Raw genomic sequence first — 57671 nt, forward strand, 5'->3', positions numbered from 1 at the left:
GCGCCCTGCGTGGTGAGCTTCGCGTGGCTCGGGTTCGTGCCGTCACGGCCGTGCGGGGTGTCGCGGAACGGGTTCGCCATCGGCACGTGCCCGCTGTCGGCGAGCCACCTCTTCGTGAGACTGCGGCCGTTCCAGTCGTAGGCGGCGACCGTGGAGCGGGTGTAGTAGCCGCGGGCGAAGATCGCGGACGGTCGCTTGCCGTCCAGGTAGGCCACCCCGGACAGGAACCGGTCCACGCGGTTGCCCGGCTCGATGCGGCTCATGGCGTAGTCGCCCCACATCAGCCCGTCGTCACCGCGGCCCGGTTCGTAGCGCACGGTCTGCAACTCCCGGCCCGTCGCGCCGTCGAACACGGTCAGGTACTCCGGGCCGTCGACGACGAAGCCGGCGAACTGGCGCAACCGGTTGTTGACGCTGCGGGAGGGCGCGTAGACGTCGATGAAGTGGTCGGCGAGCGCGGCGGCGTCGGTCTCGGACAACGGGTAGGCGTAGCGCGGGTCGAGGCCCAACGCCTGCTCCAGCGTCGCGGGCCACCGCCCGGCGACGACCTCGGGGTGCGCGTGCCAGCCGCGGAAGACGCCGATGAGGTGGGTGCGGTACCCGTCGGCGCTCAGGCGGTAGTCGTCGGTGTGCGCGTGGCCCGCGCGGACGTCCTCGCGCGGCAGGGTGATGTACCGCGACCGCCCGTCCCCGCCCACGGTCCTGGTGCCGGGCGCGGTCTTCGTCATCAGCTCGGACCTGCCGTCGCCGTCGAAGTCGTAGACCAGGAACTGCGTGTAGTGCGCGCCCGCCCTGATGTTCACGCCGAGGTCGATCCGGTGCAGCAGCGTCCCGTCGAGGCGGTACGTGTCGAGGTGCACCGGCCCGGTGTAGCCGGCCTGCGAGACGTCCTTGGAGTTGCCGGGGTCCCACTTCACGACGTACTCGTACCGGCCGTCGCCGTCCACGTCGCCGACGCTGACGTCGTTGGCGGAGTAGGTGTAGCTCTCGCCGGCCGGCGTCACCCCGTCGGCGGGCCTGCGCAGCGGGAGGTCGTGGTGCGGCGCGGCCCAGGCCGTCACCGGCCGGCCGCGCCCGAGCGGCACCCCGCGCACGACGGGAGCCACCTGGTAGCGCGCGCCGGGCCGGGGGTCCGGGTCGGTGTGGGTGGTGCTGCCGGTGACGGTCGCGATCCGCCTGCCGTCCCGGAAGACCGCGAAGTCCGGACCGGCGAGCCCGGTCGCGGTCGCACCGGTGGCCTCGTGGCCGAGCAGCCGCCAGCTCAGGTGCACGCCGCCGGCCGCGGGGACCGCGACGAGCCCCCGGTCGAGCCGCTCGGGGACGGCGGGCGGTGCGGCGAGGTCCCGCCTCTCGTCCCCGGCAGCCCGCGCGGAGGCAGGAGCCTGTGCGGCGATGAGGGCGGTGACCACCAGCGGGAGCAGAGCGCTTCGTCGCAGATCCACGGCCGCTACCATGACCCGTTCGCGCCGAGCAGCGCAAGAGTTGGTGCTGTTGAATGCGGAAAGCGTTTTCCGAGTCGAATTCGCGACGCCGTTCGAACGAGGTCCGTCGAACGGGGCGAACGGCGAGTCGATGGCGGTGAGTCGGTGCGGGGCCTGTCCGGCGGGACATGTCGAGGTCAGCCGGTTGTCCGCGGTCGACAGGCGTTCGCGGTGGTCCACTCGGCGGTGTCGTCGGGTCATCGGCTGGTTAGTGTCCCGGTTCCGGGAGCGCTCCCAGAACCGGACAGACCAGCCCCTCTTCCTCCCAGGAGGTCGTCGTGACCTTGCGATTTCTCCGAGCGGTGGTGACCGGCCTGCTGCTGGCGGCCTGCGTCGTCGTCGCCGCGTCCCCGGCGAACGCCGCACCACCGCGGGTGATGGCGCTCGGTGACTCGATCACCGGCTCGCCGGGGTGCTGGCGGGCGTTGCTCGCGAAGCACCTGCAGGACACCGGGCACAGCGTCGACTTCGTCGGCTCGCTGCCCGCCCCGGGCTGCGGGTTCACCTACGACGGTGACAACGAGGGCCACGGCGGCATCCTGGCGACCACCATCGTGCGCGACAACCGGCTGCCCGGCTGGCTGTCGTCCGCGCGTCCCGACGTCGTCCTCATGCACCTCGGCACCAACGACGTCTGGAACAACATCCCGGCGAACACGATCCTGGGCGCCTACACCACGATGCTCGGCCAGATGCGGGCGAGCAACCCGGCGATCAAGCTGGTGGTGGCCCAGATCATCCCGATGAACCCGTCGAACTGCACGGCGTGCGCGCAGCGGGTCGCGGACCTGAACGCCGCGATCCCCGGCTGGGCGCGGGCGAACAGCACCGCGGCGTCCCCGATCACCGTGGTCGACCAGTGGACCGGGTTCGACACCGCGGCCGACACCACCGACGGCGTGCACCCGAACAGCTCCACCGGCATCCAGAAGATCGAGAGCCGCTGGTACCCGGCCGTCGTGGCGGCGCTCGGCTCGCAACCCCCGGCGGCGGTGGGTCTGCGCGTCGACGGCACACGGGTCGTCGAGGCCGACGGCACCCCGTTCGTGATGCGCGGCGTGAACCACGCGCACGTCTGGTACCAGTCGCAGACGAGGGCGTTCGCGGACATCAAGTCCTTCGGCGCCAACACGGTCCGCGTCGTGCTCGGCAGCGGCCAGCGCTGGGGCCCGACGCCCGCGTCCGAGGTCTCGAGCGTCATCTCGCTGTGCAAGCAGAACAAGCTGATCTGCGTGCTGGAGGTGCACGACACCACCGGTTACGGCGAGCAGAGCGGGGCCGCGACCCTGGACCAGGCCGCCACGTACTGGATCAGCGTGGCGAGCGCGCTCAAGGGGCAGGAGAACTACGTCGTCATCAACCTCGGCAACGAGCCGTTCGGCAACAACGCCCAGGTGAGCGCGACGTGGGCGAGCGCCACGAGCAGCGCGATCAGCCGCCTGCGCGGTGCGGGGCTGCAGCACCTGCTGATGGCCGACGCGCCGATGTGGGGCCAGGACTGGGGCAACATCATGCGCGACGGCGCGGCCTCGGTGCTCAACGCCGACCCGCAGCGCAACACCGTGTTCTCCATCCACATGTACGGCGTCTACAACACCGCGGACAAGGTCAACGCCTACTTCGACGCGTTCCGCACCGCCGGCCTGCCGCTCGTGGTGGGGGAGTTCGGGCACAACCACAGCGACGGCGACCCCGACGAGGACACGATCATGGCGCAGGCCCAGGCGCGCGGCCTCGGCTACCTCGGCTGGTCGTGGAGCGGCAACAGCAGTGACGTCGGCTACCTGGACATGGTCACCTCGTTCAACCCGGCGAGCCTCACGCCCTGGGGTGAGCGGTTCCTCAACGGCGCCAACGGAGTCCGGCAGACTTCGAAGGAGGCCACGATCTACGGCGGTGGCGGTCCCGCCGACACCGAGGCGCCGACCACGCCCGGCACCCCTTCGGCCTCGGGCGTCACGTCCACCGGCCTCACGCTGAGCTGGGCCGCGTCCACGGACAACGTCGGCGTCACCGGCTACGACGTGCTCCGCGCGACGGGCAGCGGTTCGTTCGCGCAGGTCGGCTCGTCGGCGACGACGACGTTCGCCGACAGCGGCCTGACCCCGTCGACCACCTACCGCTACCAGGTGCGCGCCAGGGACGCGGCCGGCAACGTCTCGGCGGTCTCGGCCGCCGGCACGGCGACCACGAGCGCCGGTGGCGGCACGGGCACCTGCAAGGTCGCCTACTCCGCCCAGAACTGGGGTGGCGGCAACGGCTTCACCGCCAACGTCACCATCACGAACACGGGCACCAGCGCGATCAACGGCTGGACGCTCGCCTTCGGCTACCCCAACGGCCAGCGCGTCACGCTGCCGGGCTGGGGTGCGACGTTCGCGCAGTCCGGTGCCGACGTCACCGCGACCAACCTGTCGTGGAACGGCTCGCTCGCGCCGAACGCGTCGACCGGCATCGGGTTCAACGGCACGTACAGCGGCTCCAACCCGGCGCCGTCGTCCTTCACGCTGAACGGGAGCACCTGCACGACCGGTTGAGATCTGAACGATTCAACAGGCTGTCCGATTGCGGACAGCCTGTTGTCGTCTGCCTCGACCTGCCTCCGCGGACCCAACCACTACTCCCGGCTCCTCGGCGGTGACGGTGCCGCACGGCAGGTGGACGTCAGCGGAAGAGCCCGAGGGGAACGGACTCCGCCAGCATCCGGTACCCGGTGGGGTTGAGGTGCAGGCCGTCCCCGACGTCCGCGACGGGCAGCAGCCGTCGCGGGTTCGCGGGATCCCTGACGACGGCGTCGAAGTCGAGGACGGCGTCGAACCGCCGGCTGGTGCGGATCCAGTGGTTCACCGCCTGCCGGGCCGACTCGCGGAAGCCTCCGGCGTCGTCGTAGCCGTGGCCGCCGAACGGCAGGAGCGTCGCACCGCAGACCTCGATGTCGTGGGCGTGGGCGCGGTCGAGGACCTGACGGTAGGCGGCGATCAGGTCCTCGGCCACCGCCTTCTGCGCCACGTCGGTCGCGTCCGCCGTGCCGATGTCGTTGACGCCCTCGAACAGGACCAGCCACCTGACCCCGCTCTGGGTCAGCAGGTCGCGGTCCAGGCGCGCCAGCACGCTGGGACCGAGACCGTCCTGCAGCACGCGGTTGCCGCCCGCGGCCTGGTTGACCACCGCGACCCGGCCGCGCAGGCGGTCGGAGAGCTGGTCGGGCCAGCGGTCGTTGCCGTTGGTGGTGGAGCCCCGGCCGTCGGTCAGGGAGTCACCGATCACCACGACGGCGTCCGCCGCGGAGGGCACCTCGACGCCGCTGAGGAAGTACCAGTGGTCGGTCGGCGTCGCGCCCGGCAGCGCGACGGACTCGGTGTGGTCGCCGGCGATCAGGTGGGACGTCGTGCGGGAACCGGGGTGGGAGGTGATGTCGGTGGAGGCCTGGCCGCGCGCGAGGTACGCCGTCACGGTCAGGTTCGTGCCGGGCTCGACGGCGAAGTCCAGCGGATCGGACACCACCAGAGCGCCCACCGGGACAGCCGCGGACGTGCGGCCGCTGAACGTCACCCGGCGCACCGAACCGGGCTCGACCGCGCTGGTGCCCGCACGACCGCCCTGCGGCCGGGCGACGGTGACGGCGGTGAGCGGCAGCACCGCGCCCCCGAACGCGTTGCTGAAGCGCAGCCGCAGCCGGGTGCCACCGGCGGTGACGCGGACGGTCTGGCGCAGCGTGGCGTCGGCGAGCACCAGGCCGTCGCCGGTGAAGGGCGCCGGCGGCATGTTGTGCGGTTCGGTGAGCTGGGGCATGGCCGCCCAGGTGGTCAGCCAGCGGGTCCGGCGGGGGACCCGGGCCTGCGCCACGGCGGGGGTGAGAACGCCGGTGGCGGCCAGGCCGAGGAAGGAGCGCCTGCGCATCTGTGCCGTCCTTTCGTCAGCGGGGCAGATAACGCTGGAGCGGCTGCGACCTTCCTACCAGTTCCCGGAGTTCGGCGAGAGTGCCTTCGACGGCCCCCGCGGCACGGGCCTGCACGAGGACGTTGCCGATCGCGGTGGCCTCGGCCGGTCCCGCCACGACGGGGAGTCCGCACGCGTCGGCGGTCAGCTGGCACAGCAACGCGTTGCGCGAGCCTCCTCCGACGACGTGCACGACCTCGACCTCCTTGCCGGACAACCGTTGTGCGTCCGCGATGGCGTCGCGGTGAGCGAGAGCGAGACTGTCCAGAACGGACCGGACGATCTCCGGCCTCGTCATGCTCCTCCCGCACCACCGCTCGATGCGGGCGGGCATGTCGCCGGGCGGGAGGAACACCGGGTCGTTGGGGTCGAACGTCGAACCGGTGGCGTTCGACGCCTCGCGCAGCAACGGTTCCAGCTCAGCGCCCCACGTCCGCAGGCACTCCTGCAGCAACCAGAGGCCCATCACGTTGCGCAGGTAGCGGATCGTGCCGTCGACACCGCCCTCGTTGGTGAAGTTCGCCGCCCTGCTCTCCCCGGTGAGCACGGGAGCCGTCAGCTCCACACCGACCAACGACCAGGTGCCGCACGAGATGTAAGCGAACCGGTCGGTCCCTGCGGGGACGGCGACGACGGCGGACGCGGTGTCGTGCGAGCCGACCGCCGTGACCGGGACGCCGTTCCAGGAGCCCGCCGGGTCGCCGGGGTGGCGCAGCTCCGGCAGCAGACCGGGTGGGAGGTCGCGGGTCAGCGACGGCGACCACCGTCCTGTTCGGACGTCGATCAGGCCGGTGGTCGTGGCGTTGGTGTACTCGGCGCCGCGTTCGCCGGTCAGCCAGTACGACACCAGGTCCGGGATCAGCAGGAGCTGGGAGGCGCGGGGGAGCAGCGGTTCCACGCGCAGCTGGAACATCGTGTTGAACGGCTGGAACTGCAGGCCGTTGACCTCGTAGAGACCCTCCTCCGGCTCGATGTCCCCGGTGCGGGGGTCGCGGTGGTGCACGGGGTCGCCGAGCAGCTCACCGGAGGCGTCGAGCAGGCCGTAGTCGACCGCCCAGCTGTCGACGCCGATGCTGCCGACCTCACCGGCCAGGCTCAGCCCGGTGAGGATCTCGCGGTACAGGCCGCGCAGGTCCCAACGCAGCCGGCCGCCGGAGTGCACAGGGCCGTTGGGGAACCGGTGCACCTCCTCGACCGCGACCCGGCCGCCGGTGACGACCCCGCGCACCACGCGGCCGCTGGACGCGCCGAGGTCGACCGCGGCGACCGCCGTCATCGCAGGAACGCCGCTGCGACACCGGCGTCGACCGGCACGTGCAGGCCGGTCGTCAGCGAGAGGTCGCCCGCCGTCAGCGCGAACACCGCCGCGGCCACGTGCTCGGGCAGCACCTCGCGCTTGAGCAACGTGCGCCGGGCGTAGAACGCGCCGAGTTCCTCCTCCGGCACGCCGTACACGGCGGCGCGCTGGGCGCCCCACCCGCCGGCGAAGATCCCGGACCCGCGGACCACGCCGTCCGGGTTGACGCCGTTGACCCGGATGCCGTCGCCACCGAGTTCCGCCGCGAGCAACCGCACCTGGTGCGCCTGGTCGGCCTTGGCCGCGCCGTAGGCGACGTTGTCCGGCCCGGCGAACACCGAGTTCTTGCTGGAGATGTAGACGATGTCACCTCCCGTGCCCTGGGCGCGCATGACCTTCGCGGCCTGCTGGGAGACCAGGAACGAGCCCTTGGCCATGACGTCGTGCTGCAGGTCCCAGTCGGCCTCGGTGGTCTCCTCGAGCGGCTTGGAGATCGACAGACCGGCGTTGTTGACCACCAGGTCCACGCCGCCGAACGCGAGCGCCGCGGCGCGGAACGCCTCGGCGATGGCGGCGGAGTCGGTGACGTCCACGGTGACCGGCACCGCCACGTCCGCCGACCCGATCTCCTCGGCGACCTGCCGTGCCGCGGCACCGTCGCGGTCGGCCACGACGACGCACGCGCCCTCGGCCGCCAGCCGGTGCGCGACCGCCCTGCCGATGCCCGATCCGCCACCGGTGACGAGCGCGACGCGCGTGGCGAGCGGCCTGGGCTCCGGCATCCGCCGCAGCTTCGCCTCCTCGAGCGCCCAGTACTCGATGCGGAACTTCTCGCGCTCCTCGATCGGCGCGTACCGCGAGACCGACTCGGCGCCCCGCATCACGTTGACGGCGTTGACGTAGAACTCACCCGCGACGCGCGCCGTCTGCTTGTTCCTGCCGAAGCTGAACATGCCGACGCCCGGCACGAGCACGATCGCCGGGTCGGCGCCGCGCATCGGCGGGCTGTCCGGCTCCGCGTGCCGCTCGTAGTAGGCCCGGTACTCCTCGCGGTAGGCCTCGTGCAGCTCCTTCAGACGTGCCACCACGTCCTCCAGTGGCGCGACGGGCGGCAGGTCGACCACCAGCGGACGGACCTTCGTGCGCAGGAAGTGGTCGGGGCACGACGTGCCGAGGGCAGCGAGCTCCGGGTGCCGTTCGCGGGACAGGAAGTCGAGCACCACGTCGGCGTCGGTGAAGTGACCGACCTGCGGGCTGTCGGTGGAGGCCAGGCCGCGGACGACCGGCGCGAGCTCGGCGGCCCTGAGACGGCGGTCCGCCTCCGGCAGCGGCGCGTGCACCACCGGGCCGAACGGTTCCGGGCGGCCGTGCTCGTCGAGGTAGCGCTGGGCGGTCCGGATGATCTCCAGCGAGTGCGCCTCGCACTCCTCGCTCGTCGCACCCCAGGCCGTGATGCCGTGCCCGCCCAGCACGACGCCGACGGCCTCGGGGTGGTCGCGCTTGACCGCCGCGATGTCCAGGCCCAGCTGGAAACCCGGCCGCCGCCACGGCACCCACGCCACGCGGTCGCCGAAGCACGCCTTGACCAGGGCCTCGCCGTCGGCCGCCGTCGCGAACGCGATGCCCGCGTCCGGGTGCAGGTGGTCGACGTGCGCCGCGTCCACGAGACCGTGCATGGCCGTGTCGATGGACGGCGCCGCGCCTCCCTTGCCGTGCAGGCAGAAGTCGAACGCGGCGACCACCTCGTCCTCGCGCTCGACGCCGGGGTACACCTCGGTCAGCGCCCGCAGCCGGTCGAGCCGCAGCACCGCGAGCCCGGACTCGGTCAGCGTGCCCAGGTCGCCGCCGGACCCCTTGACCCACACCAGGTCCACGGGCTGCCCGGTCACCGGGTCGACGCCGGACCCCTTGGCCGAGGTGTTGCCGCCCGCGTAGTTGGTGTTGCGCGGATCCGCTCCGAGCCGGTTGCTGCGGCCCAGCAGGGCTTCGACCTCGCTCATCACGCACCCCACCCGGCGGCCTCGCCGCCGACTCGTTCCCGGACGATCTGCTCGGCGTACCCGGACCGCCGGTAAGCGGCCATCGGGTCGGGGTCCAGCCCCATGTCCTCGCGCAGCTCCCGCAGCAGCGGCCGCACGTCGGTGTTGTAGGCGTCCATCAGCACGGCGTTCGCCCCGAGCACGTCACCGGCCCGCTGGGCGGAGTCCAGCGCGCCGTGGTCGACGAGCAGCGCCTTCGCCGTGGCCTCCTGGACGTTCAGCACCGACCGGATGATCGCCGGGATCTTCGGCTCCAGGTTGTGGCACTGGTCGAGCATGAACGCGATGCCCGCCGCCGGCTTCAGCGCGTCGGCCAGCACGATCTCGTGCATGATCCGGAAGAGCTGGAACGGGTCGGCCGCCCCGGCCATCAGGTCGTCGTCGGCGTAGAAGCGCGAGTTGAAGTCGAACGCGCCGAGCTTGCCCGCCCGCAGCAGGAACGACACGATGAACTCGATGTTCGTGCCGGGGGCGTGGTGTCCGGTGTCGATCACCACCTGCGCCTTGTCGCCCAACGTCAGGCAGTGCGCGTACGCGGTGCCCCAGTCCGGCACGTCGGTCACGTAGAACGCGGGCTCGAAGAGCTTGTACTCGACCAGCATCCGCTGATCCGCACCCAGCCGGGCGTACGTCTCCCGCAGCGCCTCGGCCAGCCGGTCCTGGCGGGCGCGGATGTTGTCCTGGCCGGGGTAGTTGAGCCCGTCGGCGAACCACAGCTTGAGGTCGCGCGACCCCGTCTGGTCCATGATGTCGACGCACTCGAGCAGGTGCCCGACCGCCTTGCGCCGCACCAGCGGGTCCGGGTGGCAGACGCTGCCGAGCTTGTAGTCGTCGTCCTGGAACACGTTGGAGTTGACGGCGCCGAGCGCGACACCGCGGTCCCTCGCGTAGGAGGCGAGCTTGCCGTAGTCGTCGACCCTGTCCCACGGGATGTGCAGCGCGACGGTCGGCGCGACCCCGGTGAGCCGGTGCACCACCGCCGCGTCGTCGATCTTCTCGTACGGCGTGCGCGGGACCCCCTGCTGCGCGAACACCTTGAACCGGGTGCCCGAGTTCGCGTAGGCCCAGGAAGGGGTCTCGATCCGCTGCTCGCGCAGCGCGTCCTTCACGCTCATGGTGTGTTCTCCCCAAACTCAGTCGAGGTGGAAGACCTCGTCGAGGGGCCGCATCCGTTCGTCGGCGTTGCCGTCACCGACGAAGAACTCCGCCATCTCGGTCTGCCAGCGCGCGTTGACCTCGGTGCGCGCCATCTCCGCGAGGGCAGCGTCGAAGTCGTCGCACTCGAGGTAGCCGACGAGCAGGCCGTCCTCGGCGAGGAAGAGCGAGTAGTTGTGCCAACCCGCCTCGGTGAGGGCTGCCCGCATCTGGGGCCACACGTCGCGGTGGCGCGCCCGGTACTCCTCGAGCCGGTCCGGGCGCACCCGCAACGTGAAGCAGACACGCATGTCAGAAGTCGAACTGGTCGATGGCGTCCTCGTCGAACACCGGCGGGCCGAGTACGACCTCGCCCCTGGCGCCCACGGTGTACTCGCCGAGATCGCCCGCTGTGAGCTTCTCGCCCTCGGCACCGGTGAGCTGCCCGGACGCGAGCGCCGCGGCGCCGACGGACTTGCTCATCTCGTCCAGTGCCACCCCGGGAGGTCGGTCCACGTCCGTCTCCTCGATGTTGAAACGTTTTAAACGCCGAGTAACGAGCACTCTGGGTGTGCTGCGCCACCATGTCAAGGGCTGCCGGGTACGATTCGTTGTCACGTTTCAACACAGGAGCCGCCGGTGAAGCCGTCAGTGGGGATCCGCGACGTCGCGCAGCACGCCGGCGTGTCCAACGCGACCGTCTCGAACGTGCTGAACCGGCCCGACGTCGTCGCTCCGGCGACGCGGCAGCGGGTGCTGGCCGCGATCGAGCAGCTCGGCTTCGTGCGCAACGAGTCCGCGCGCCAGCTCCGCGCGGGCCGCAGCCGGGTGCTCGCCTACGTCGTGCTCGACGCGGCGAACCCGTTCTTCACCGACGTGGCGCGCGGCGTGGAGGACGCGGCGCGGGAGGCGGGGTTCGCGCTGTTCCTGTGCAACAGCGCCTCCGACGGCGGTCGTGAGCGCGAGTACCTGGAGCTGCTGCACGAGCAGCGGGTCGAGGGCATCCTGATCACCCCGGTCGACGGCGAGAGCGCGCAGCTCGCCGACCGCGGCACGCCGGTCGTGCTGGTCGACCGCGAGGCCTCGGACGGGGCGCGGTGCTCGGTGGCGGTGGACGACGTGCTCGGCGGCGAGCTCGCGGTCACCCACCTCGTCGAGAACGGTCACACCCGCATCGCCATGATCGGCGGCCCGCTGTCGATCCAGCAGGTGCGCGACCGGCGTGAAGGCGCGTTGCGGGCGCTCGCCGGCGCCGGGCTGCCCGCGGACGCGCTGACGTTCCTCGAGACCAGGGGGCTGCAGGTCGCGGCGGGCAGGGGCGCGGGGGAGAGGCTCGCCGGCCTGCCCGCCTCGCGCCGGCCCACGGCGGCGTTCTGCGCCAACGACCTGCTGGCGCTCGGCCTGCTGCAGTCGATGACCCAGCAGGGCCTGCGCGTCCCGGACGACCTCGCCGTGGTCGGCTACGACGACATCGAGTTCGCCGCGGCCGCCGCCGTGCCGCTCACGTCGGTGCGCCAGCCGCGCGAGCAGCTCGGCCGCACCGCCGCCCGGCTGCTGCTCTCGGAGAACGACGCGGACCACGAGCACCGGCACGTGAAGTTCCAGCCGGAGCTCGTGGTCCGCACGTCCACCGCGGTGCGGCGGACTACCTGACGATGGAAATCACGCGGTCTTCCTCGACCGTGCGCGAATTGTCCGGCGGGAGGTAGGCGTTCAACGACGCGGTCGAGAACGCGACGCCCGGCCGAAATGCTTTCGTGCGCGACACCACGGTCACGTCGACCTGGTGGAAACCGCCGGTGCACGGAACGCTCGGCGTGTACTTGTCGCCGATCGCGAGCTCACCGCGCACGTTCTGCGTGACCTGGAGCCACATCGACCCCGTGGCGCCGTTCTCGCACATCACGCGGGTCGGCACGGTGACGGCGGCACCCCGTGCCTCCAGCCGCGCCTGTGCCTGCAGCGCGAGGGACGCTTCGACCTGCGCCGCCGATGCCGGCACTGCGCTCGCCATCAATGCCGCACCGGTCAGCACGAACGCCGAAATTGCACGCACGATTGTTCACCTCGTTCGAGTGGGAGGGCTGAATGCGGCCGCGAACCGACATTAGCCACGACGTGAAGAACCTCGCGAGGGGCCATTGATCGTGGTGTGAATTCATTCCGCGTACGCCGGAACACGCAGTACGCGGCCGTGACGAGCCCTCGCGGGTGGATGAGAGAGTTTTGCCCGTTGACGACGGCGTTCGCGCTCCCGGTGACCGCGACGCACAGCAGGCCCGTGACCAGTGCTGTTCCGGTAAGTGCACGGCACCGGCCCCACCGTCCGCCGGAGGAAGATCCATCCACCTGACCGCCGTCGTGAGGCGGAGTCCGCTCCACCGTGATTGGAAGATCGGCCGGGTGGGCATCCCGGACCCATGCCCGACACCCTCCTCCTCGCCAACCGGTACCAGGTCGGCGCCCTGCTCGGCACCGGCGGCACGGCCGAGGTGCGGAGGGGACGGGACACCGTGCTGGTGCGCGACGTCGCGATCAAGCTGTTCCAGCCCGGCGAGGACCTCGCCGACGCGCAGCGCATCGACAACGAGATCCGCACGCTCGCCGGCTTGTCGCACCCCGGCCTGGTGGCGGTCTACGACGCCGATCCGGGTGGCGAGAGGCCGTACATGGTGCTGGAGCTGGTCGAGGGCCGCACGCTGCACGCCCGCATCGCCGAGGGACCGATGCCCGTCGAGGACGTGCGCCGCCTCGGTGCCGCGGTCGCCGACGCGCTCGCCCACGTGCACGAGCGCGGGATCGTCCACCGCGACGTCAAACCGTCCAACGTCCTGCTGGGTGACGAGGACACTCCCCGCCTCGCGGACTTCGGCCTGGCGCGGCTCGCCGACAGCGCACGGCTGACCAGGGCGGACCAGGTCGTCGGCACGGCGGCCTACCTGTCGCCCGAGCAGGTGCGCGGTGACGCGATCACCCCGGCCGTGGACGTCTACGCCCTCGGGCTGGTGCTGCTGGAGTGCCTGACCGGCCGCCGCGAGTTCCAGGGCGGGGAGGTGGAGGCCGCCGTCGCGCGCCTGCACCGGTCGCCCGAGGTGCCCGCCGACCTGCCGTTCGACCTGCGGCGGCTGCTGACCCTGATGACCTCCACGACGCCCGCCCGCCGCCCCAGCGCGCGTGAGTGCGCGAGGGTGTTGATCGCTCAGGGACCGGCGACGGTCGCCGCACCGCTGCCGCGCAGGTCGCGCGGCGCGTTCGTCGCGGCGGCGGTCGTGCTCGCCGCCTCCGTCGGCACCGGGCTCCTGCTGCAGGGCGGTCCCGCCGTGCCGGCCGAGTCGGCGCCGCCCGCCACCACCGAACCGGTCTCGACCGAGGTGCGCACCGTGCAGTGGACGCCCGCACCCGCGCCCGTGGCCCACACCGAGGCCGAGGTGAAGGCCCCGCCTCCCGCGCAGCAGCAGGTCTGGGCCGAACCCGGGGCGGCCAAGCCGAAGCCCGACAAGGCGGGGCGAGGCGACGGCAAGGGCAAGAAGGGCCCCTGAGCCGTCAGTCCCGCTCGGGTTCCCGGTGACCGCGCAGGGAGCCGGGGTGCGCCTTGGCGGACGGGTCGTTGCGGGTCTTGACCAGGCTGGCGACCGTCACGACCACCAGGATCGCGATGATCACGCCGAGGCTCAGCGGCGTGGGCACCTCCGGCACGCTCGGCGAGATGTCGACGTGCGCCCAGTGCAGGATCAGCTTGACGCCGATGAACGCGAGGATGACCGCGAGACCGGCCGAGAGGTACACCAGGCGGTCGAGCAGGCCCTTGACCAGGAAGAACAACGCGCGCAAGCCGAGCAGCGCGAACGCGTTCGCGGTGAAGACGATGTACGGCTCCTCGGTCACGCCGAACACCGCGGGGATCGAGTCGAGCGCGAACAGCAGGTCGACGCCGCCGATCGCCACCAGCACGACGAACAGGGGAGTGGCCATCCGGCGGCCGTCGACGCGGGTGAGGATCTTGCCGCCCACGTAGTCGTCGGTGACGGGCAGCAGCTTGCGCGCGGTCTTCACCACGACGTTGTTCTCGACGTCCGGGTCCTCGTCGCGGTGCCGGAACAGCTGCACGGCCGTGAAGATCAGCAGCAGGCCGAACAGCAGGAACATGAACGAGAACAGCGACAGCAGCGTCGCGCCGACCGCGATGAAGATGCCGCGCATGACCAGCGCCAGCACGATGCCGAACGTCAGCACCTTGTGCTGGTGCTCCTCCGGCACCAGGAACGTCGTCATGATGATCACGAAGACGAACAGGTTGTCGACCGACAGGCTCTTCTCGACGATGTAGCCGGCGAAGTACTCGGCGCCGAACCCGCCGCCGTGCGCGGTGGCGAACCACACGCCGAACCCGACCGCGACCAGGATGTAGAACACCGACCACAGGCTCGCCTCGCGGAAGCCGACGCGGTGCGGCCGCCACGCGGCGAGCGCCAGGTCGACCGCCAGCAGCGCCACGATCACGCCGATCGTGACCGCCCACGTCAGTCCGCTGATCTCCAGCACAGAGCACCCCTCCGACGACCCGGTCCGTCCGCAGTGGACGCTACCGGGGCGCCGGAGGTGGTGCGGGGACGTCAGGGGGTGTCGAACACCGGGGTCAGGACGCGGTCGAAGCCGACCGCGCGCCGCGGTCCCGTCATCGACAACCGCAGCCTGGTGTGGATGTTCGCGCTCGACGTGCCGACGTGCAGCTCGACGTCACCGGGATCGACCTGCCGCTGCCCGGCCCGCCCCGTGTAGGAGGTGAGGTCGGCGTGCAGCGCCGCGCTCACGGTGCGGGTCTGACCGGGTTCGAGGTCCACCTTCACCGCGCCGATCAGCTGCCGCACCGGCCGGGCGACCTCGGCCACCGGGTCGTGCAGGTAGATCTGGACGACCTCGGAGGTGGTGACGTCCGACTCGTTGCGCACGACCACGTGCACCCGGCACACGCCGTCCGTCGGCCACTCCCGCTCCTCGGACCCCACCGCCACCCAGGTCGCGGGCGCGTAGGAGAGCCCGTGGCCGAAGGGGTAGAGCGCGGTCGGGTCGACCGTGCTGACCTCCGTGCGCGCACCGAGCTGGGCGGTCAGGTAGGTCGACGGCTGGCTGGAACCGGCACCGGGGAAGCTGACCGGGAGCCTGCCGGACGGGTTGACCCGCCCGGAGAGGACGCCGGCGAGCGCCGCGGCACCCTCCTCGCCGGGGTAGAAGCCGCACACCACGGCGGCGAGCCGGTCGGCCTGCCGGGACAGGTCGTAGGGCCGGCCGGACAGCAGCACGAGCACCACCGGCATCCCGGTGCCGAGCACCGCTTCCAGCAGCTCCTCCTGACGACCGGGCAGCTTCAGGTCCGCGGCGTCGCAGCCCTCGCCGGAGGTGCCCTTGCCGAAGAGCCCCGCCTGGTCGCCGAGCACGACGACGCAGACGTCGGCCTGCCGGGCCGCCTCGACGGCCTCGGCGATCTCCTCGGCGGTGCCGCCGAGCACGGGACAGCCCTGCGCGAAGACGACGTCGTGCTCGGCGCGCAGCGCGTCCAGCACGGTCGGGACGTCGATGCCCATCTCGGCGTCCGGGTGGTGGACGCCGACGTGCAGCGGGAAGGAGTAGCAGCCCATCATCGCGCCGGGTTCGTCCGCGCGCGGGCCGATGACGGCGAGGCGCTTGCCCGCCAGCGGGAGGACGCCGTCGTTCTGCAGCAGCACGATCGAGCGCTCGGCGACCTCGCGGGCGAGGGCGCGGGACTCGTCGTCGTCCAGGTCGAGGTCCGCGGAGGGCGCGGGGGAGTAGCCGGGGTCGAGCAGGCCGAGCTCGAACTTCTGCGCCAGCACGCGGGTGAGCGCCCGGTCCACGAGGGCCATGTCGATCCGGCCGGCCTCCAGGCCCTCGAGCAGCGGGTCGCCGAAGCAGTCCACCGTGGGCAGTTCGACGTCGATCCCGGCCGCCAGCGCCAGTTCCGCCGCCTCCTCGCGTCCGGCGGCGACCCCGTGCAGCTTGTGCAGGAACGCCACCGAGAAGTAGTCGGACACGAGGGTGCCGGTGAAGCCGTACTCGTCGCGCAGCCGGTCGGTGAGCAACGTCGAGTCCGCCGCGGCGGGCACGCCGTCGTTGTCGGCGTAGGAGTTCATCACCGACCGGGCACCGGCCCGCAGCGCCATCTCGAACGGCGGCAGGACCACGTCGGCGAACTCGCGGGGCCCGATCGAGACCGGCGCGTGGTTGCGTCCCGCCCGCGACGCCGAGTACCCGGCGAAGTGCTTGAGCGTGGACACGACCCCGGCCGACTCGAGACCCTCGACGTAGGCGGCGCCGACGACGCCGACGAGGTGCGGGTCCTCGCCGATGGTCTCCTCGACCCGGCCCCAGCGCAGGTCGCGCGTGACGTCGAGAACCGGGGCGAGGCCCTGGTGGATCCCGAGGCGGCGCATCGAGTCGCCGAACTTGGCCGCCATGCGCCGCACCAGGTCCGGCTCGAAGCTCGCGCCCCAGCACAGCGGCGACGGGTACACCGTCGCCTGCCACGCGGCCAGACCGGTCAGGCACTCCTCGTGCGCCAGCGCGGGGATCCCGAAGCGGCTCGCCTCGACGATCTGCCGCTGCGTGCGGGCGAGCGTGCGCGCGCCGACCTCGGGGTCGATCGGCCGGGTGCCGAAGACCCGGGTGAGCTGACCGATGCCGTACTTGGTCAGCTCGTCGAAGTCCCGCGGTGCCACGGCGAACTCGTGCTGGTGCGGTGCCATCTCGCCGGCGGCGTCGATGCCGGCCCAGATGCCCTGCAGCTGCGCGAGTTTCTCCTGCGGCGTCATCCGCGCGACGAGGTCGCGCACACGGTCGGCCACGGGGGCGTGCGGGTTTCGCCAGACCTCGTCCGGCGTGGTGGCTTCTGTCGTCACAGGAGGAACCTCAGGGTGAGAGTGGACGTGTCGACTGCCGGACGACCAGATCGGTGCCCAGGGTGACGTGCGTGTCGGCGGGCTCGTCGCCGTTGATGAGCCGCACGAGCAGCTCGAGGGCGCGGTGGCCCATTTCGCGGATCGGCTGCTGCACCGTCGTGAGCGGCGGTGTGCACAGCGCGGACTCGGGGATGTTGTCGAAGCCCACCACCGAGAGGTCCTCCGGCACGCGCAGGCCGAGCTCGAGGGCGGCCTGGATGGCGGCGATGGCGGTGGTGTCGTTGGCCGCGAAGATCGCGGTCGGCCGGTCGGGCCCGGTCAGCAGGTCGCGCGCCGACGCGGCGGCCACGTCCGCGTCGTAGTCACCGCGCCGGACCAGGTGCTCGTCCACCGGCACGCCGGCGCTGGCGAGCGCCCCGCGGTAGCCGGTTTCGCGCTGCTGCGCCGATTTCAGGTCTTCACGACCGGTCAGCATCGCGATCCTGCGGTGGCCCAGTGCGAGCAGGTGCTCCGTCGCGAGGCGGCCGCCGTGCAGGTTGTCGGAGTCGACCGTCGGCAGTGCGGCGCGCCCGGTGTGGGGGTCGACCGCGACTACGGGCGTGCCGGGGATGCCTTCGAGGTCGACGGCGGGCGTGACCAGCACGGCGCCGTCGACGAGCGTGCCGCTCAGCCTGGTGAGGTACCGGTGCTCCCAGCCCTGCGGGTCACCCGTCCGGCCGCCCGCCGAGTAGACGACCAGTTCGAAGCCGGTGCCGCGGATGGCGTCCGCCGCGCCCTTGAGCAGTTCGGTGCTGAACGGCTCGATGTCGGCGACCAGGATGCCGATGACGTTGGTGCGGTGGTTGCGCAGGCTCTGCGCGACGAGGCTGGCCTCGTACCCCAGTTCCTTGATGACCGCGGTGACGCGGGCGAACGTGTCCGCCGAGACGCCGTACCGCTGGTTGAGGACCTTGGACACGGTGGCTACCGAGACGCCGGCCTGAGCGGCGACGTCCTTGATCGTGACGCGAGAGCGTGGAGGCACCGGGTCAGGCTAGCCGTGTAAAACGTTATCGACAACGATTGACACGGGACCGGTTCATCCGAGAGTCTCTGGCCCCAACACAGGCAGTCCAACCGGCCGACGTCGTCAGGAGTGGACCCCAATGCGTTCGAGAAAGCCCCTTGCCCTCTTCGCCGCCGCGGCGTTCGTGCTGGCCGGGTGTGGTGGCGGCGGCACAGACGCCTCCACAGAAGGACCCGTCACGCTCACCTGGTGGCACAACCGCACCACCGAACCGATGAAGTCGAAGTGGCAGCAGATCGCCGACGACTTCCACAAGACCCACCCGAACACCTCGTTCACGATCGAACCGCTGCAGAACGAGCAGTTCCAGACCAAGGTCCCGCTCGCACTGCAGGGCAACACCCCTCCCGACCTGTTCCAGCAGTGGGGCGGCGGCGCGCTCGCCGACCAGATGAAGTCCGGCAAGATCGCCGACATCACGCAGGCCTCGTCCGGCTGGATCGGCCCGCTGGGCAAGAACGCCGACGGCTGGAAGGTGAACGGCAAGCAGCTCGGCGCGCCGTACCTGATGCACGCGGTCGGGTTCTGGTACCGCAAGGACGTCTTCGCCAGCGCGGGTGTCACCTCGACACCGACCACTTTGGACGAGCTGAACGCGGCCGTCGCGAAGCTGAAGGCCGCGGGCGTCGTACCGATCGCGCTCGGCGGCAAGGACCGCTGGCCCGACGCGTTCTACTGGGCGTACTTCGCGGTGCGCCAGTGCTCGGTCGACACGCTGAAGAAGGCGGTCGAGAAGACCGAGCTGACCGACCCGTGCTTCACCAAGGCGGGGGAGAACCTCAAGAGCTTCCTGGACACGAAACCGTTCCAGGACGGGTTCGTCGGGACGCCCGCTCAGCAGGGCGCGGGCAGCTCGGCGGGCCTGGTCGCCAACGGCAAGGCGGCCATGGAGCTGCAGGGCGACTGGAACCCGGACGTGATGCAGGCGCTCACCGAGGACAAGGAGATCGGCTCGAAGATCGGCTGGTTCCCGTTCCCGAGCGTGCCGGGCGGCCAGGGCGATCCGAGCGTGCTGCTCGGCGGCGGTGACGGGTTCTCGTGCACCACCCGCGCGGCCAAGGCGTGCGCGGAGTTCCTCGGGCACCTCGTCGGCGACGACGTGCAGAAGGTCCTCGCCGAGACCAACTCCGGTCTGCCGGTGACCCCGGCCGGTGTGGCCGCGCTGAAGAGCGAGCCGCACAAGACGATCGCCGATGCCATGACCAAGGCGTCGCACCTGCAGTTCTACTTCGACACCGCGTTCCCGACCAAGGTCGGCCAGGCCCTCAACGACGCCATCGCGAACTTCTTCGCGGGGCAGGGCACACCCGACACCATCGTGAAATCGGTGAGTGAAGCAGCAGCCGGGAACAAGTGATGAGTGCCGCGATCACCACGCGGCCGCCGACCGCCCCCGTGCCGCACGCGCCAGCGGCCGGGGGCACCCGGCGGCGGTCCCGACTCCGCACCCGCCTCGAACTCGCCCTGCTGCTGACGCCGGCACTGGTGCTGTTCACCGGGTTCGTCCTGATCCCCATCGGCGTCGCCGCGTACTACAGCCTCTACTCGTGGAACGGTTTCGGCCCGCTCACGGACTTCGTGGGGCTGGACAACTACGCCGACGCCCTCTCCGGTGACGTCTTCCAGGGCGCCATCGGGCACAACCTCATCATCGCGGTGCTGTCCATCGTCGTGCAGCTGCCGCTCAGCATCAGCCTCGCGCTGCTGCTCAACCGGAAGCTGCGCGGCCGGACCTTCCTGCGCATGGTGGTGTTCGCGCCGTACGTGCTGTCGGAGGCCGTGACCGCGGTGATCTGGCTGCTGATGCTGCAGCCCGGCGGGTTCGTCGACGAGGTCCTGCGGGCCGTGGGCCTGGGCGGGCTGGTGCAGCTGTGGCTCGCCGACCAGTCGATCGTGCTCTACACGCTGTTCGCCGTGATCACCTGGAAGTACATCGGGTTCGGCGTGATCCTGCTGCTCGCGGGTCTGCAGGGCGTGCCGGCCGAGCTGCGGGAGGCGGCCGCGCTCGACGGCGCGAGCTCCTGGCAGATCACCCGGCACGTCGTGCTCCCGTTGCTGGGACCGACGATCCGCGTGTGGATCTTCCTGTCGGTGATCGGCTCGCTGCAGCTGTTCGACCTCGTCTGGATCATGACGCTCGGCGGTCCCGCCAACGCGTCCACGACGATGGCGACCTACCTCGTCGACCACGGTTTCAAGCGCTACGAGTTCGGCTTCGGCAGTGCGGTCGCCGTGATCCTGTTCATCATCTGCTTCGTGTTCGCGCTGTTCTACCAGCGGTTCGCCCTGCGCCGGGACACCGAGGGCGCTTTGACGGGGGTGCGCTGAGATGACACGTCGCAACACAATCGGCTACCTCGCCGCGTTCGCCGTCATCGGCATGACGGTGGTGCCGCTGCTGTTCGTGGTGCTCGGCGGGTTCCGCACGACGGCGCAGATCAACGCGTCGCCGGCCGGGTTGCCCGGCCCGTTCGTGTGGGACAACTACGCGGAGGTGGCGACGTCGCCGGTGTTCTGGCGGCTGCTCGGCAACAGCGCGCTGATCGCGGTCATCGCGACGACGCTCGCGGTCGTGCTCGGTGCGATGGCGGCGTTCGCGTTGTCCCGCTACCGGTTCCGGGGCCGTGAGGGTTTCTACGCGCTCTTCACGCTCGGCCTGCTGTTCCCGCTCGGCGTGGCGACGCTGCCGTTGTACCTGTGGCTGCGCCAGCTCGGGATGCTCGAGAACCCGCTCGGCGTCGCGATCCCGGAGGCGGCGTTCTCGCTGCCGGTGACGATCGTGATCCTGCGGCCGTTCATGCACGCCATCCCCGGCGAGCTGGAGGACGCGGCGCTGCTCGACGGTGCCGCCAAGCTCGGCTTCTTCTGGCGGATCCTGCTGCCGCTCTCGCGGCCGGCGCTGATCACGGTGTCCGTGCTCGCGTTCGTCACCAGCTGGAACTTCTACCTGTTGCCCTTGCTCGTGTTCAACGACTCCACGAACTTCACGCTCCCGCTCGGCGTGGCCATGTTCCAGTCCGAGCACACCCAGGACACCGCGAAGGTGCTCGCCTTCACCGCGCTGTCCATGATCCCCGCGCTCACGTTCTTCGTGCTCGCCGAACGCCGGATGGTCGGCGGACTGACCGGCTCAGTGAAGGGATGATCGTGAAAACCCGATTGGCTGTTGGTCTGGCCGTGCTCGTGGTGCTGGCGCAGGCAGCGCCCGCCTCGGCCGCGGGACCGTTGAAGCACACCACGAACAGGTACGTGGGCAGCGCGGTGGCTGCCCAGCACCTGGCCGCCGAAGCCGACTACAGGAAGGTGCTGACGCGCGAGTTCGACAGCGTCACGCCCGAGAACGAGATGAAGTGGGGCACCGTCGAGGCGGTGCGCGGCCAGTACGACTGGTCCGGCGCGGACGCGATCGTCGACTACGCCCGCAGGACCGGCAAGTCGATCCGCGGGCACACGCTCGTCTGGCACAGCCAGCTCCCCGACTGGGTGGGCGGCCTGGAGGCGACCGAGCTGCGCAAGGTCGTCAAGGACCACATCCGGACCGAGGCGGGCCGCTACCGCGGCAAGATCCGCGCCTGGGACGTCGTGAACGAGGCGTTCAACGAGGACGGCACCCGCAGGCCGACGGTGTTCCAGGAGAAGCTCGGCGACCGCTACATCGCCGACGCGTTCCGCTGGGCGCACGCCGCCGACCCGAAGGCGAAGCTCTACATCAACGACTACAACGTCGAGGGGCTCAACCCCAAGAGCGACGCGATGTACGAGCTGGTGAAGTCGTTGAAGCGCCAGGGCGTGCCGATCCACGGGGTCGGGATCCAGGCGCACCTGTCGCTGATGTACGGCTTCCCGTCCGGCATGAAGGAGAACATCGCCCGGTTCGCCGCGCTCGGCCTGGACGTCGCGATCACCGAGGCCGACGTGCGCATCCCTCTGCCGGTCACGCCGGAGAAGCTCGAGGACCAGGCGGACTACTTCGAACAGGTGTGGGACGCCTGCCACGCGGTGCGCCGGTGCGTCGAGTTCACCACGTGGGGCTTCACCGACCGCCACTCGTGGGTGCCGGACGTGTTCCCCGGTGAGGGCGCGGCCTGCCTGTTCGACGAGAACCTGGCTCCGAAGCCCGCCTACACGCGCCTCAACCCGTAGCGGGAGCGTCTGAGTTGGCACAGTTCACGAACCCGATCCTGCCCGGCTCGCACCCCGATCCGTCGGTGTGCCGGGTGGGATCGGACTTCTACCTCGTCACGTCGACCTTCGAGTACTTCCCCGGCCTGCCGATCTACCACAGCAGGGACCTGGTGCACTGGCGGTTGCTCGGGCACGTGCTGGACAGGCCGTCGCAGCTGCCGTTGCAGGGCGTGCGCGCGTCCGGCGGCCTGTACGCGCCGACGATCCGCCACCACGAAGGCGTGTTCTACGTGGTGTGCACGCTGGTCGACGGCACGGCCAAGAACGGCAACTTCGTCGTGACGGCCACGGATCCGGCGGGGGAGTGGTCGGAGCCGCGGTGGCTGCCGGAGGCGGACGGGTTCGACCCGTCGCTGTTCTTCGACGACGACGGCGGCGCGTGGTGGACCGCGACCCGCGAGGTGCCCGGCGGCCGGCCGGGGCAGACCGAGGTGTGGCTGCGCGAGTTCGACCCGCTGGGTCTCGACCTGGTGGGTGAGGAGCACGTGCTGTGGACCGGCGCGTTGCGCGACTCCGTCTGGCTCGAAGCACCTCACCTGTACCGGGTGGACGGCAAGTACGTGCTGCTGTGCGCGGAGGGCGGCACGGACTTCGAGCACTCGGTGGTCGTGGCGACGGCGGACGAGGTCACCGGGCCGTACACCGGCTCCCGGCTCAACCCGCTGCTCACGCACCGCCACCTCGGCCGCGACCACCCGATCGCGGCGACCGGGCACGCGGACCTCGTCCGCACGCAGACCGGCCAGTGGTTCGCGGTGCTGCTCGCGACCCGGCCGTACGGCGGCTACTGCGACAACCTGGGGCGCGAGACGTTCCTCGTGCCGGTGTCGTGGGAGGCGGGCGGTCCGGTGTTCAGCCCGGGAACCGGCCGGGTCGAGGAGCGCTACGACGTCCCGGACCTGCCCGCCCACCCGTGGCCGGCGGCCGCGGCGACCGACGACTTCGACGCGCCGGTGCTCGACCCCGCCTGGATGTTCCTGCGCACGCCGGACGAGGTGTTCTGGTCGCTGACCGACCGCCCCGGCCACCTGCGGCTCGCGGTGCGCCCGGAGCAGGTCACCGACCCGGTCACGCCCAGCGTCGTCCTGCGGCGCCAGCAGCACCAGGACTTCCACGCGTCCTGCGAGCTCGACTTCACCCCGGCGGGACCGTCGGAGGCGGCGGGTCTCGTGCTGCTGCAGAACAACGACCACCACGTCCGGCTGATGCTCGGTGCCGGACGCGAGGTCACCCTCGTGCTCCGCGTCGGCGGGCACGACGAACCGCTGGCCAGTGCGCGCGTGCCGGAAGGCCCGGTGCGGCTGGGGTTCGAGGCCACCGGTCAGGAGCACCGGGCACTGGTCGCCGCCGGTGACGGGGAGTGGACGCCGCTGGGGGAGCCGTTCGACGGGCGGGTGCTGAGCACCCAGGCTGCCGGCGGGTTCACGGGTGTCCACATCGGACTTTACGCGACCGGCGGCGGAGCGCCGGGCACGTCGTGGGCGGACTTCGGCAGCTTCACCTACCGCGGTCGGGAGGGGTGACCGCGGGCGGAGGCGGTCCCGGGCGCGAGGTCGCCTCCGCCGGTCACACCCTCGCACGACCGGTGGCCACCTCGCCGTTCGACGCGGTGGTTCCCGTCAGCGGGCGGCCGTGGTGCCCCGGTCGGTGAGCCTCGGCTGGAGCAGGCGGACCTCCGCTGCCTGGTCCCTGGCGAGCCGGGAGAGGACCATGTCGACGGCGATCGCGCCCAGCTCCTGCGCGGGCACGGAGATCGAGGTCAGCGGCACCGGCAGGCTCACGGCGACGTCGTCCGGGCACAGCGTCACCACCGACAGGTCTGCCGGGACGTCGAGCGAACGGCGCCGCAGTTCGAGCAGCAGCTGACCGAGGACCGCCTCGTTGTGCACGACCAGTCCGGTGATCCCGCGGCCGGGGTCCAGCACGGTGTCGAGGCACGCGGTGACCGAGTCGTAGCCGGGGGCGCACGAGTGCACCGACGCCGGCAGGTTCCTCCTCGTGGTCTCCCGCTGGAACCCTGCCAGCAGGCGGGTGGCATAGCTGGTGCCGCGTTCGTACACGGCGGGAGGCGAACCGATCAGCGCGATCGACCGGTGGCCGAGGTCCGCCAGGTGCGCGACCATCCGCCGGCCCGCGGCGGCGAAGTCGAGGTCGACGCAGCTCAGGCCCTCGTGGTCGTCCGGCACGCCCAGCAGGACCACCGGCGCGTCGACGGTGCGCAGCTCGGGGACGCGCGGGTCGGCGCTCTCGACGTCCATCACGATGATCGCGTCCGCCATCGACCGGGCCGTGACGCGGTGGGCCTCGCCGGGACCCGCCTCCTTGGTCAGCAGCAGCACGTCGTAGTCGTGGTCGCGCGCCCTCGCCACGATCGCCGACACGAACTGCATGACGACCGGCAGGTTCTGGTCCGAGTGCAGCGGCACGACGAGACCGATCACGTGGGAGCGGCTCGAGGCGAGCGCGCGGGCACCGGCGTTCGGGTGGTAGCCGAGGGCCGCGATGCTCTGCTCGACGCGGCGCTTCGTCTCCTCCGAGATGCTGCGCTTCCCGCTGAGCACGTAGGACACGGTGCTGATCGACACGCCGGCGTGACGGGCCACCTCCTTGATCGTGATCATGCCCGCCCCCTGTCGTCGGATGGTGGCGATCATCGTAGTGCCGCCACCGGCGTCCCCGGCGCCCCAGCGCGCCGGTGACCTTCGACGGCGCGGTCGTCGAAATCGTCGAACGCGGGGCAATTCCTTGACTGCCCAGTTTCGGCTGTGTCACATTCTGGAACCGGTCGAAGCGCTTCGATTCGTTGCGGTCCGGAGGTGTCGGCGTGGTCACCATTGTGGACGTGGCGAAACATGCGGGTGTTGCCCCGAGCACGGTTTCCTACGTGCTGACGGGCAAACGCGCGGTTTCCGCGGACACCCGCGTGCGAGTGCGGGAAAGCATTCAGCTGCTCGGTTATCGCCCGCACGGGAACGCGTTGGCACCAATGCACAGGAGGACCGACGTCCTCGCTCTCGTCCTGCCGTTGCGCGAAGGCGTGCACCTGCCCGTCGTCATGCGGTTCGTGACGTCGGTCGTCACCGCCGCCCGCGCCCACGACATGAACGTGCTGCTCGTGACCGCCGACCAGGGCGCGGCGGGCCTGCGCGCGCTGGCGGGGGGCGGCAGGGTCGACGGGTTCCTGGTGATGGACGTGGAGCTCGACGACGAACGGGTCCCGGCGTTGCGCGAACTGGGCCGCCCGTCCGTGCTCCTCGGCCACCCCACGGCGTTGAAGGGCCTCACCTGCGTCGACCTGGACTTCGAGGCCGCCGGCGCGCGTTGCGTCGACCACCTCGCGGACCTGGGACACCGCAGCATCGGCTTCCTCGGCGCGCCGAGCATCGTCTACGAGCGCAACACCGGCTTCGCGCAACGGACTCTCGCGGGGTTCGGTGCCGCCGCCATGCGCCGGGGGGTCGCCTCGACCGCCCTGCCCGCCGAACAGCGGCACGACTCCGTGCTGTCGGTGGTCAGCACGTTGCTGCGCGAGCTGCCGCGGATGTCCGCGCTGGTCGTGCAGAACGAGGCGGTGCTGGGCCAGGTGGTGGACTGCCTGCGGGCGAGCGGGAAGCGGGTGCCCGAGGACGTCGCGGTCGTGGCGATCTGCCCCGACGAGCTCGCCGAACGGCTGCGGCTCACCTCGGTCCAGCTGCCGGTCGAGGCGCTCGGCAGGCGGGCCGTCGACCTGCTGATGGCGAAGCTGAACGGACGCCAGCCACCGGCGCTGACGTTGCTGCCGCCCAAGCTCGCGTGCCGGAGCGCCCAGCGGGGCGCTCCGGTGCTGAGGGTCGCCGAGTGACTCAGCCGGTCGTGAACCGGAAGGCGGCGAGCCGGACGCCGCCGTGCAGGACGACGTGGAGGTCGTGGACGCCTTCCAGCGGTGCCGGCAGGGCGAGCGACATCGTGGTCCACGCGTAGCGGTCGCCCGTGGCGGGGACGCCGATCGCCGCCAGCGGCGCGGAACCGGACCGGAACTCCAGCCGGCCGTCGTCCTCGCCGGCCACCTCGACCTCGACGGAGTGCGCGCCCGCGAGGTGGGTGGAGCGGAAGAGCAGCGTCGCGGGCGTCGACGGATCCGCCGGCGTGACGGCGTCTCCGGCCGTTCGGGTGGCGTCGACGAGGGTCGCGCGGTCGTGGTCGTCGAAGTCGGCCGCGAGCAGGCGGCGGCCGACGCCGGGGCGTGGTCCGGGTGCCGGGCCGGTGACCGTGAGAGGGGCGGTCAGCACGACGTCTCGGGCGGAACGGGCGACGAGCACCTCGTAGTCGCCCGGATCGACGGTGAACGCGCCGGTGGTGACGTCCCAGTGGGAGAGCTGCCCGGACAGGCGGACGGTCACCACCCCGCTCCCGCCGGGAGCGAGCGACACCTTGCCGAAACCGGCGAGCCGCAGCAGCGGCGCCTCGTAGCGGGCGCCGAGCGCGCGGACGTAGACCTGGACGACCTCGCTGCCCGTGCGCTCACCGGTGTTGGTCACCGCGACCGACACGTCCACCGCGCCGTCCTGGGGCAGGGAGGCGGACGACAGGGCGAGGTCGTGGAACTCGAACTCCGCGTAGGAGAGCCCGTGGCCGAACGGGTAGAGCGGATCGGCGCGGTGGTACTGGTAGGTCCAGCCCGCCTTGATGACGTCGTAGTCGAGCGGGTGCGGCAGCGGGTCGTCACCGCGGTACCAGGTCTGCGGCAGCCGTCCGGCGGGGTCGGCCTCGCCGAGCAGGACGGCGGCCACCGCCCGGCCCGTCTCCTGACCGCCGTGCGAGGTCCACACCACGGCCGGCAGGTTCGCGTCCGCCCAGTCGAGGGCGTACGGGTAGCTGCTCATCACGACCAGCACGGTGTCCGGGCGCACGGCGGCGACCGCGCGCAGCAACGCGTCCTGCGGGAAGGGCAGCGCGATGCCGGTGCGGTCCTCGGTCTCCCGGCCGTGGATCAGCGGGTGGTTGCCGAGGACGACCACCGCGACGTCGGCCGCCAGCGCCGCGGCCAGCGCCTCCGCGGTGCCGTCGCGCAGCACCTCGCGTTCCCAGCGCTCGGCGGCGTCCGCGGACTCGGCCGTGACGCTCACCCGCCCGTCCACCGGGTCCACGGCGGCGTACCGGCCCGTCAGGACGTTCTGCAGCAGCACGGAATCCTCGACGGGCACGAGGCGGAACGTCTCGCGGACGTCCCAGCTCTTGATCAGCTCCTGGTCGGCCACCAGCGCGGTGTCGTGCAGGCTCAGGTACCGGCCGGTCTCCGCCGACCGCAGCGTCAGCACCCCGTCGCCCCAGTCGACGACGTCGAACGCCGTCTTGCCCAGCAGCGCACCGCTCGTGCGCGACCGCAGTGCGATCCGGTCGGCGCCGTCCGAGACGGTCACCTCGCCGTCGTGCACCGCGCTCAGTCCACTCGCGACGGAGACCTGGTACGGCAGCGTGCCGCTGTACCAGTCCTCGCACACCGTGTCGGCGAGCGGCCCGATCACCGCGATCTTCGGCGCGGAGAGGGGAAGCAAACCGTTGTTGCGCAACAACACCACCGACTCGGTCGCCGCTCGCAGGGCGAGGGCGCGGTGCTCCTGGCAGTCGATGACCTCGGGCCCGATGGCCGCGTACGGGTCGAGGTCCGGGTCGAACTCGCCGAGCCGGAAGCGGATCTCCAGCTGCCGCCGCACCGCGCGGTCCACATCGGACTCATCGATCAGGCCCCGCTCCAGGGCTTCCCGCAGCCGGCCCAGCGGGGTCGCGCTGTCCTCGCCGTGGTCGGTGAAGCTGTCGATGCCCGCCTTGAGCGCGGCGGCGTGCGACTCGGCGTGGTCGTCGAAGTAGTGCTCCTCCGAGACGAGGTTGGACGGCGCCTCGGCGTCGCTGACCACGAAGAGCTCCTGGTCGGTCCAGCGCCGCAGCTCGTCCGCGAGCAGCGGCGTGACGTGGCACGGACGTCCGTTGACCAGGTTGTAGGCGGCCATCACGCCGGTCGCCGCACCGGAGGCGACCACCGGGCGGAACGCGGCGAGGTCGTACTCGTGCAGCACGCGCGGACGCAGGCCCGACGACGTGACGCAGCGGTCGTTCTCGTTGTTGTAGGCCAGGAAGTGCTTGAGCACCGGGGCCGCGCGCAGGAACCGGTCGTCCTCGCCCGCGAGTCCCCGGCAGAACGCCGTGCCGAGCTCCGCGGTGTGCAGCGGGTCCTCGGAGTAGCCCTCCTCGTTGCGCCCCCAGCGGGGGTCGCGCAGCAGGTTCAGCACCGGCGCCCACGCCTGCAGGCTGTTGCGCCCCGTTCCGACGGCGGGGAAGCGGTGGTAGTGGAACGCCCGCAGCTCGACGGAGACGGCCTCGGCGACGCGGCGCACCAGTTCGGGGTCCCACGTGGCACCGAGACCGACGGCCTGCGGGAAGACGGTGGCGGGGCCCAGCCAGGCGACGCCGTGCAACGCCTCCGTCCCGGTGCGGAACGCGGCGACGCCCAGCCGGGGCACGGCCGGCGAGTACTGGTGCAGCATCGCGATCCGCTCGTCGAGCGCAAGTCGCCCGAGCAGGTCGTCGATGCGCTTGCGCGTCGGCAGCGCCGGGTCGCGAAACGGCGGCCGATCGGCGCCGGGATCGTGCTCGAAACCCACGTGGCAACCCCTTGGGTCGGTGCTGTCAGCGAAGCGTTTCGACGTTGGCATGACCGCGTTTCCGCTGTCAACGGTCTTGTCTCCCGAGACGTGCGTCACTAGCCTCGCCGACATCTGTTTAAGCGCTTCGACACTTCGACGACGAAGGATCGGTTCCGCCATGGGCATCGAGTTGAACCGCAGAAGCTTCCTCAACGCCGCCGCCACAGCCGCCGCCCTCGCCGCGGCGGGACCGCTGCTGTCGGCCTGCGGTGGCGGCGGGGCGCAGCGGGCAGGGGTGAACTCCGGGGCGGGCCTGCGCGCGGCCCTGCCCGCCCACGTGCCGCTCAGCTCGATCAAGCCGGACATCGCGTCGATCGCGGGTGGCCCGGACGCGCTGACCGATCCCGGCTTCCTCACCTACCCGGCGAACCGCGTCGCCACCGTGCCCGGCGTGCCCGGCAAGGGCGGCAGGTACTCCGCCGTCGTTCCGCTGTGGGGCACCATCCCGCCCGCCGACAACGCCTTCTACCAGGCCATCGACAAGGCGCTGGGCATCCGGCTGGAGATGAAGCCCGCCGACGGCAACACCTACAACACGATCGTCTCGACGATGACCGCGGCGAAGCGGCTGCCCGACTGGATCACCCTGCCGTCCTGGTGGAACCCGAACTTCAACACCGGCGGCCTGGCCGGCAGCCAGCTCGCCGACCTCACGCCGCACCTCTCCGGGGACAACGTCAAGAAGTACCCGAACCTCGCCGCGATCCCCACCGCCGCGTGGCGGGCAGGGGCGTGGGGCGACAAGATCTACGGCATCCCGAGCTTCTCCTCGGGCTTCGCGATCACCGGCACCACCTTCTACCGGCGCGACGTGCTGGAGGCCAGGGGGATCACCGCGGACCAGGTGAAGTCCGCCGACGACCTGATGAACCTCGGCAAGGAGCTGACCGACGCGAAGGCGGGCGTCTGGGCGTTCGACGACCTCTACACCTACCTCTACACCTCCTTCGGCGCGCCGCTGAAGTGGAAGGTGGACAACGGCAAGCTCGTGCACCTCTTCCAGACCGACGAGTGGTTCGAGGCGCTCGACTGGCTGCACCGGCTCGCCACCGCGGGGTACGTGCACCCCGACGCGCTGGCGGGCGACCAGGCCGGCACGACCCGGTTCTACGCGGGCAAGGTGCTGATCGCCGGTGGCGGCACGGGCGCGTGGAACCTCGCCGACCACCAGAACGGCGTCGCCGCGAACCCCGCCTACCGGCGCGGCGCGTTCGACTTCTTCACCGCCGACGGCAAGGGCGCCCCGCGCGTCGACATGGGCCCGGCCACCAGCATCGTCAGCTACCTCAACGCGGACCTGAAGCCGGAGCAGGTCGAGGAACTCCTGGCCGTCGCGAACTACCTCGCCGCACCGTTCGGGTCCGCCGAGTACACGATGGTGAACTTCGGCGTCGAGGGAACGCACTTCACCACCGAGGGCGGCGTGCCGACGCCCACCGAGGCCGGGCGCAAGGAGGTGCAGGCGCAGACCTACCCGTTCCTCGCGTCGCCGGCGCAGGTGATCAGCAACCAGACCGCGCCGAACGTCACGAAGGACATTGCCGCCTGGCAGGCCGCCAACGTGAAGGCGCTCGCCAAGCCGGTGTTCTGGGGGATGAACGTCAGCATGCCGCAGGCGCAGGCCACCGCCGAGGCCGCGCAGGCCGTGATGGACACCGTCAAGGACTGCTACCACGGCAAGAAGAAGGTGCAGGACGTCAAGGACGCCGTCGCCACGTGGAAGGGCAGCGGTGGTGGTGACCGGCTGATCGCGTGGATGGACGAGAACGTGCTCCAGAAGCACGGCACGGGGCAGTGACCGCCCTGCGACCGGCGCGGCGGAACTGGCGGGTGAGGCTGCGCCGCGACCGCTCGCTGGTGCTGATGGCGTTGCCGGCGGTCTTGCTGCTGCTGGTGTTCAACTACGTGCCGCTGTTCGGGCTCGTCACCGCGTTCCAGGAGTACGACCCGCTGTCCGGCGTCTCCGGCAGCGCGTGGGTGGGCCTGCACCAGTTCGAGCGGCTGTTCGGCGACCCGCTGTTCTGGAGCGCGGTGCGCAACACCCTGTACCTGAGCTTCGTGCAGCTCGTGCTGTTCTTCCCCGTGCCGGTCGCGCTGGCGCTGCTGCTCAACTCCGTGCTGAGCGAACGGATCCGCAACCTCATCCAGTCCGTGGTGTACCTGCCGCACTTCTTCTCGTGGGTGCTGGCGATCACGATCTTCCAGCAGATGCTCGGCGGCGCGGGCGTGCTCAACCAGTTCCTGCGCTCCCACGACATCGGCACGTGGGACATCATGACGAACCCGGACACGTTCGCGCTCCTGGTGACCTCGCAGGTGATCTGGAAGGAGGCGGGCTGGGGGATCATCGTGTTCCTCGCCGCGCTCGCCGCCATCAACACCGACCTCTACGAGGCGGCCGCGGCCGACGGCGCCGGGCGCTGGCGGCGGTTGTGGCACATCACCCTGCCCGGCCTGCGCGGCGTGATCGTGCTGATGCTGGTGCTGCGCCTCGGGAACGCGCTGACCGTCGGCTTCGAGCAGTTCCTGATCCAGCGGTACGCGGTCGGCCACGAGACGGCGGACGTGCTCGACACGTTCGCGTTCTACTTCGGCATCGCCACCAACGACTACAGCTACGGCGCGGCGGCGGGCCTGTTCAAGAGCATCATCTCGCTGCTGCTCATCTGGGGTGCGAACAAGCTGGCGCACGCCTTCGGTGAAGACGGGTTGTACCGCGCATGACCGACACGCTGACGATCGCCCGGACGGAAGAGCACACCACCGCACCGCGACCACCGCGGCGCCGGAGGCGCGACGCGCGCCGGCCGTGGGAGGAACCACCGACCGCCGCCGGTGAGGCCGCCAAGGGCGTGACCCTCGGCGGGGTGCTCCTGGTGGTGCTGGTGCCGCTGTGGATCGTCGTCGTCACCAGCCTGTCGACGCAGGGGTCGGTGAACCGCGCCGGCGGGCTGGTGATCTGGCCGGACGAGCTGACCTTCGCCGCCTACCGCGTGATGCTCGAGGACGGGACCGTCCGCACCGCGCTGCTGGTGAGCCTCGGCATCACCGCCGTCGGCACGCTGGTGTCGATGGTGGTCTCGGTCCTGTGCGCCTACGGCCTTTCGCGGTCGCGGTCGTTCGCCCACCGCTTCCTGCTGACGCTGCTGATCGTCACGATGTTCGTCAACGGCGGACTGATCCCGACGTTCCTCGTCGTGACGGGCCTCGGCGGGTACGGGCAGTGGTGGTCCCTGGTCCTGCCGAGCGCCGTGTCGGTGTTCAACATCCTGATCCTGCGGGCCTTCTACTCGAGCACCTCGGCCGACCTGGTCGAGGCGGCGCGGATCGACGGCGCGGGGGACTGGCGGATCCTGTGGTCGATCGTCCTGCCGACCTCGCGGGCCGTCACGGCCGTCATCGCCCTCTTCTACGGCGTCGGCTACTGGAACTCGTTCTTCAACGTGATGCTCTACCTGCCGACGGACAGCGAGAAGTGGCCGTTGCAGTACGTGCTCTACACCTACGTGAGCCGGGGCAACGGCATGCCGGGCTCGGTCAACCAGGGCTTCGGCGACGCGCTCTCGCAGACCGCGCCGCTGTCGTTGCAGATGGCCGTGGTCGTGCTGACGCTCGTGCCCCTGCTCATCGTGTACCCGTTCGTGCAGAAGCACTTCCGCACGGGCGTCCTGACCGGCGCGATCAAGGGCTGAACCATGGTGACCATCGCCGACGTGGCCCGGCACGCGGGCGTGTCGTCCAGCACCGTCAGCTACGTGCTGAGCGGCAAGCGCGCCATCTCCGAGGAGACCCGGTCGCGGGTGCAGAGCTCGGTGCGCGAGCTCGGCTACCACCCCAACGCGGGCGCGAGGGCGCTGGCCGCGAGGCGGTCGCACATCATCGCGCTGATGGTGCCGCTGCGCACGGACGTCTACGTGCCGGTGATGATGGAGATCGCCATCGCGGTGACCACGGCCGCCCGCCGGCACGGCTACGACGTCCTGCTGATCACCAACGACGAGGGCCCGGACGGGGTCCGCAGGATCGGCGCCAGCGGCCTCGCCGACGGCCTGGTCCTGATGGACGTCGAGCTGGACGACGAACGCATCCCGGTGCTGCGGGCGCAGGGCACCCAGGCCGCGCTCATCGGCCTCGCGGACGACGCCCGCGGGCTGTCCTGCGTGGACCACGACTTCGCCGCCGCCGGGGCGTTGTGCGCGAACCACCTCGCCGACCTCGGGCACCGCGACGTCGCGTTCATCGGCTACGGCTCCGGGGTCTACCACCGGCACGCGGGCTACGCCGAGCGCACGATCGCGGGATTCCGCTCGCAGGCCGAGGAACGCGGCCTGCGGTTCCTGCACCGGACCTGCGAAGGCACCTACGAGAGCACGGCGGGCACGCTCGCCCGCGTTCTCGCCGACCGTCCCCGCACCACGGGGTTCGTGGTGCAGAACGAGGGCGCGATCGGGCCGCTGCTCAGCCTGCTGCGCACCAGCGGGCGCACCGTTCCCGAGGACGCCTCCGTGGTCGCGCTCTGCCAGGACCAGCTCGCCGAGCAGTTCGCGCCGCGGCTCACGGCCGTGACCGGGTCGGCGCAGGACCTCGGCCGGGTCGCCGTCGAGCAGATCATGCGCCGGCTCGCCGCGGCCAACGACGGCGGCCGGCCCGTCGACGACCGCGTCCTGCTCACCCCCGTCCTGACCGTGCGCGACAGCACGGGACCCGCGCCGCGCCTGCCCTGAGCTCACCCACGCCACGCGAGGAGTTCCGCATGTCCCCGTACTTCCGAGACCTCGGCACGGCGCTCGAGTGGCGTGCCAAGGGCGAGACCCTCCGCGTCGAGGCCTGGGGTCCCGACGCCGTCCGCGTCCGGGCGACCCCCGCCGGGCCGTTGCTCGACGACCTCCCCGGCGCGTTGCTCGCCACCCCGCCGCCCGGCGAGGTGCGCGTCAAGGTGTCCGAGCACCACGCGACGCTCGTGAGCGGCGCGCTGACCGTGCGGATCGACGCGGGGACCGAAGGCGCGCTCACGCCCGAGCTGTGGCCGTCGGCGGGACGGCTGACGTTCGGCAGGACCGAGGACGGCACCGAGCTGCTGGCCGAGGAACCCGCGCACTTCTGGTGGCCGGGACCGCGGCTGGCCACCGCCACCGGCAACGGCCACCACCGGCTCGAACAGCGCTTCCGCGCCTACCGGGGCGAGAAGCTCTTCGGCCTGGGTCAGCACACCCACGGCTTGCTGGACCAGAAGGGCGCGGTCATCGACCTCGTGCAGCGCAACGCCGAGGTCTCCATCCCGTTGCTGATCTCCGACCGCGGCTACGGGCTGCTGTGGAACTCACCCGCGATCGGCCGCGTGGAACTGGCCGAGACCGGCACGCGCTGGGTGGCCGACAGCGCCCGTCAGATCGACTACTGGATCACCGCCGGCCCACCGGCCGACGTGCTGCGCCGCTACGCCGCCGTGACGGGGCACTCGCCGGAGCTTCCCGAATGGGCCTCCGGTTTCTGGCAGTGCAAGCTGCGCTACCGCACCCAGGACGAGCTGCTGGAGGTCGCCCGCGAGTACCGGCGGCGCGGCCTGCCGCTGTCCGTGATCGTCTGCGACTTCTTCCACTGGACGCACCTCGGCGACTGGCGGTTCGACCCCGCCGAGTGGCCCGATCCCGCCGCGATGGTCCGCGAGCTGGACGAGATGGGCGTCAAGCTGATGGTGTCGGTCTGGCCGTCGGTGAGCCCCGCCAGCGAGAACTACCACCCGATGCTCAACCAGGGCCTGCTGATCGGCACCGAGTTCGGCCCGATGGCGCACGCCGACTGGCCGGACAAGGGACTCGGCGCCTACTCCGCCCAGGTCGCGTTCTACGACGCCACGAACCCCGAGGCGCGCGACTACGTCTGGGAACGCCTCCGGCGCGGCTACCACGACCTCGGCGTGAAGGTGTTCTGGCTGGACGCGGGGGAACCCGAGATCAAGCCCGGCAACCAGTACAACCTGCGCTACCACGCCGGTCCCGGCCTGGAGGTCGGCAACCTCTACCCGCGCGAGAACGCCCGCACCGTCCACGACGGACTCCGGGCGGCGGGGGAGACCGAGGTCATCTCGCTCAACCGCTCGTCGTGGGCGGGCGCGCAGCGGTACGGCGCGGCACTGTGGTCCGGTGACATCGGCACCGACTTCGCCACGCTGCGCACGCAGATCAAGGCCGGGCTCAACGTGATGCTGTCCGGCATCCCGTGGTGGACCACGGACATCGGCGGGTTCCACGGCGGCGACCCCGGCGATCCCGCCTACCGCGAGGTGCTCGTGCGGTGGTTCCAGTACGGCACGTTCTGCCCGCTGTTCCGGCTGCACGGGTTCCGCGGCGCCGAGCAGGTGCTGGAGCCCGGCATGAGCGGTCTGCCCAACGAGGTCTGGTCCTACGGCGAGGAGGCCTACGAGATCCTCGCCGCGCACCTGCGCCTGCGCGAACGCTTGCGCCCCTACGTGATGGAGCAGATGCGGGTGGTCTCGCGGACCGGTCTCCCGCCGATGCGCCCGGTGTTCCTCGAGTTCCCCGGCGACGCGGAGGCGTGGCGGGTCGAGGACGCCTTCCTGCTCGGTCCCGACCTGCTCGTCGCCCCGGTGACCGAGGCGGGCGCCGCACACCGGGAGGTGTGGCTGCCCGCCGGTGCGCGGTGGACCGACGCGTGGACCGGTGAGGAGCACGCCGGCGGGCAGGCGGTGGTGGCCGCGGCACCGGTCGAGCGGATCCCGTTGTTCCTGCGCGACGGCGCCCGGCTGCCCGTGCGGGACGAGTCGTGATCACGCGACGGCTGGGAGGCCTGGCGTTCGGGGGCGACTACAACCCTGAGCAGTGGGGCGAGGAGGTGTGGAAGGAGGACGACGCGCTGATGCGCGAGGCCGGGGTCAACCTGGCCACGGTCGGCGTCTTCTCGTGGGCGTTGCTCGAACCCGAGGAGGGGCGTTACGACTTCGCCTGGCTCGACGCGCACCTGGACCGGTTGCACGCCAACGGCGTCGCGGTCGACCTCGCCACCCCGACCGCCTCGCCGCCGCCGTGGTTCACCCTCGCGCACCCCGACGCCCTGCCGACCACCCCGGACGGCGTCCGGCTCGTGCACGGCAGCCGCGACACCTACTGCCTCACCGCGCCCGCCTACCGCGCCGCCGCCCGCACCGTCGCCTCGGCGCTCGCGGAACGCTACGGCGACCACCCGGCGGTGGCGTTGTGGCACGTGCACAACGAGTACGCGACGTTGTGCTGGTGCTCGCACACCGCCGCCGCGTTCCGGGTGTGGCTGCGGGCGCGGCACGGTTCGCTCGACGCGCTGAACGAGGCGTGGGGGACGGCGTTCTGGAGCCAGCGCTACACCGACTGGGAGCAGGTCCTGCCACCGCGCGCGACCCAGTGGCACCGCAACCCCGGTCAGTCGCTGGACTTCAGCCGGTTCTTCTCCGACGAGGTGATCGCCGCGTACCGGGAGCAGCGGGACGCGATCCGCGCGGCCAGCGACCGGCCGGTGACGACGAACCTGATGCTGCCGGGCTACCAGAACGTCGACCTGTGGGCGCTCGGCCGCGAGGTCGACGTGGTGGCCGTCGACCACTACCCGGACGCGCCCGGTCTCGACGCCGCCGCCGACGTCGCGTTCGCCGCGGACCGCGCGCGGTCGTTCGCCGGGGGCAGGCCGTGGCTGCTGATGGAACAGGGGACCAGCACGGTCCACGCCGGTGACCGGGTGCTGGCCAAGGAACCGGGGGAGGTGCTGCGGCACTCGCTCGGCCACGTCGCGCGCGGCTCGGAGGGGGCGCTGTTCTTCCAGTGGCGCCAGTCGCGGGCCGGTGCGGAGCAGTGGCACTCGGCGATGGTCCCGCACGCCGGACCGGACAGCCGGATCTTCCGCGAGGTCAAGGAGACCGGTGCGGCCCTCGCCCGGCTGGCCGAGGTGGCGGGGTCGGTCGTGACGGCCTCGGCGGCCGTGCTGCACGACTCGGACGCCTGGTGGGCGTTGAACTCCGACGGCCTGCCCTCGTCCGAACTGGACTACCACCCGGCACTGCGCCGCGCTCACCGGGCGCTGTGGGACGCGGGCGTGGTGGCCGACTTCGCGCACCCGGAGGCCGACCTGAGCCACTACCGGCTGGTGCTGGCCCCGGCGCTGTACCTGCTGTCCGACGAAGGCGCGGAGAACCTGCGCCGGTTCGCCGCGAAGGGCGGGACGGTGCTGGTGCAGCACTTCGGCGGGGTCGTCGACAGCCGCCTGCACGCCCGGCTCGGCGGCTACCCGGCCGCACCCCTGCGGGAGGCGCTCGGCATCCGGGTCGAGGAGCACCGGCCGTTGGGCCGCGACGAGCGGATCACGTTGTCCGACGGCTCGCACGGCACCGCCTGGAGCGAGTCGATCCGGCTGGAGGGCGCCGTGGCGGTCGCCTCGTACACGCACGGCGTGCTCGACGGATCTCCCGCGCTGACCAGGAGGCGCACCGCCTGGTACCTGTCCACCCGCCTCGACGCCGTGGACTACGCGGCACTGGTCGGCGAGCTGCTGGACGTCGCCGGGGTCCGCCCGGTGCTGCCGGGACTGCCTCCCGGCGTCGAGGCCGTCACCCGCACCGGTGAACGGCACCGCTGGCACTTCCTGCTCAACCACCGCGCCGAGCCCGTGTCGCTGCCCAGGCCCGCCCTCGACCTGCTCACCAGGAGGAGGGTGGACGCACTGCCGGCCGGGGGGTGCGTCGTGGTGCGGGAAGGACGGCAGCCGTGAAGCCGGTGATCCCGGGGATGCACCCCGACCCGAGCGTGTGCCGCGTCGGGGACGACTACTACCTGGCGTGCTCCAGCTTCGAGTACTTCCCCGGCATCCCGGTCTTCCACAGCACGGACCTGCGGCACTGGGAGCAGATCGGCAACGCGCTGGAGCGCCCGAGCCAGCTGGTCCTCACCTCCGCCTCGTCGTCGGCGGGGATCTGCGCGCCGACGCTGCGCCACCACGACGGCCGGTTCTGGCTGATCGTCACGAACGTGAGCGACGGCGGCGGCAACGTGGTGTTCACCGCCACCGACCCGGCGGGGCCGTGGTCGGACCCGGTCCGGCTGCCCGGCGTGGAGGGCATCGACCCGGACCTCGCCTGGGACGACGACGGGAACTGCTGGTGCACGGTCGCGGGCGTGGGGCAGTACCGGATCGACCCCACCACCGGTGAGACGTTCGGCAGGCGCCGGCCGCTGTGGTCCGGCACGCCCGGCGCCAAGGCCCCGGAAGCGCCGCACCTGCACCGGATCGGCGACCACTGGTACCTGCTGATCGCGGAGGGCGGCACCGAACGCGGCCACGCCGTCTCCGTCGCCCGCGCGCAGTCGCCCACCGGCCCGTTCGAACCCTGTCCCGCCAACCCGGTCCTGTCCCGCCGCGGCGTCGACGACCCCGTGCAGAACACCGGCCACGCGGACCTCGTGCAGGCGCCGGACGGGTCGTGGTGGATGGTGCTGCTCGGCGTGCGGCCCGGTGGCGGCACCCCCGGCTGGCACGTCCTCGGCCGGGAGACCTTCCTGGCGCCCGTCACCTTCGCCGGCGGCTGGCCCGTCGTCGGGGAGCTCGTGCCCGGCCCCGCCTCCGCGGAACCCGACCGGGACGACTTCGACTCCGGCGCGCTGCGGCCGTCGTGGATCTCCCTGCGCGACCGCGACGAGAGGTGGTGCACGGCGCGGGAACGCCCCGGCTGGCTCACGCTGCGCGCCCGCGGGTCCGGAATGGACGATCCCGCGGTCGTGTTCGCCGGACGGCGCCAGCAGCACCTGTCCTGCCTCGTCCGCACGCTGGTGGATCCCGCGGACGGCCGCGGCGGCCTCGCGGTCCGGCTGGACGAGGAGCACCACTACGAGATCGAGGTCGCGTCCGGCGAGATCAGGGTGCTCGCCCGGATCGGCCCGCTGAGCACCGTCGTCGCGTCCCGGCCCGCGCCCGGTGGTCCGGTCGTGCTGGTGGTGCGGGTGGACGAGGACCGCACGCCGCGGGACGCGCGGTCCGGTCCCGACACGTTGTCATTCGGCATTGAGGACCCGGACCTCACCGTCCTGGCCGCGCTCGACGGCAAGTACCTGTCGACCGAGGTGGCGGGTGGTTTCACCGGACGCGTCATCGGCCTGTACGCGGCCGAGGGCACCGTCCGCTTCGACTGGTTCGACTACCGGCCGCTCAACTGATCGCGAGGGTTCATGAACGGATCACGCAGGACAGTGGCAGTTCTTGTCGTGGTGGCGGCCCTGGTGGTGCCGGCGACGCCGGCGACCGCGTGGGTCCTCACGCAGGCGCACACCGCGGGCCGCGTCACCGCGGCGGGCCAGTACACGTGGCCCGGCGTCTACTTCGAGGGGAGGTTCCGCGGCACGAGCGTCGGGGTCGTCCTCGACGACTCGGTGAACGACTACGACGTGCAGGTCGACGGCAGGACCGTGGCGTCGCTCGTGACACCGGGCCGCACCACGCACTGGGTCCGCGGTCTGCCCGACGGCGTGCACCGCGTCCGCTTGGTCAAGCGGACCGAGAGCCCCTGGGCCGCGGGGCGGTTCGGCGGGTTCGTGGCGGACGGGGCGGTGCTCGCGAAACCGGCTCCGCGCACCCGGCAGATCGAGTTCGTCGGCGACTCCCTGACCGCGGGCTACGGCAACCTCTCGACCACCCGCGACTGCTCCGCGAACGGCGGCGTCACCCGCAACACCAACACCGACCTGAGCTTCGGCGCGCTCACCGCCCGCGCGCTGAACGCCGACTACCAGGGCAACGCCTTCTCGGGCCTCGGCGTGGTGCGCAACTACAACGGCCACTCCGCCGGGACCAGCTACCGCACCTACTACGACCGGGCGTTGCTGAACGTCGAAGGCGACGTGTGGCGCAAGCCCGCGTCGTGGAGGCCGCAGGTGGTCGTCGTGGGCCTCGGCACCAACGACTTCTCCACCCCGCTCAACCCCGGCGAGCCGTGGACGCCGGACACCCTGGTGGCCGACTGGAAAGCGGCCTACCAGGGCTTCCTCGCCAAGCTGCGGACCAGGTACGGCACCGCGACCACGATCGTGGTGAGCGTTCCCGAGGCCACCGGCACGTTCGCCGACGCCGCCCGGGAGGTCGTGCGGGAGAGCGGTGACCAGCGCGTGCGGCTCTGGAACTACGCCGACCCGGCGCTCGACCGGCTGGGCTGCGACTGGCACTTCTCGGCGCGCGACCACCGGCTGATCGCGGGGAAGCTCGGCGAGTACCTCGCCGCGCTTCCCCTGCGCTGGTGACGGTTACTTCGGGTCGAGCACGAACAGCGGGATCGTCCGGTCGGTGTTCTCCTGGTACTCCGCGTAGTTGGGGAAGGCCGCGACGGCCCGTTCCCACCACTCGGCGCGCTCGGCACCGTCGACCTCGCGGGCGGTGTACTCCTTCACCTCGGTGCCGTCCTGCAGGACGATCTCCGGGTGGGCCTTGATGTTGTGGTACCAGGTCGGGTGCTCGGGAGCGCCGCCCTTGGACGCCACGACCGCGTAGCTGCCGTCGTGCTCCACGCGCATGACCGGCGTGTAGCGGAGCTTGCCGCTCTTGGCGCCACGCACGGTCAGGAGCACGATCGGCCTGCCGAGGACCTCGACACCCTCGGTGGTGCCGGTCTCGAGGATCTGCTTGGTCTGGTCCTGCACCCACTCGGTCGGGCTGAGTTCCACGTCTGCCATGTCCGCGAACAACGAAATCCGCGCCGGTCTCATTCCCCGGCGCGGCGGAACTGCGCCTTCGTGGCCTGAACGGCGCCGGGCCGGACCGGCAGCGCGTCCACGACCAGGCGTTCGCCGTGCAGGTCGGTGACCGCGACGGGCCCGCCGCAGCCGGCGCCGTTCTCGGAGAGGAAGTAGTTGTACTCGGCACGGGGCAGTGGCCGCCACTGACCGCCGGCCAGCACCTCCAGCCGTGCCACCGGGTTGCGGTGGTCGAGGACCTGGATGCCGCACCAGTACTGGCTCGACCCGGACTTGTAGCGCAGGGAGAGGGTCTTGGACGTCTCCGGGCTGACGAGGGTCCAGGTCACCGGGATCTCACCCCGCACCGGCGGGGCGAGCATCGCGAACGCCTCGGCGCTCAGGTCGAGCTGACCCGGGCGGCACGGCGCCGGGCAGAGGTTGGTGACCCGCACGGTGATGCTCTTGCCGCCGGTCGCCTGGACGAGGAGGTGCGCACCGCACGCGGCGGAGTTCTCGTAGTCCGCCACGTTCATCGCGGCGGTCAGCGGGTCGGGGCCGGGGTCGTAGGAGCACGCCCCGCCGCCGTCGGAGTCGTAGAACGTCGCCACGCCCTGGCGGGGCTCGTCCGGTTTGATCTTCCCGGCCAGTGTCGTCGTCGCCCGGCTGGTGGTGGTCGTCGCCGGTGCCGCCGCCGTGGTGCTCGGGGGTGGTGGGGTGGTCGCGGGGACGGCGGCGGCCGAACCGGCCACCGGCGTGCCCGCGACGCCCTCCGGATCTCGCGGCACCACCACGCCGACGACCGCCACCAGCACCGCGGCCAGGACGAACAGCAGTGGGCGAGTACGTCTCACCGCCGAACCATAGTCCGTTGCACCGCGATGAACACCAGCAGCAGCACGCCGATCACGATCTTCGTCCACCACGAGCTGAGCGTGCCCTGGAACGAGATCAGCGTCTGGATCGTGCCGAGCACCAGCACCCCGGCCAGTCCGCCGAGCACGTAGCCGACCCCGCCCGCCAGCAGCGTGCCGCCGATGACGACGGCCGCGATGGCGTCGAGCTCCATGCCGACCGCGTGCAGGCCGTAGCCGGACAGCATGTAGAGGCTGAACAGCAGACCCGCCAGCGACGAGCAGAGACCGCTGATGACGTAGACGCCCACCTTGACGCGGGTGGTCGGCAGCCCCATCAGCAGCGCGGACGACTCGTTGCCGCCGACCGCGTAGACCGTGCGGCCGAACCGCGTGCGGTGCAGCACGTACATCGCGGCGGCGACGACCAGCAGCGCGATCACGACGTTGTAGGTGATCGTGACGCCGCCGGGCAGCTCGATGGCGGCCGTGGCCACGGTGCGGAAGGTCTTGTCCTTGATGGACACCGACTCGACGCTGATCAGGAAGCACAACCCGCGGGCGAGGAACATGCCGGCGAGCGTGACGATGAACGGCTGGATGTCGAACTTGTGGATCACCAGCCCCATCAGCAGGCCCAGCGTCGAGCCGATCAGCAGCACGGCGACGATGACGAGCGGCACCGGCCACCCCGCCTGCAGACCCGACGCCGTGACCATCGTGGACAGCGCGACGACCGACCCGACGGACAGGTCGATGCCGCCGCTGAGGATCACGAACGTCATGCCGGCCGCGAGCACGATCAGGAAGGCGTTGTCGATGAACAGGTTCGCGACGACCTGGCCCGACGCGAACCCGTCGTAGCGCGCCGACCCGACGCCGAACGCGAGCACGAAGAGGACGACGGTCGCGAGCACCGGCAGGAACCGCGACGGCACCCGTTGCGCGAGAGCGGTCATGATGGGACGGCCACCTTCCGGAAGCTCAGTGCGGCACGGGCCTTCGGCGCCTGGACCAGGCACACCGCGATGACGACGATCGCCTTGAACACCAGCGTCACCTCGGGGGCGACGCCGATCGTGTAGACGGTCGTGGTGAGGGTCTGGATGATCAGCGCGCCGAGCAGCGTCCCGGTGAGCGAGTACCGGCCGCCCGCGAGCGAGGTGCCGCCGATGACGACCGCGAGGATCGCGTCCATCTCGATCCACAACCCGGCGTTGTTGGCGTCGGCCGCGCTGACGTTCGAGCTGATCATCAGCCCGGCGATGCCCGCGCACACCGCGGCGAAGACGTAGACGGTCCAGATGATCGTGCGGGACCGCACCCCGGCCAGCCGCGACGCCTCGGGGTTCACGCCGACCGACTCGATCAGCATGCCCAGCGCGGTCCGGCGGGTCACGAACGCCACCAGGCCGAGCACGAGCAGGCTGATCAGGATCGCGACCGGCAGCACCACGAACCCGGCGCCGACCTGCTTGTAGGCGGAGTTGTTGACCGTGACGATCTGCCCCTCGGTCACGAGCATCGCGATGCCGCGACCCGCCGTCATGAGCACCAGGGTCGCGATGATCGGCTGGATGCCCATCCCCGCCACCAGGAACCCGTTCCACAGCCCCAGCAGGGCGCAGAGCACCAGCGCCATCGCCATGCCGGCGAACGCCGTGCCGGCGCTGTCGGACGTTCCGATGTGGACACACGTGACCGCGCCCGCGATGGCCGCGACCGCGCCGACGGACAGGTCGATGCCCCGCGTCGCGATCACCAGCGTCATGCCGAGCGCGATCAGCAGGGTCGGCGCGCCGTTCTTCAGCACGTCGACCAGACCGCCGTACAGGGCGCCGTCCTGGATGCGCAACGCGAAGAACGACGGCGTCACGACGAGGTTGAGCAGGAGCAGGGCCGCGAGTGCGACCAGCGGCCAGATGAGCCGGTTCTTCACGACACCACCTTCTCGGGAACGGGTTCGCCGCGGTGGGCGTGAGGGCGGGTGACGGCGCGGTGGAAGGCGCCTCGGTTCTCGTGGGCGGCGGTCTCTCCGGCGTGCTGCCCGGTGGCCTCGCTCGGCGTGCTCACGACACCACCTTCTCGGGTTCCGGCGCGGCTCCGCCCGCGATCAGCTCGACGACCTCGTCGACCCCGGTCACCGACCCGTCCAGCTCCGCGATCTTGCGCCGGTCCCGCAGCACCACGATCCGGTCCGCGATGCGCACGACCTCCTCCAGCTCCGCCGAGATGAACAGCACCGCGGTGCCCTCGGCGGCCAGGTTCGTGACGAGCTGCTGGATCTGCGCCTTGGCGCCGATGTCGATGCCGCGCGTCGGTTCGTCGAGGATCAGCAGCCGCGGTTCGGTGACGAGCCAGCGCGCCAGCAGGACCTTCTGCTGGTTGCCGCCCGACAGGGTGCGCACCAGCGCGTCCGGGTTCGCGGGACGGATGTCCAGCGCCTTCAGGTACTTCTCGACCAGCTGGTCCTTCGTCCTGCGCGACAGCGGCCGGGTCCAACCCCTCGCCGCCTGCATCGCGAGCACCAGGTTGTCGCGGATCGACAGGTCCGCGACCAGCCCTTCGCCCTTGCGGTCCTCGGAGCTGAACGCGATGCCGGCCGCGATCGCCGATCGCGGTCCGCGCAGGCGCAGCGGCGCGCCGTCCACGAGCAGCCTGCCCGAGTCGGCGCGGTCGGCGCCGAAGAGCAGCCGGGCCAGTTCGGTGCGGCCGGAGCCGAGCAGACCGGCCAGGCCGACGACCTCGCCCGCGCGGATGTCGAGGTCGAACGGCTCGATCGCGCCCTTCCTGCCGAGACCGGCTGCCTGCACCAGCACCGGACCACCGGTCGTGCGCTTCTCCGCCGCGTCCTCGATCGCCTCCAGCGCGCCGAGGTCGCGGCCGATCATCTGCGCGATGAGCGTCCGCCGGTCGACCTCCGCGGTGAGGTGCTCCCCGACGAGGGTTCCGTTGCGCAGCACCGTCATCCGGTCGGAGATCTCGTAGACCTGGTCGAGGAAGTGCGACACGAACAGGATCGCGACGCCCTCGTCGCGCAGCACGCGCATGATCCGGAACAGCTCGGCGACCTCACCGGCGTCCAGGCTGGACGTCGGTTCGTCGAGCACGAGCACGCGGCAGTCGACCGCGATGGCGCGGGCGATCGCGACCAGCTGCTGCACGGCGATCGGGTGCTCGCCGAGGCTCGACGCCGGGTCGATGTGCACGCCGATGCGCGCCAGCACCTCCGCGGCGCGCTTGCGCATGGCGGGGAAGTCGACGCCGCCGAACCGCCGGGGCTCACGGCCCAGGAGGATGTTCTCCGCGACCGTGAGGTTCGCGCAGAGGTTGACCTCCTGGTACACCGTGCTGATCCCGGCCTGCTGCGCTTCGCCGGGGGAGGAGAACGCCACGTCGGCACCCGCGAGCGAGACCTGCCCGCTGTCGGGGCGGTGCACGCCGGTCAGGGTCTTGATGAGAGTGGACTTCCCGGCGCCGTTCTCGCCCATGAGAGCGTGCACTTCGCCGGGGAACAGCCGGAAGTCGACGTCCTGCAACGCCTTCACGCCGGGAAACGCGAGACTGATGCCCCGCATCTGCACGACAGGTGGCGGTGACTCGGTCATGGGCTCTGGCCTTCGTGGGGTGGGCCGCGGGGCCCGTCACCGGATGCGCCGGGTGACGGGCCTCGCGGGGCTGCGGGGTGAACTCAGTACTGGCGCTGGGGCAGGGCGGCCTTCGCCTGCTCCTGGGTGAACGTGCCCTCCTCGGTCACGACCCGCGCCGGCACGTCCTCACCGGCGACGACCTTCTTCGCGAGGTCCATCAGCTGCTTGCCCAGCAACGGGTTGCACTCGACGATGAAGTTGATCTCGCCGTTGGCGAGCGCCGTCATGCCGTCCTTCACCGCGTCCACGGTGATGATCTTGATGTCCTTGCCGGGCACCTTGCCCGCGGCCTTGATGGCCTCGATCGCGCCCAGGCCCATGTCGTCGTTGTGCGCGTACACCACGTCGATCTTCGGCTGGGACTTCAGGAACGCCTCCATGACCTGCTTGCCACCGGAGCGCGTGAAGTCACCGGTCTGCGAGGCCACGACCTTGATGTCGGGCTTGGCGGCGATCTTCTCCTCGAAGCCCTTCTTGCGGTCGTTGGCCGGCGCGGCGCCGGTCGTGCCCTGCAACTCCACCACGGTCGTGGGGCCGGACGTGTTGGCGACGAGCCAGTCGCCCGCCCTGCGGCCCTCCTCCACGAAGTCCGAACCGAGGAACGTCTTGTAGAGCGACGTGTCGTCCGAATCGATCGAGCGGTCGGTGAGGATCACCGGGATGTTGGCGCGCTTGGCTTCCAGCAGCACCGTGTCCCAGCCGGTCTCGACGACCGGGCTGAAGGCGATCACGGACACCTTCTGCTGGATGTAGGACCGGATCGCCTTGATCTGGTTCTCCTGCTTCTGCTGCGCGTCGGAGAACTTGAGGTCGATGCCCGCGGCCTTGGCCTCGTCCTGGATCGACTTGGTGTTGGCGGTGCGCCATCCGCTTTCGGCGCCCACCTGGGCGAAGCCCATCGTGATGGTGCCGCCGCCGCTGGACGGAGCGGTACCCCCACCACCACCTCCCGAGCCGCACGCGGTGAGCGCGCTCAGCAGGACCACGCTGGCGACGGTCGTGATCTTCTTCAGCACTGGGATTCCTCCGGTGTGACGACGGTGTCGCGGAGCTCCACCGCGTGTCCGCGGTTGTCAGGTGGACAAGAGTGAACGTTCACAACTTCTGCGTCAAGGCCTTGCCCGTAACGAGTTCGCAGCCCTATGTTAACGCTCACTTCCGACTGAGGGAGGAAATCCCGTGCCCCGCAAGCACGTCCTGCTGAGCGCCGCTCTCGCAGCCAGTCTCCTGGTAGCCGTTCCCGGCTCGGGAACAGCCGCCGACACCGATTACACGCTGAAGGTCGACTCCACGAAGAAGGGCGCGCCGATCGACGACACGATGTACGGTGTTTTCTTCGAAGACATCAACCGCGCCGCGGACGGTGGCCTGTACGCCGAGCTGGTGCAGAACCGCTCGTTCGAATACGACCCGGCGGACAACGCGGGCTACACCGGACTCACCTCGTGGGCCCCGCACAGCGGCACGCTCGTCGTCGTCGACGACAGCGGCCGGCTCAACGAGCGCAACCGGCGCTACCTGAAGCTCGGCCTGCCCGCGGGCGTCATCAACTCCGGCTACAACAGCGGGATCGCCGTGCGGAGCGGCCAGCGCTACGACTTCTCGGTCTGGGCGCGCACCGACCAGGCGAGCACCCCGCTCACCGCCGCGATCACCGACCCCGCCGGCACACCGCTCGGCGACCCCGTGGAGATCGACGTCCGCGGCGACGGCTGGACCCGCTACACCGGCACCGTCCGCGCGAAGACCTCCTCGACGACCGGCCGGCTGCTGGTGACCGGTGGCGGCACCGGCACCCTGCGCCTCGACATGGTCTCGCTGATGCCGCAGGACACCTTCAAGGGCCACGGCCTGCGCCGCGACCTCGCCGAGAAGATCGCCGCGCTGAAGCCCGGCTTCGTCCGGTTCCCCGGTGGCTGCATCGTCAACACCGGCAGCCACTACGGCTACGAGGCGCCGAACTACGAGCGCCGCCGTTCCTTCCAGTGGAAGGACACGATCGGCCCGGTCGAGCAGCGCGCGACCAACTGGAACTTCTGGGGCTACAACCAGTCCTACGGGCTCGGCTACTACGAGTACTTCCAGTTCGCCGAGGACATCGGCGCCATGCCGCTGCCCGTCGTCCCCGCCCTGGTCACCGGCTGCGGGCAGAACCGCGCCACCGACGACCCCGCGCTGCTGCAGCGGCACGTCCAGGACACGCTCGACCTCATCGAGTTCGCGAACGGTCCAGCCGACTCGACGTGGGGCCGCAAGCGCGCCGAGATGGGGCACCCCGAGCCGTTCGGGCTCACCCACCTCGGCGTGGGCAACGAGGAGAACCTGCCCGACGAGTTCTTCGCGCGGTTCACCGAGTTCCGCAAGGCGATCAACGCGAGGTACCCGGACATCACCGTCGTCAGCAACTCCGGCCCGGACGACACCGGCGGCACCTTCGACCGCCTGTGGCAGCTCAACAGGCAGGCCGGCGTGAAGATGGTCGACGAGCACTACTACAACAGCCCGAGCTGGTTCCTGGAGAACAACAACCGCTACGACTCCTATGACCGCAACGGTCCCAAGGTGTTCCTCGGTGAGTACGCCTCGCTGGACAACACGTTCTTCAACGCGCTGAGCGAGGCGTCGTTCATGACCGGGCTCGAGCGCAACGCCGACGTCGTGAAGCTCGCCTCCTACGCGCCGTTGCTGGCCAACGAGGACTACGTCCAGTGGCGACCGGACATGATCTGGTTCAACAACCACGCGTCGTGGGGCTCGGCGAGCTACGAGATGCAGAAGCTGTTCATGACCAACGTCGGTGACCACGTCGTGCCGAGCACCGCGTCGGCCACGCCGTCCACCAGGGAACCGATCACGGGCGCCATCGGGCTGTCGACGTGGGCGACGGCCGCGACCTACGACGACGTGAACGTCACCGACGCCGCCGGGAAGTCGTTGTTCAGCGACGACTTCTCCGCGGGCGACGCCCGGTGGACCAAGTCCGGCCGGGGCGCGTGGAACGTCGTGAACGGCGCCTACGTCCAGTCCGACGCCGCCGCCGAGGACACGCTCGTCACGGCGGGGGACAGGACGTGGCGGGACTACACGCTGAACGTGAAGGCCACCAAGCAATCCGGCCGTGAGGGCTTCCTCGTGGCGTTCGGCGTGAAGGACACCGGCAACTACTACTGGTGGAACCTCGGCGGCTGGAACAACACCCAGTCCGCGGTGGAGAAGGCGGTCGGCGGCGGGAAGAGCGTGCTGGTCTCCAACGGCACCCGCATCGACACCGGGCGCACCTACGACGTGCGCGTCGAGGTCCGCGGGCGCCACGTCGCGCTGTACCTCGACGGCCAGAAGTGGGGCGAGTTCACCGACGACAAGGTGGCCGAGCCGTTCCGCCAGGTCGTCACCCGCGACCTCGCCACCGGCGAGCTGATCGTCAAGGTCGTCAACGCCCAGGACAACGCGGCCCGCACCCGCGTCGACCTCGGCGTGCCGGTGTCCTCCACCGCGCGGGCGACGGTGCTGCAGGGTCGCCCCGACGACGTGAACACCGAGTTCGCCCAGCCGATCCGGGCCCGCCACGAGCAGGTCAGGGTCGCGAGCAGCTTCACGCACACCTTCCCGCCGAACTCCGTCACGTTCCTCCGGATCAGGAGCCGCTCGTGATCAACCGACGATCCCTGCTGCGCACGGGCGGCGTCCTCGCCGCGACCGGAGCGCTCGCCTCGGCCGCGCCGGCCACCTCCGCCGCCGCCGAGCCCGAGGTGGAACTGACCACCCGCAACCCGCTCGTCGAGCAGCGCGCCGACCCGTTCATCACGCCGCCGACCGACGGCATGTACTACCTGACCGGGTCCGTGCCCGAGTACGACCGGGTCGTCATCCGCGGTGCGTCCACTCTGGACGGTCTGTCGTCCGCCCGGGAACGCACGATCTGGCGCCGCCCGGCGTCCGGGACGATGGGCGGCTACATCTGGGCGCCGGAGCTGCACCGCATCGACGGCAAGTGGTACGTCTACTTCGCCGCCGGGGACAAGGACGAGCCGTTCCGCATCCGCACCTACGTGCTGGAGTCCGCGAACGCCGACCCGCGCGAGAGCGGCTGGGTGCTGCGCGGGCAGATGGTGACGGCGTGGGACACGTTCACGCTCGACGCGACCACGTTCGCCCACCGCGGCAGGCGCTACTTCCTGTGGGCGCAGAGCGAACCCGGCATCGCCACCAACTCGAACCTCTACATCGCCGAGATGGCCTCGCCGCTGGCCCTGAAGACGGCGCCGGTGCGGATCGCGACGCCCACGCTGCCGTGGGAGGTCCAGGGCTTCAAGGTGAACGAGGGGCCCGCGGTGCTGATCCGCAACGGCCGCGTGTTCGTGACGTTCTCCGCGAGCGCCACCGACGCCCGCTACTGCATGGGCCTGCTGACCGCCGACGAGAACGCGAACCTGCTCGACGCGCGCTCGTGGACGAAGTCGCCGAACCCGGTGTTCACGACGAACACGGCGACCTCGCAGTACGGGCCGGGGCACAACTCGTTCACCACGGTGGGGTCGACCGATGTGCTCGTCTACCACGCGCGCGACTACCGCGACATCACCGGTGACCCGCTGTTCGACCCGAACCGGCACACCCGCGTGCAGCGGCTGCACTGGAACGCCGACGGCACGCCGTCGTTCGGCGTCCCGGTCGGCCGCGGTGGCCCGATCGTGCGGTTGTCGCCTTCGGACGCACCCGCACTGGTGGTGCGGCACTACGAGTACCGGCTGCGGGTCGACGGCAACGTCCGCGACGTCGCCGACAGCCAGTTCCGGTTCGTACCGGGGTTCCTCGGCGCCGGCACGGTCGCGTTGCAGTCGGTGAACTTCCCGGACCGGTACGTGCGGGCGAGCTCGGACACGATCACGATCGACCCGTTCGAGGACACCGACGCGTACGGCCGCGCGGCGAGTTTCGTCCGCCTGCCCGGCCTTTCGGACAGGAGCGCGGTGTCGCTGCGTGCCGGCACGGACACGTACCTGGCCCACGACAACGGCCGCCTGGTGTTGTCCAGACCAGGCGCTGACCGCGACGCGCGCCGACGTGCCACATTCCGGCTCGAATGAGTGGACAATGAGCACTGCATCGAAGCCGACCTGGTGTTATCGCTAACATCACCGGCGCAGATCAAGGATCGGAGACCGCCAGTGGAGAAGACCTCGCGTGACCCCGCGATGACCGATGTCGCACGACTCGCCGGGGTGTCGCACCAGACGGTCTCGCGTGTGCTCAACAACCACCCCAACGTGCGCGAGCAGACCCGGCTGAGGGTGCAGGCGGCCATCAAGGAGCTGGACTACCGGCCCAACCGCGCCGCCCGCGCCCTCGTCACCGGCAAAACGCAGCTCATCGGCGTGGTGGCGCAGAACTCGACGCTGTACGGCCCGGCCTCGCTGCTGTCCGCCTTCGAGGAGGCGGCGGGCCAGGCCGGCTTCGCCGTCAGCGTCGGCAGGGTGAAGGTGCTCGACCGCGACTCGATCGCCGCGGCCGTCGAACGCCACCGCGACCAGCGCGTGGCCGGCATCGTCGTGATCGCCCCGAACTCCTCGGCCGCCGACGCCCTGGCCGACGTCCCGGCGGGCGTCCCGCTCGTGACCGTCGACGGCGACCCGGACCGCCCGACGCCGCTGGTCACCGTCGACCAGGCCAGGGGGGCCTTCGAGGCGACCATGCACCTGCTCAAGGCGGGCCACGAGACGGTCTGGCACGTCTCCGGCCCCGCCGACTGGTTCGACGCGGCGGGCAGGGTCGAGGGCTGGCGCCAGGCCCTCGACACGGCGAGCGCCGAGGTCCCCCCGGTGGTGGCGGCGGACTGGAGCGCCGCCTCGGGCTACCGCGCCGGCCAGATGCTGGCCCGCATGCCCGAGGTCACCGCCGTCTTCTGCTCGAACGACCACCTCGCCCTCGGCGTGCTGCGCGCGATGAGCGAACGGGGCAGGAGCGTCCCGCGCGAGGTGAGCGTCGTGGGCTTCGACGACGTGCCCGAGGCGGCGTACTTCATCCCGCCGCTCACCACCGTCCGCCCGGACTTCGCCGCGGTGGCGCGGGAGACGCTCGGGCTGTTGCTGGAGCAGGTGAGCGACGGGGAGACGACGCGGCCGCAGCGGACGATCGCGCCGATGCTGGTGTCGCGGGAGAGCGTGGCGCCGCCGCCCAAGTAGCCCACGGGCAGGCCCTGGGAGTGGAGCCGCTCCCGCCCGGACGTCGGTGGGGCGGCGGTGTGGTGGAACGCCGTGACGTCGGACCGCGGGACGTCCCGCGCCGGAGGTGCCGGTGAGGCGACGGCGGTTCGGCAGCGGTGAACGCCGTGCACCTCGGCCTCGCTGACTGCGCGGGGCGGGCGCGTAACTGGCCGTCGGCTTCTGCGCAGGTGGCACCGCCGGTCTGGTCCACCACCACCAGGTGCCGGCGCGGCCGGGGGTGGGCGCGTGACTGGACGTCGGCTCTTGTGGGAGGCGGCAACTCCGACCTGGTCCACCTCTCCTGCCAGGTGCCGGCGCGGCAGCGCTGGGCGAGGGACTTGGCGTCGGCTTCTGCGGGGAGCGGCATCACCGGCCTGGTCCACCTCCACCACGAGGTGCTGGCGCGGTGGGACTGGCCGTTGGCTTCTGCGGTAGGTGGCCTCGTCGACCTGGTCCAACCTCACCGCTAAGTGCTCGTGCGGCAGGGGCGGGCGTGGGATTGGCTGTCGGCTTTTGTGGGAGGTGACATCGCCGGTCTGGTCCACCTCCACCACCGAGCGCTCGCGTGGCAGGGGTGAGCGCGGCATTGGCCGTCAGCTTCTGCGGGAGGCGGCATCACTAGCCTGGCCCGCCCCCACCGCCAGGTGCCGGCAGGGCAGGGCCGGGCGGTGCCGCTGCCCAACCCGCGCGGCTGCGACGGCTACGGCGAGGCCCTCCACCGGGTCCGCGACCACCCACCGCCGTCGTGCTTTCCACGACTGGTTCGTGACGCCGCCGACCGTCCTCCCCGGCGGTCGGCTCGCTCACCGCAGGACCTCCTCAGCAGGTCACGCGACCAGTTCGCACCCGCCGGCTCCCCACGCGCCGGCCCTCGTCCGCGAGCCCCGTCCGCCGTGTCGGCGGCACCGGTGTGTTGTCGTGCGCTCACCCGTAACACATTTCGGGCGCTTCCAGGGAAATCACGATGTATCGGACGCATCTTGACTCGCGGAATGTTAGCGATAACACTCAGGTCGTGACTGACATGACGATCGACCGCGACGCGTGTGTGGTGGGTGTCGACTTCGGCACGCTGTCCGGCCGCGCTGTGGTCGTGCGCGTCCGTGACGGTGCCGAGCTCGGGACCGCCGTGCACGACTACCGCCACGGCGTGGTGGACCAGGTTCTGCCCGCCACCGGCCGGCCGCTGCCACCGGAGTGGGCGTTGCAGGTCCCATCCGACTACCTCGACGTCCTGCGCACCGCCGTCCCGCAGGCCGTCGAGGCGGCCGGGATCTCGGCGGACCAGGTGATCGGCATCGGCACCGACTTCACGGCGTGCACGATGGTGCCGGTCACCGCCGACGGGACCCCGCTGTGCGACCTGCCCGAGTTCGCGGAGAACCCGCACGCCTACATCAAGCTCTGGCGCCACCACGCCGCCCAGCCGCAGGCCGACCGCATCAACGAGCTCGCGCGGCAGCGCAAGGAGCCGTGGCTCGCCCGCTACGGCGGGCTCATCTCGAGCGAGTGGGAGTTCGCCAAGGGCTTGCAGGTGCTGGAGGAGGCACCTGAGGTCTACGCGGCGATGGAGCACTGGGTCGAGGCCGCGGACTGGATCATCTGGCAGCTCACCGGCACCTACACGCGCAACGCGTGCACCGCCGGGTACAAGGGCATCCTCCAGGACGGCCGGTACCCGGACGAGGAGTTCCTCAAGGAGCTCAACCCGGAGTTCGCGCGGTTCGTCGCCGACAAGCTCGACCACCCGCTGTCCGCGCTGGGCGACAGGGCCGGATCCCTGACCGCGCAGGCCGCGCGGTGGACGGGGCTGAAGGAAGGCATCGCCGTCGCGGTCGGCAACGTCGACGCCCACGTCACCGCGCCCGCCGCGCAGGCCGTGGAGCCCGGGCAGATGGTCGCGATCATGGGCACCTCCACGTGCCACGTGATGAGCGGCGACGTGCTGCGCGACGTGCCCGGCATGTGCGGCGTCGTCGACGGCGGCATCATCCCGGGGCTGTGGGGCTACGAGGCCGGGCAGAGCGGCGTCGGCGACATCTTCGCGTGGTTCCTGCGCAACCAGGTGCCGCCCGCGTACCACGAGCAGGCGGCCGAACGCGGCATCACCGTGCACGAGCTGCTCTCGGAACTGGCCGCACAGCAGGAGGTCGGCGAGCACGGGCTCGTCGCGCTCGACTGGCACAGCGGCAACAGGTCCGTGCTCGTCGACCACGAGCTGTCCGGCGTGGTCGTCGGCCAGACGCTCGCCACGAAGGCCGAGGACGTCTACCGCGCGCTGCTGGAGGCGACGGCGTTCGGCACGAGGGTCATCATCGACACCTTCACCGACTCGGGCGTGCCGGTGACCGAGCTCGTGATCGCGGGCGGGCTCACCAAGAACCCGTTGCTCATGCAGATCTACGCCGACGTCGTGAACCTGCCGCTGTCGGTGATCGGGTCGGCGCAGGGACCGGCGCTCGGCTCGGCGATGCACGCCGCGGTCGCCGCGGGTGGGTACAGCGACATCCGCGAAGCCGCGGCCGCGATGGGATCGGTGCGGCGCAACGTCTTCACGCCCGTCCAGAAGAACGTCGAGGCGTACGAACGGCTGTTCCTCGACTACCTCGAGCTGCACGACTACTTCGGTCGCGGCGCCAACGATGTCATGCACCGCCTGCGGGGATACCGCCGCGACGCCCTGGAGGGGAAGAGCTGATGTCCGCGACGGCAGAGCTGCGGCGCACGGTCGCCGAGCTGCACCGAGAGCTGACCCGCTACGAGCTGGTGAGCTGGACGGCCGGCAACGTGTCGGCCCGCGTGCCCGACCAAGACCTGATGGTGATCAAGCCGTCCGGTGTCTCCTACGACGAGCTGGGTCCTCACGCGATGGTCGTGACGGACCTGCACGGCAAGCTCGTCGAGGGTGAGCTGGCGCCGTCGAGCGACACGGCCGCGCACGCGTACGTGTACCGGCACATGCCGGACGTCGGCGGGGTCGTGCACACGCATTCCCCTTACGCGACAGCGTGGGCGGCACGCGGGGAGCCAATCCCGTGCGTGCTCACGATGATCGCCGACGAGTTCGGCGGCGACATCCCGGTCGGGCCGTTCGCGCTGATCGGCGACGACTCGATCGGCAAGGGCATCGTGGAGACGTTGCGCACCAGCCGGTCCAAGGCCGTGCTGATGCGCAACCACGGCCCGTTCACGGTCGGTGCGACGGCGAAGGCGGCCGTGAAGGCCGCGGTGCTGCTCGAGGACGTCGCCCGCACCGTCCACTTCGCACTCCAGCTCGGCAAGCCGGACGTGATCGACCAGCAGGACGTCGACCGGCTCTACGAGCGCTACCAGAACGTTTACGGCCAGTGAGCCCAGAAGGAGAGCACATGCCGGACAAGCCCCAGATCTGGTTCCTCACCGGCAGCCAGCACCTCTACGGCCCCGAGACGCTCGACCAGGTCGCGGCCCAGTCCCAGCAGATCCAGCGGATGCTCTCGGACTCCGGTCGGATCAGCGCGGAGATCGTGTGGAAGCCGGTCCTGACCGACTCCGGCGCGATCCGGGCGGTCATGCAGGAGGCGAACAACGACCCGTCCTGCGTCGGTGTGATCGCGTGGATGCACACCTTCTCCCCGGCGAAGATGTGGATCACCGGTCTGGACCTGCTGCGCAAGCCGTTGCTGCACCTGCACACGCAGCTCAACGAGGCGTTGCCGTGGTCCACGATCGACATGGACTTCATGAACCTCAACCAGGCCGCGCACGGTGACCGCGAGTTCGCCTACGTGCAGACCAGGATCGGGGTGGCGCGCAAGACCGTCGCGGGCCACGCGAGCGATCCCGTGGTGGCCGAGCGGATCGACGGCTGGGCACGCGCGGCGGCCGGTGTGGCGCACCTGCGCGGGCTGCGGCTCGCCCGGTTCGGCGACAACATGCGCGACGTCGCGGTGACCGAGGGCGACAAGGTCGAGGCGGAGCTGCGGTTCGGCGTCTCCGTCAACACCTACGGCGTCAACGACCTCGTCGCCGTCGTCGACGAGGTGCCCGACGCCGGCATCGACCTGCTCGTCGCCGACTACGCCGAGGCCTACCGCCTCAGCCCGGAGCTGGCACGCGGGGGAGAGCGGCACGAGTCGCTGCGCTACGCCGCCCGCATCGAGATCGGCCTGCGGTCCTTCCTGGACGACGGAGGGTTCGGCGCGTTCACGACGAACTTCCAGGACCTGGGCGGGTTGCGGCAGCTGCCGGGGCTCGCCGTGCAGCGGCTGATGGCCGACGGCTACGGCTTCGGCGGCGAGGGCGACTGGAAGACCTCCGCGCTGCTCGCGGCGGTGAAGGCGATGGGCACCGGCACGGGCCGCGGCACGTCGTTCATGGAGGACTACACCTACCACTTCGGGCCCGGCGAGCCGAAGATCCTCGGCGCGCACATGCTGGAGGTCTGCCCGACGATCGCCGCCTCCCAGCCGTCCTGCGAGATCCACCCGCTCGGCATCGGCGACCGCGAGGACCCGGTGCGGCTGGTGTTCGACGCCGCGTCCGGACCCGCCGTCGTGGTCGGGCTCGCCGACATGGGCGACCGGTTCCGCCTGGTCGCCAACGAGGTCACGGTCGTCCCGCCGGACGAGCCGCTGCCGAAGCTGCCGGTCGCGCGGGCCGTGTGGAAGCCGGAGCCGTCGCTCTCGACGTCCGCGGAGTGCTGGCTCACGGCGGGCGGCCCGCACCACACGGTGATGACGCAGGCCGTCGGGGCCGAGGTGCTGCGCGACTTCGCGCAGATGGCCGCCACGGAGCTGGTGCTGATCGACTCCGCGACGACCCCCGCGTCGTTCGCCGACCGGTTGCGCTGGAACGCCGCCTACCACCGCCTGGCGGCCGGGATCAACTGACGGGCGTGGAACTCGGCTATCTGCCGCCACGTCGCGACGGGGTTGGAGTACATCGGGAGATGTCCGCTGTGCGGGATCTCCGCGAGCTCCACCCCGTTCGCGTCGAGCAGCGGCAGGTAGGAGAGCCCGGCGTACTGCTCGCCGTAGACGAACAGCCGCGGGCACGGCAGTGACAGGAACTTCGGCAGCAGGTCGCCGTGGTCGGCGAGCTCGACCATCGAGCGGAACAGCGTGGCCACGGCACCGCGCCGCACCTTGTTCGGCAGGTTCGCCGCGAACAGGCCGCCGCCGTAGCAGAGCGAGTCGCGGCAGCTCTCGGCGAGCCGGAACAGGTAGCCGCCGGGATCGCGGTGCGTCAGCGCCTCCCGGCTGAGCACGCAGTCCTCCGGCGCGAGGATGCCCTTGATGTTCACGAAGCTCAGCACGCGGCCCGGTTCCTGGTGCGCGAGCAGCAACGCCGTCAGCGCGCCGCTCGAGTGCCCGACGACGTGGAACCGGCCGATGCCCGCGCGGTCGAGCACCGTGCGGGCGGTGTCGGCGAGGAACGGCAGGTCGACCTCACCGAGGTCGGCGCACTCCGTCGCGCCGCAACCCGGTGCGTCGTAGGCGAGGAACGGGCGTCCGGCGAAGTCGTGCCGCTGGTGGACGTCGAGGTAGTCCTCCTTGCTCGTGCCGAACCCGTGCAGGAAGACCACCGGGGCGTCGGTGCCTCCCCGGCGCACCGACGCGACCTTGACGTTGACCCCGCGGACGCGCAGCGGGATCTGTTCGTGGACGACTCTGTCTGCCGACGGCATGGCTGTTCCCCGGATTCTTCGCAGGTGCGGACTGCGGCGGAATGAAGCGAGAGCATGCCATCGGCTGTGAACGCTCACAAGTAGTTGAACCCTTTACCTTCCGGGTCCGTATCCCGTGGTGCCGGCAGCAACGTCCCCTACTCGTGAGGTTCGAAGATGTCGAGAGCGCATGCACGACCGCAACGGAGCAAGCGGGTCATCGTCGCCGGGGTCGCCGTCGCGGCGACCCTGACCGCCGTGACGGCCGCCGTCGCCTTCGCCGGCGGGGAGACCGCGACCGGCTCCATCGCGTGCCCGCGAGCCGTCGTACCGGCGGTGCCCGCCGCGGCGCAGGCCGAGGTGCAGCGGGAGCTCGCCAACCTCGACAAGCAGATCGCCGAGGCCGACGAGCGGCTCCGCACCTCGGCCGGCGAGGGCGGGCCCGACTTCGTGCAGAATGCGATCCTGGGCCCGCTGGCGAGCAAGCGGGTCGCGGCGCTGAACCGCATCGAGACCGCCATCGGCCGGGTCGCCGCGAAGCCGGAGGGGCTGGAGCGGTTCGCGACCTGCGGCCTCGGCCAGGCGCCGGCCGTGTCCGCGCCGCCGGCCACGTCGCGGACGTCCCCCGCGGGCTCCACCGGGTCGGCCGCACCGGCCGCCGCCGGGACCATCGAGTGCCCGTCGCCCGTGGTGGGGAACGTTCCCGCGGCGGCGCGGGCGGAGGTCGACCGCGAGCTCGCCAACCTGGGCAAGCAACTGGCGGAGGCCAACGAGCGGCTCCGCACGTCCGCGGGTCAGGGCGGGCCGAACTTCGTGCAGAACGCGATCCTGGGCCCGCTGGCGAGCAAGCGCGCCGCCGCGCTGGACCGGATCACCATCGCCATCGGCC

At 71.3% G+C, this 57671-nt stretch carries 45 protein-coding genes and 1 pseudogene (2 of these 46 only partly in view); 25 read left to right on the forward strand and 21 right to left on the reverse strand.

Translation table 11 applies throughout. The features are described 5' to 3' along the window. Positions 1-1442: the 5' portion of a rhamnogalacturonan lyase gene (locus V1227_RS02155; RefSeq protein WP_329790714.1), read on the reverse strand. 844 nt of this gene lie to the left of the window's left edge; only the first 1442 of its 2286 coding nucleotides appear in the window; the start codon lies at positions 1440-1442; its stop codon lies off the left edge, out of view. Between the two features lie 317 nt (positions 1443-1759). Here V1227_RS02155 and V1227_RS02160 point away from each other — a divergent pair, with 317 nt between their 5' ends. Further along, complete coding sequence (locus V1227_RS02160; protein ID WP_329790716.1) at positions 1760-4018, forward strand: cellulase family glycosylhydrolase; 2259 nt, start codon at positions 1760-1762, stop codon at positions 4016-4018. A gap of 127 nt (positions 4019-4145) precedes the next feature. On the opposite strand, the gene V1227_RS02165 is transcribed toward V1227_RS02160, so the two are convergent. The 6 genes and pseudogenes from V1227_RS02165 to V1227_RS02190 form a co-directional block, all read right to left on the reverse strand. Continuing rightward, the gene (locus V1227_RS02165) at positions 4146-5381 is read right to left on the reverse strand and encodes an SGNH/GDSL hydrolase family protein (RefSeq protein WP_329790718.1); all 1236 of its coding nucleotides are present in this window, start codon (positions 5379-5381) and stop codon (positions 4146-4148) included. Positions 5382-5397: 16 nt separating this feature from the next. Then, complete coding sequence (locus tag V1227_RS02170) at positions 5398-6696, reverse strand: rhamnulokinase (protein ID WP_329790720.1); 1299 nt, start codon at positions 6694-6696, stop codon at positions 5398-5400. Continuing rightward, complete coding sequence (locus V1227_RS02175) at positions 6693-8717, reverse strand: bifunctional aldolase/short-chain dehydrogenase (protein WP_329790721.1); 2025 nt, start codon at positions 8715-8717, stop codon at positions 6693-6695. Before V1227_RS02175 ends, V1227_RS02170 begins: the two co-directional genes overlap by 4 nt. Further along, positions 8717-9871: an L-rhamnose isomerase gene (gene rhaI / locus V1227_RS02180; RefSeq protein ID WP_329790723.1), complete on the reverse strand. Its 1155-nt coding sequence runs from the start codon at positions 9869-9871 to the stop codon at positions 8717-8719. Before rhaI ends, V1227_RS02175 begins: the two co-directional genes overlap by 1 nt. A gap of 18 nt (positions 9872-9889) precedes the next feature. After that, the gene (locus V1227_RS02185) at positions 9890-10201 is read right to left on the reverse strand and encodes an L-rhamnose mutarotase (protein ID WP_329790724.1); all 312 of its coding nucleotides are present in this window, start codon (positions 10199-10201) and stop codon (positions 9890-9892) included. A 1-nt stretch (position 10202) separates the two neighbouring features. Further along, positions 10203-10349, reverse strand: a pseudogene (locus tag V1227_RS02190) (rhamnose ABC transporter substrate-binding protein); the annotation flags it as partial. Between the two features lie 180 nt (positions 10350-10529). Between V1227_RS02190 and V1227_RS02195 the strand changes: the two are divergent. Then, positions 10530-11543 carry a LacI family DNA-binding transcriptional regulator gene (locus V1227_RS02195; RefSeq protein ID WP_329790726.1) on the forward strand — a complete coding sequence of 338 codons (1014 nt, stop codon included), beginning with the start codon at positions 10530-10532 and terminating at the stop codon, positions 11541-11543. Here the strand turns inward: V1227_RS02195 and V1227_RS02200 are convergent. Further along, entirely contained in the window at positions 11536-11946 is a 411-nt protein-coding gene (locus V1227_RS02200) for a hypothetical protein (RefSeq protein WP_329790727.1), read from the reverse strand. The two genes, V1227_RS02195 and V1227_RS02200, sit on opposite strands and share 8 nt — an antisense overlap. 364 nt (positions 11947-12310) lie before the next feature. Between V1227_RS02200 and V1227_RS02205 the strand changes: the two genes are divergently transcribed. Then, complete coding sequence (locus tag V1227_RS02205; protein ID WP_329790728.1) at positions 12311-13429, forward strand: serine/threonine-protein kinase; 1119 nt, start codon at positions 12311-12313, stop codon at positions 13427-13429. Positions 13430-13433: 4 nt separating this feature from the next. Here the strand turns inward: V1227_RS02205 and V1227_RS02210 are convergent, their stop codons facing one another. The 3 genes from V1227_RS02210 to V1227_RS02220 all read right to left on the reverse strand — a co-directional run bounded on the left by V1227_RS02210 (position 13434) and on the right by V1227_RS02220 (position 17825). Next, on the reverse strand, positions 13434-14432 hold the full coding sequence (locus tag V1227_RS02210) for a TerC/Alx family metal homeostasis membrane protein (RefSeq protein ID WP_236223134.1): 999 nt from the start codon (positions 14430-14432) through the stop codon (positions 13434-13436). A gap of 71 nt (positions 14433-14503) precedes the next feature. Then, positions 14504-16801, reverse strand: a complete 2298-nt coding sequence (locus V1227_RS02215; RefSeq protein WP_329790730.1) for a beta-glucosidase family protein — start codon at positions 16799-16801, stop codon at positions 14504-14506. Between the two features lie 10 nt (positions 16802-16811). Further along, the gene (locus tag V1227_RS02220) at positions 16812-17825 is read right to left on the reverse strand and encodes a LacI family DNA-binding transcriptional regulator (RefSeq protein WP_329790732.1); all 1014 of its coding nucleotides are present in this window, start codon (positions 17823-17825) and stop codon (positions 16812-16814) included. A 121-nt stretch (positions 17826-17946) separates the two neighbouring features. Between V1227_RS02220 and V1227_RS02225 the strand changes: the two genes are divergently transcribed. From V1227_RS02225 to V1227_RS02245, 5 genes are read left to right on the forward strand one after another with little or no spacing between them, the layout of a single operon-like run. Then, positions 17947-19224 (forward strand): extracellular solute-binding protein, encoded by a 1278-nt coding sequence (locus V1227_RS02225; RefSeq protein ID WP_329790734.1) that lies wholly within the window; start codon positions 17947-17949, stop codon positions 19222-19224. Next, positions 19224-20195 carry a carbohydrate ABC transporter permease gene (locus V1227_RS02230; protein WP_329790736.1) on the forward strand — a complete coding sequence of 324 codons (972 nt, stop codon included), beginning with the start codon at positions 19224-19226 and terminating at the stop codon, positions 20193-20195. Before V1227_RS02225 ends, V1227_RS02230 begins: the two co-directional genes overlap by 1 nt. A 1-nt stretch (position 20196) precedes the next feature. Continuing rightward, positions 20197-21012, forward strand: a complete 816-nt coding sequence (locus V1227_RS02235; RefSeq protein ID WP_090096232.1) for a carbohydrate ABC transporter permease — start codon at positions 20197-20199, stop codon at positions 21010-21012. Between the two features lie 2 nt (positions 21013-21014). After that, the gene (locus V1227_RS02240) at positions 21015-22010 is read left to right on the forward strand and encodes an endo-1,4-beta-xylanase (protein WP_329790740.1); all 996 of its coding nucleotides are present in this window, start codon (positions 21015-21017) and stop codon (positions 22008-22010) included. A 14-nt stretch (positions 22011-22024) separates the two neighbouring features. Beyond that, positions 22025-23575: a glycoside hydrolase family 43 protein gene (locus V1227_RS02245; protein WP_329790742.1), complete on the forward strand. Its 1551-nt coding sequence runs from the start codon at positions 22025-22027 to the stop codon at positions 23573-23575. 96 nt (positions 23576-23671) lie between these two features. Here the strand turns inward: V1227_RS02245 and V1227_RS02250 are convergent, their stop codons facing one another. Then, positions 23672-24706, reverse strand: a complete 1035-nt coding sequence (locus tag V1227_RS02250; RefSeq protein WP_329790744.1) for a LacI family DNA-binding transcriptional regulator — start codon at positions 24704-24706, stop codon at positions 23672-23674. A gap of 188 nt (positions 24707-24894) precedes the next feature. On the opposite strand from V1227_RS02250, the gene V1227_RS02255 reads away from it, so the two are divergent. Then, complete coding sequence (locus tag V1227_RS02255; protein ID WP_329793939.1) at positions 24895-25893, forward strand: LacI family DNA-binding transcriptional regulator; 999 nt, start codon at positions 24895-24897, stop codon at positions 25891-25893. A gap of 1 nt (position 25894) precedes the next feature. Here V1227_RS02255 and V1227_RS02260 read toward each other — a convergent pair whose 3' ends face one another. Beyond that, on the reverse strand, positions 25895-28690 hold the full coding sequence (locus tag V1227_RS02260; protein ID WP_329790746.1) for a glycoside hydrolase family 3 C-terminal domain-containing protein: 2796 nt from the start codon (positions 28688-28690) through the stop codon (positions 25895-25897). Between the two features lie 160 nt (positions 28691-28850). Here V1227_RS02260 and V1227_RS02265 point away from each other — a divergent pair, with 160 nt between their 5' ends. Genes V1227_RS02265 through V1227_RS02300 form a run of 8 tightly spaced genes read left to right on the forward strand, consistent with a single transcriptional unit; the run spans position 28851 to position 39999 of the window. Then, entirely contained in the window at positions 28851-30530 is a 1680-nt protein-coding gene (locus V1227_RS02265) for a hypothetical protein (RefSeq protein ID WP_329790748.1), read from the forward strand. After that, positions 30527-31456: an ABC transporter permease gene (locus V1227_RS02270; RefSeq protein ID WP_329790750.1), complete on the forward strand. Its 930-nt coding sequence runs from the start codon at positions 30527-30529 to the stop codon at positions 31454-31456. Before V1227_RS02265 ends, V1227_RS02270 begins: the two co-directional genes overlap by 4 nt. Continuing rightward, complete coding sequence (locus V1227_RS02275) at positions 31453-32424, forward strand: carbohydrate ABC transporter permease (protein WP_329790752.1); 972 nt, start codon at positions 31453-31455, stop codon at positions 32422-32424. The genes V1227_RS02270 and V1227_RS02275 overlap by 4 nt, the downstream gene beginning before the upstream one ends. A 3-nt stretch (positions 32425-32427) precedes the next feature. Continuing rightward, a complete protein-coding gene (locus tag V1227_RS02280) occupies positions 32428-33456 on the forward strand; it encodes a LacI family DNA-binding transcriptional regulator (protein ID WP_236223111.1) in 1029 nt (342 codons plus the stop codon). 29 nt (positions 33457-33485) lie between these two features. Then, positions 33486-35519, forward strand: a complete 2034-nt coding sequence (locus tag V1227_RS02285) for a glycoside hydrolase family 31 protein (protein WP_329790754.1) — start codon at positions 33486-33488, stop codon at positions 35517-35519. Further along, positions 35516-37483: a beta-galactosidase gene (locus V1227_RS02290; RefSeq protein WP_329790756.1), complete on the forward strand. Its 1968-nt coding sequence runs from the start codon at positions 35516-35518 to the stop codon at positions 37481-37483. Before V1227_RS02285 ends, V1227_RS02290 begins: the two co-directional genes overlap by 4 nt. Next, complete coding sequence (locus tag V1227_RS02295; RefSeq protein ID WP_329790758.1) at positions 37480-38922, forward strand: glycoside hydrolase family 43 protein; 1443 nt, start codon at positions 37480-37482, stop codon at positions 38920-38922. The genes V1227_RS02290 and V1227_RS02295 overlap by 4 nt, the downstream gene beginning before the upstream one ends. A 33-nt stretch (positions 38923-38955) precedes the next feature. Then, a complete protein-coding gene (locus tag V1227_RS02300) occupies positions 38956-39999 on the forward strand; it encodes an SGNH/GDSL hydrolase family protein (protein WP_329790759.1) in 1044 nt (347 codons plus the stop codon). 3 nt (positions 40000-40002) lie between these two features. Here the strand turns inward: V1227_RS02300 and V1227_RS02305 are convergent, their stop codons facing one another. The 7 genes from V1227_RS02305 to V1227_RS02335 all read right to left on the reverse strand — a co-directional run bounded on the left by V1227_RS02305 (position 40003) and on the right by V1227_RS02335 (position 45954). Then, entirely contained in the window at positions 40003-40428 is a 426-nt protein-coding gene (locus V1227_RS02305) for a nitroreductase family deazaflavin-dependent oxidoreductase (RefSeq protein ID WP_329790761.1), read from the reverse strand. Between the two features lie 29 nt (positions 40429-40457). Further along, positions 40458-41282, reverse strand: coding sequence for an expansin EXLX1 family cellulose-binding protein (locus tag V1227_RS02310; protein WP_329790763.1), 825 nt, complete (start codon positions 41280-41282; stop codon positions 40458-40460). Further along, the gene (yjfF, locus tag V1227_RS02315) at positions 41279-42241 is read right to left on the reverse strand and encodes a galactofuranose ABC transporter, permease protein YjfF (protein ID WP_236223095.1); all 963 of its coding nucleotides are present in this window, start codon (positions 42239-42241) and stop codon (positions 41279-41281) included. Before yjfF ends, V1227_RS02310 begins: the two co-directional genes overlap by 4 nt. After that, complete coding sequence (locus tag V1227_RS02320; RefSeq protein ID WP_329790765.1) at positions 42238-43221, reverse strand: ABC transporter permease; 984 nt, start codon at positions 43219-43221, stop codon at positions 42238-42240. The genes yjfF and V1227_RS02320 overlap by 4 nt, the downstream gene beginning before the upstream one ends. Beyond that, positions 43218-43355, reverse strand: a complete 138-nt coding sequence (locus tag V1227_RS02325; protein WP_236223091.1) for a hypothetical protein — start codon at positions 43353-43355, stop codon at positions 43218-43220. Before V1227_RS02325 ends, V1227_RS02320 begins: the two co-directional genes overlap by 4 nt. Next, positions 43352-44890 (reverse strand): sugar ABC transporter ATP-binding protein, encoded by a 1539-nt coding sequence (locus tag V1227_RS02330; protein ID WP_329790768.1) that lies wholly within the window; start codon positions 44888-44890, stop codon positions 43352-43354. Before V1227_RS02330 ends, V1227_RS02325 begins: the two co-directional genes overlap by 4 nt. Before the next feature lie 83 nt (positions 44891-44973). Next, positions 44974-45954: an ABC transporter substrate-binding protein gene (locus V1227_RS02335; protein WP_442916514.1), complete on the reverse strand. Its 981-nt coding sequence runs from the start codon at positions 45952-45954 to the stop codon at positions 44974-44976. Between the two features lie 157 nt (positions 45955-46111). Here V1227_RS02335 and V1227_RS02340 point away from each other — a divergent pair, with 157 nt between their 5' ends. The 7 genes from V1227_RS02340 to araA all read left to right on the forward strand — a co-directional run bounded on the left by V1227_RS02340 (position 46112) and on the right by araA (position 56006). After that, positions 46112-48583: an alpha-L-arabinofuranosidase C-terminal domain-containing protein gene (locus V1227_RS02340; RefSeq protein WP_329790773.1), complete on the forward strand. Its 2472-nt coding sequence runs from the start codon at positions 46112-46114 to the stop codon at positions 48581-48583. Then, positions 48580-50019: a family 43 glycosylhydrolase gene (locus V1227_RS02345; RefSeq protein WP_329790774.1), complete on the forward strand. Its 1440-nt coding sequence runs from the start codon at positions 48580-48582 to the stop codon at positions 50017-50019. The genes V1227_RS02340 and V1227_RS02345 overlap by 4 nt, the downstream gene beginning before the upstream one ends. 108 nt (positions 50020-50127) lie before the next feature. Next, positions 50128-51114, forward strand: coding sequence for a LacI family DNA-binding transcriptional regulator (locus V1227_RS02350; RefSeq protein WP_240011486.1), 987 nt, complete (start codon positions 50128-50130; stop codon positions 51112-51114). Between the two features lie 137 nt (positions 51115-51251). Continuing rightward, a complete protein-coding gene (locus V1227_RS02355; protein WP_329790776.1) occupies positions 51252-51605 on the forward strand; it encodes a hypothetical protein in 354 nt (117 codons plus the stop codon). A gap of 554 nt (positions 51606-52159) precedes the next feature. Further along, positions 52160-53833, forward strand: a complete 1674-nt coding sequence (gene araB, locus V1227_RS02360) for a ribulokinase (RefSeq protein ID WP_329793940.1) — start codon at positions 52160-52162, stop codon at positions 53831-53833. Further along, complete coding sequence (locus tag V1227_RS02365) at positions 53833-54486, forward strand: L-ribulose-5-phosphate 4-epimerase (RefSeq protein WP_090096252.1); 654 nt, start codon at positions 53833-53835, stop codon at positions 54484-54486. Before araB ends, V1227_RS02365 begins: the two co-directional genes overlap by 1 nt. A 17-nt stretch (positions 54487-54503) precedes the next feature. After that, a complete protein-coding gene (araA, locus tag V1227_RS02370) occupies positions 54504-56006 on the forward strand; it encodes an L-arabinose isomerase (protein ID WP_329790779.1) in 1503 nt (500 codons plus the stop codon). On the opposite strand, the gene V1227_RS02375 is transcribed toward araA, so the two are convergent. Then, positions 55976-56803, reverse strand: a complete 828-nt coding sequence (locus tag V1227_RS02375) for an alpha/beta fold hydrolase (RefSeq protein WP_329790781.1) — start codon at positions 56801-56803, stop codon at positions 55976-55978. The two genes, araA and V1227_RS02375, sit on opposite strands and share 31 nt — an antisense overlap. A 156-nt stretch (positions 56804-56959) precedes the next feature. Here V1227_RS02375 and V1227_RS02380 point away from each other — a divergent pair, with 156 nt between their 5' ends. Further along, positions 56960-57671, forward strand: the 5' portion of a protein-coding gene (locus V1227_RS02380) for a hypothetical protein (protein WP_329790783.1). Its footprint extends 56 nt past the window's final position; only the first 712 of its 768 coding nucleotides appear in the window; it begins with the start codon at positions 56960-56962; its stop codon lies beyond the right edge, outside the window.

The organism is Lentzea sp. DG1S-22, from assembly GCF_036321065.1.
GTDB classification, from domain to species: Bacteria; Actinomycetota; Actinomycetes; order Mycobacteriales; family Pseudonocardiaceae; genus Lentzea; species Lentzea jiangxiensis.

Bases quoted from the DNA above. Each gene is read 5' to 3' on its own strand.
- V1227_RS02265 (WP_329790748.1), top strand. From the start codon at position 28,851: ATGGGCATCGAGTTGAACCGCAGAAGCTTCCTCAACGCCGCCGCCACA.
- V1227_RS02235 (WP_090096232.1), top strand. From the start codon at position 20,197: ATGACACGTCGCAACACAATCGGCTACCTCGCCGCGTTCGCCGTCATC.
- V1227_RS02330 (WP_329790768.1), bottom strand. From the start codon at position 44,890: ATGACCGAGTCACCGCCACCTGTCGTGCAGATGCGGGGCATCAGTCTC.
- yjfF (WP_236223095.1), bottom strand. From the start codon at position 42,241: ATGACCGCTCTCGCGCAACGGGTGCCGTCGCGGTTCCTGCCGGTGCTC.
- V1227_RS02175 (WP_329790721.1), bottom strand. From the start codon at position 8,717: ATGAGCGAGGTCGAAGCCCTGCTGGGCCGCAGCAACCGGCTCGGAGCG.
- V1227_RS02185 (WP_329790724.1), bottom strand. From the start codon at position 10,201: ATGCGTGTCTGCTTCACGTTGCGGGTGCGCCCGGACCGGCTCGAGGAG.
- V1227_RS02365 (WP_090096252.1), top strand. From the start codon at position 53,833: ATGTCCGCGACGGCAGAGCTGCGGCGCACGGTCGCCGAGCTGCACCGA.
- araA (WP_329790779.1), top strand. From the start codon at position 54,504: ATGCCGGACAAGCCCCAGATCTGGTTCCTCACCGGCAGCCAGCACCTC.
- V1227_RS02275 (WP_329790752.1), top strand. From the start codon at position 31,453: ATGACCGACACGCTGACGATCGCCCGGACGGAAGAGCACACCACCGCA.
- V1227_RS02285 (WP_329790754.1), top strand. From the start codon at position 33,486: ATGTCCCCGTACTTCCGAGACCTCGGCACGGCGCTCGAGTGGCGTGCC.
- V1227_RS02250 (WP_329790744.1), bottom strand. From the start codon at position 24,706: ATGATCGCCACCATCCGACGACAGGGGGCGGGCATGATCACGATCAAG.
- V1227_RS02350 (WP_240011486.1), top strand. From the start codon at position 50,128: ATGACCGATGTCGCACGACTCGCCGGGGTGTCGCACCAGACGGTCTCG.
- V1227_RS02375 (WP_329790781.1), bottom strand. From the start codon at position 56,803: ATGCCGTCGGCAGACAGAGTCGTCCACGAACAGATCCCGCTGCGCGTC.
- V1227_RS02305 (WP_329790761.1), bottom strand. From the start codon at position 40,428: ATGGCAGACGTGGAACTCAGCCCGACCGAGTGGGTGCAGGACCAGACC.
- araB (WP_329793940.1), top strand. From the start codon at position 52,160: ATGACGATCGACCGCGACGCGTGTGTGGTGGGTGTCGACTTCGGCACG.
- V1227_RS02205 (WP_329790728.1), top strand. From the start codon at position 12,311: ATGCCCGACACCCTCCTCCTCGCCAACCGGTACCAGGTCGGCGCCCTG.
- V1227_RS02230 (WP_329790736.1), top strand. From the start codon at position 19,224: ATGAGTGCCGCGATCACCACGCGGCCGCCGACCGCCCCCGTGCCGCAC.
- rhaI (WP_329790723.1), bottom strand. From the start codon at position 9,871: ATGAGCGTGAAGGACGCGCTGCGCGAGCAGCGGATCGAGACCCCTTCC.
- V1227_RS02170 (WP_329790720.1), bottom strand. From the start codon at position 6,696: ATGACGGCGGTCGCCGCGGTCGACCTCGGCGCGTCCAGCGGCCGCGTG.
- V1227_RS02280 (WP_236223111.1), top strand. From the start codon at position 32,428: ATGGTGACCATCGCCGACGTGGCCCGGCACGCGGGCGTGTCGTCCAGC.
- V1227_RS02165 (WP_329790718.1), bottom strand. From the start codon at position 5,381: ATGCGCAGGCGCTCCTTCCTCGGCCTGGCCGCCACCGGCGTTCTCACC.
- V1227_RS02225 (WP_329790734.1), top strand. From the start codon at position 17,947: ATGCGTTCGAGAAAGCCCCTTGCCCTCTTCGCCGCCGCGGCGTTCGTG.